This window comes from Streptomyces sp. ISL-100, assembly GCF_018614615.1.
Lineage (GTDB): Bacteria > Actinomycetota > Actinomycetes > Streptomycetales > Streptomycetaceae > Streptomyces.
The window spans coordinates 1-55,256 of sequence record NZ_JAGGOK010000015.1 but is presented as its reverse complement, the minus strand read 5'-3'; the positions used below and the strand labels follow the sequence as shown (position 1 = coordinate 55,256).

Annotated in this window: 56 protein-coding genes and 3 pseudogenes (1 of these 59 running past the window's edge); 28 read left to right on the top strand and 31 right to left on the bottom strand. The window is 69.0% G+C overall.

The genetic code is table 11. The annotated features are described in order from the left end of the window. The 3 genes in view from J7E89_RS08475 to J7E89_RS08465 are tightly spaced (at most 46 nt apart) and all read right to left on the bottom strand, a layout consistent with a single transcriptional unit that may run on beyond the window. A protein-coding gene (locus J7E89_RS08475) for a F510_1955 family glycosylhydrolase (protein WP_214970444.1) crosses the window boundary here: on the bottom strand, positions 1-98 show its start. 751 nt of this gene lie to the left of the window's left edge; only the first 98 of its 849 coding nucleotides appear in the window; its start codon is at positions 96-98; its stop codon lies beyond the left edge, outside the window. Between the two features lie 46 nt (positions 99-144). Further along, complete coding sequence (locus J7E89_RS08470; protein ID WP_214970441.1) at positions 145-393, bottom strand: hypothetical protein; 249 nt, start codon at positions 391-393, stop codon at positions 145-147. Next, positions 390-623, bottom strand: a complete 234-nt coding sequence (locus tag J7E89_RS08465; protein WP_214970438.1) for a hypothetical protein — start codon at positions 621-623, stop codon at positions 390-392. Before J7E89_RS08465 ends, J7E89_RS08470 begins: the two co-directional genes overlap by 4 nt. Positions 624-755: 132 nt before the next feature. Between J7E89_RS08465 and J7E89_RS08460 the strand changes: the two genes are divergently transcribed. The 4 genes from J7E89_RS08460 (at position 756) to J7E89_RS08445 (ending at position 5,440) form a co-directional block, all read left to right on the top strand. After that, the gene (locus J7E89_RS08460) at positions 756-1,157 is read left to right on the top strand and encodes a hypothetical protein (protein WP_214970435.1); all 402 of its coding nucleotides are present in this window, start codon (positions 756-758) and stop codon (positions 1,155-1,157) included. A 116-nt stretch (positions 1,158-1,273) separates the two neighbouring features. Further along, on the top strand, positions 1,274-2,434 hold the full coding sequence (locus J7E89_RS08455; protein WP_214970418.1) for a sulfite exporter TauE/SafE family protein: 1,161 nt from the start codon (positions 1,274-1,276) through the stop codon (positions 2,432-2,434). An 8-nt stretch (positions 2,435-2,442) separates the two neighbouring features. Then, a complete protein-coding gene (locus J7E89_RS08450) occupies positions 2,443-2,709 on the top strand; it encodes a cation transporter (RefSeq protein ID WP_251060277.1) in 267 nt (88 codons plus the stop codon). Between the two features lie 184 nt (positions 2,710-2,893). Beyond that, on the top strand, positions 2,894-5,440 hold the full coding sequence (locus tag J7E89_RS08445) for a heavy metal translocating P-type ATPase (protein ID WP_214970415.1): 2,547 nt from the start codon (positions 2,894-2,896) through the stop codon (positions 5,438-5,440). Between the two features lie 4 nt (positions 5,441-5,444). On the opposite strand, the gene J7E89_RS08440 is transcribed toward J7E89_RS08445, so the two are convergent. The 5 genes from J7E89_RS08440 to J7E89_RS08420 all read right to left on the bottom strand — a co-directional run bounded on the left by J7E89_RS08440 (position 5,445) and on the right by J7E89_RS08420 (position 10,810). Beyond that, positions 5,445-6,425, bottom strand: a complete 981-nt coding sequence (locus J7E89_RS08440) for a 2Fe-2S iron-sulfur cluster-binding protein (protein WP_374196799.1) — start codon at positions 6,423-6,425, stop codon at positions 5,445-5,447. A 482-nt stretch (positions 6,426-6,907) separates the two neighbouring features. Beyond that, on the bottom strand, positions 6,908-7,828 hold the full coding sequence (locus J7E89_RS08435; protein WP_214970410.1) for an FAD:protein FMN transferase: 921 nt from the start codon (positions 7,826-7,828) through the stop codon (positions 6,908-6,910). 25 nt (positions 7,829-7,853) lie between these two features. After that, a complete protein-coding gene (locus J7E89_RS08430) occupies positions 7,854-8,210 on the bottom strand; it encodes a hypothetical protein (RefSeq protein WP_214970407.1) in 357 nt (118 codons plus the stop codon). A gap of 2 nt (positions 8,211-8,212) precedes the next feature. Next, complete coding sequence (locus tag J7E89_RS08425) at positions 8,213-8,686, bottom strand: hypothetical protein (protein ID WP_214970404.1); 474 nt, start codon at positions 8,684-8,686, stop codon at positions 8,213-8,215. Between the two features lie 42 nt (positions 8,687-8,728). Further along, on the bottom strand, positions 8,729-10,810 hold the full coding sequence (locus J7E89_RS08420) for a cation-translocating P-type ATPase (protein ID WP_214970400.1): 2,082 nt from the start codon (positions 10,808-10,810) through the stop codon (positions 8,729-8,731). Between the two features lie 114 nt (positions 10,811-10,924). On the opposite strand from J7E89_RS08420, the gene J7E89_RS08415 reads away from it, so the two are divergent. The 7 genes from J7E89_RS08415 to J7E89_RS08385 all read left to right on the top strand — a co-directional run bounded on the left by J7E89_RS08415 (position 10,925) and on the right by J7E89_RS08385 (position 15,728). Then, entirely contained in the window at positions 10,925-11,338 is a 414-nt protein-coding gene (locus J7E89_RS08415; RefSeq protein ID WP_214970397.1) for a heavy metal-responsive transcriptional regulator, read from the top strand. 944 nt (positions 11,339-12,282) lie between these two features. Further along, on the top strand, positions 12,283-12,555 hold the full coding sequence (locus J7E89_RS08410) for a hypothetical protein (RefSeq protein ID WP_108150560.1): 273 nt from the start codon (positions 12,283-12,285) through the stop codon (positions 12,553-12,555). Between the two features lie 475 nt (positions 12,556-13,030). Further along, on the top strand, positions 13,031-13,387 hold the full coding sequence (locus J7E89_RS08405; RefSeq protein ID WP_214970394.1) for a PRC-barrel domain-containing protein: 357 nt from the start codon (positions 13,031-13,033) through the stop codon (positions 13,385-13,387). 383 nt (positions 13,388-13,770) lie between these two features. Further along, positions 13,771-14,367, top strand: a complete 597-nt coding sequence (locus tag J7E89_RS08400; RefSeq protein ID WP_214970392.1) for a DUF5994 family protein — start codon at positions 13,771-13,773, stop codon at positions 14,365-14,367. 5 nt (positions 14,368-14,372) lie between these two features. Continuing rightward, positions 14,373-14,633, top strand: coding sequence for a hypothetical protein (locus J7E89_RS08395; protein WP_214970540.1), 261 nt, complete (start codon positions 14,373-14,375; stop codon positions 14,631-14,633). Between the two features lie 53 nt (positions 14,634-14,686). Further along, complete coding sequence (locus J7E89_RS08390; RefSeq protein WP_251060276.1) at positions 14,687-15,187, top strand: DUF5994 family protein; 501 nt, start codon at positions 14,687-14,689, stop codon at positions 15,185-15,187. A gap of 166 nt (positions 15,188-15,353) precedes the next feature. Beyond that, entirely contained in the window at positions 15,354-15,728 is a 375-nt protein-coding gene (locus J7E89_RS08385) for a hypothetical protein (protein ID WP_214970390.1), read from the top strand. A 58-nt stretch (positions 15,729-15,786) separates the two neighbouring features. On the opposite strand, the gene J7E89_RS08380 is transcribed toward J7E89_RS08385, so the two are convergent. The 4 genes from J7E89_RS08380 to J7E89_RS08365 form a co-directional block, all read right to left on the bottom strand. Further along, on the bottom strand, positions 15,787-16,317 hold the full coding sequence (locus tag J7E89_RS08380) for a histidine phosphatase family protein (RefSeq protein ID WP_214970388.1): 531 nt from the start codon (positions 16,315-16,317) through the stop codon (positions 15,787-15,789). After that, positions 16,314-17,144 (bottom strand): hypothetical protein, encoded by an 831-nt coding sequence (locus J7E89_RS08375; protein WP_214970386.1) that lies wholly within the window; start codon positions 17,142-17,144, stop codon positions 16,314-16,316. Before J7E89_RS08375 ends, J7E89_RS08380 begins: the two co-directional genes overlap by 4 nt. 422 nt (positions 17,145-17,566) lie before the next feature. Beyond that, on the bottom strand, positions 17,567-17,737 hold the full coding sequence (locus tag J7E89_RS08370) for a hypothetical protein (protein ID WP_214970384.1): 171 nt from the start codon (positions 17,735-17,737) through the stop codon (positions 17,567-17,569). A gap of 35 nt (positions 17,738-17,772) precedes the next feature. Beyond that, positions 17,773-18,129 (bottom strand): PRC-barrel domain-containing protein, encoded by a 357-nt coding sequence (locus tag J7E89_RS08365; RefSeq protein WP_214970382.1) that lies wholly within the window; start codon positions 18,127-18,129, stop codon positions 17,773-17,775. Between the two features lie 826 nt (positions 18,130-18,955). On the opposite strand from J7E89_RS08365, the pseudogene J7E89_RS40660 reads away from it, so the two are divergent. Next, positions 18,956-19,099 (top strand): annotated as a pseudogene (locus J7E89_RS40660) (DNA-binding protein); the annotation flags it as partial. A 42-nt stretch (positions 19,100-19,141) separates the two neighbouring features. On the opposite strand, the gene J7E89_RS08355 reads toward J7E89_RS40660, so the two are convergent. After that, positions 19,142-21,733 (bottom strand): hypothetical protein, encoded by a 2,592-nt coding sequence (locus J7E89_RS08355; protein WP_214970380.1) that lies wholly within the window; start codon positions 21,731-21,733, stop codon positions 19,142-19,144. A 645-nt stretch (positions 21,734-22,378) separates the two neighbouring features. On the opposite strand from J7E89_RS08355, the pseudogene J7E89_RS40655 reads away from it, so the two are divergent. Continuing rightward, positions 22,379-22,614: pseudogene (locus J7E89_RS40655) on the top strand (RNA polymerase sigma factor); the annotation flags it as partial. Between the two features lie 15 nt (positions 22,615-22,629). Here the strand turns inward: J7E89_RS40655 and J7E89_RS08350 are convergent. From J7E89_RS08350 to J7E89_RS08330, 5 genes are all read right to left on the bottom strand, one after another. Next, positions 22,630-23,295, bottom strand: a complete 666-nt coding sequence (locus J7E89_RS08350; RefSeq protein ID WP_214970377.1) for a potassium-transporting ATPase subunit C — start codon at positions 23,293-23,295, stop codon at positions 22,630-22,632. A gap of 20 nt (positions 23,296-23,315) precedes the next feature. Then, positions 23,316-25,478 carry a potassium-transporting ATPase subunit KdpB gene (gene kdpB / locus J7E89_RS08345; protein ID WP_214970374.1) on the bottom strand — a complete coding sequence of 721 codons (2,163 nt, stop codon included), beginning with the start codon at positions 25,476-25,478 and terminating at the stop codon, positions 23,316-23,318. Then, on the bottom strand, positions 25,475-27,151 hold the full coding sequence (gene kdpA, locus J7E89_RS08340; RefSeq protein WP_214970371.1) for a potassium-transporting ATPase subunit KdpA: 1,677 nt from the start codon (positions 27,149-27,151) through the stop codon (positions 25,475-25,477). The genes kdpB and kdpA overlap by 4 nt, the downstream gene beginning before the upstream one ends. An 8-nt stretch (positions 27,152-27,159) precedes the next feature. Then, positions 27,160-27,249, bottom strand: coding sequence for a K(+)-transporting ATPase subunit F (gene kdpF, locus J7E89_RS08335; protein WP_037647273.1), 90 nt, complete (start codon positions 27,247-27,249; stop codon positions 27,160-27,162). 302 nt (positions 27,250-27,551) lie between these two features. Continuing rightward, positions 27,552-27,971 carry a hypothetical protein gene (locus J7E89_RS08330; RefSeq protein ID WP_214970368.1) on the bottom strand — a complete coding sequence of 140 codons (420 nt, stop codon included), beginning with the start codon at positions 27,969-27,971 and terminating at the stop codon, positions 27,552-27,554. A 160-nt stretch (positions 27,972-28,131) separates the two neighbouring features. On the opposite strand from J7E89_RS08330, the gene J7E89_RS08325 reads away from it, so the two are divergent. After that, positions 28,132-29,829 carry an AAA family ATPase gene (locus J7E89_RS08325; RefSeq protein ID WP_214970538.1) on the top strand — a complete coding sequence of 566 codons (1,698 nt, stop codon included), beginning with the start codon at positions 28,132-28,134 and terminating at the stop codon, positions 29,827-29,829. 39 nt (positions 29,830-29,868) lie between these two features. Here J7E89_RS08325 and J7E89_RS08320 read toward each other — a convergent pair whose 3' ends face one another. Both J7E89_RS08320 and J7E89_RS08315 read right to left on the bottom strand, forming a co-directional pair. Continuing rightward, positions 29,869-30,267 carry a VOC family protein gene (locus J7E89_RS08320; RefSeq protein WP_214970365.1) on the bottom strand — a complete coding sequence of 133 codons (399 nt, stop codon included), beginning with the start codon at positions 30,265-30,267 and terminating at the stop codon, positions 29,869-29,871. 43 nt (positions 30,268-30,310) lie between these two features. Beyond that, complete coding sequence (locus J7E89_RS08315) at positions 30,311-31,009, bottom strand: TetR/AcrR family transcriptional regulator (RefSeq protein WP_214970362.1); 699 nt, start codon at positions 31,007-31,009, stop codon at positions 30,311-30,313. Between the two features lie 151 nt (positions 31,010-31,160). On the opposite strand from J7E89_RS08315, the gene J7E89_RS08310 reads away from it, so the two are divergent. The 5 genes from J7E89_RS08310 to J7E89_RS08290 all read left to right on the top strand — a co-directional run bounded on the left by J7E89_RS08310 (position 31,161) and on the right by J7E89_RS08290 (position 34,387). Continuing rightward, on the top strand, positions 31,161-31,679 hold the full coding sequence (locus J7E89_RS08310; RefSeq protein WP_214970359.1) for a hypothetical protein: 519 nt from the start codon (positions 31,161-31,163) through the stop codon (positions 31,677-31,679). 654 nt (positions 31,680-32,333) lie between these two features. Next, the gene (locus tag J7E89_RS08305) at positions 32,334-32,894 is read left to right on the top strand and encodes a hypothetical protein (protein WP_214970356.1); all 561 of its coding nucleotides are present in this window, start codon (positions 32,334-32,336) and stop codon (positions 32,892-32,894) included. A gap of 40 nt (positions 32,895-32,934) precedes the next feature. Continuing rightward, the gene (locus J7E89_RS08300; protein ID WP_214970353.1) at positions 32,935-33,516 is read left to right on the top strand and encodes a type II toxin-antitoxin system HicB family antitoxin; all 582 of its coding nucleotides are present in this window, start codon (positions 32,935-32,937) and stop codon (positions 33,514-33,516) included. Between the two features lie 97 nt (positions 33,517-33,613). Next, entirely contained in the window at positions 33,614-33,958 is a 345-nt protein-coding gene (locus J7E89_RS08295) for a hypothetical protein (RefSeq protein WP_251060274.1), read from the top strand. Between the two features lie 132 nt (positions 33,959-34,090). Next, positions 34,091-34,387, top strand: a complete 297-nt coding sequence (locus tag J7E89_RS08290; protein WP_214970350.1) for an antibiotic biosynthesis monooxygenase — start codon at positions 34,091-34,093, stop codon at positions 34,385-34,387. A 188-nt stretch (positions 34,388-34,575) separates the two neighbouring features. On the opposite strand, the gene J7E89_RS41765 is transcribed toward J7E89_RS08290, so the two are convergent. Then, the gene (locus J7E89_RS41765) at positions 34,576-35,406 is read right to left on the bottom strand and encodes a transglycosylase family protein (RefSeq protein WP_214970335.1); all 831 of its coding nucleotides are present in this window, start codon (positions 35,404-35,406) and stop codon (positions 34,576-34,578) included. Between the two features lie 291 nt (positions 35,407-35,697). Between J7E89_RS41765 and J7E89_RS08280 the strand changes: the two genes are divergently transcribed. Both J7E89_RS08280 and J7E89_RS08275 read left to right on the top strand, forming a co-directional pair. After that, positions 35,698-37,722 carry a PA14 domain-containing protein gene (locus tag J7E89_RS08280; RefSeq protein ID WP_308315386.1) on the top strand — a complete coding sequence of 675 codons (2,025 nt, stop codon included), beginning with the start codon at positions 35,698-35,700 and terminating at the stop codon, positions 37,720-37,722. A 31-nt stretch (positions 37,723-37,753) separates the two neighbouring features. Further along, positions 37,754-38,521 carry a DUF72 domain-containing protein gene (locus J7E89_RS08275; RefSeq protein WP_214970332.1) on the top strand — a complete coding sequence of 256 codons (768 nt, stop codon included), beginning with the start codon at positions 37,754-37,756 and terminating at the stop codon, positions 38,519-38,521. A gap of 76 nt (positions 38,522-38,597) precedes the next feature. Here J7E89_RS08275 and J7E89_RS08270 read toward each other — a convergent pair whose 3' ends face one another. The 3 genes from J7E89_RS08270 to J7E89_RS08260 form a co-directional block, all read right to left on the bottom strand. Continuing rightward, positions 38,598-39,467 (bottom strand): geranyl diphosphate 2-C-methyltransferase, encoded by an 870-nt coding sequence (locus J7E89_RS08270; protein ID WP_251060273.1) that lies wholly within the window; start codon positions 39,465-39,467, stop codon positions 38,598-38,600. A 68-nt stretch (positions 39,468-39,535) separates the two neighbouring features. Beyond that, on the bottom strand, positions 39,536-40,885 hold the full coding sequence (locus tag J7E89_RS08265) for a family 2 encapsulin nanocompartment cargo protein terpene cyclase (RefSeq protein WP_214970329.1): 1,350 nt from the start codon (positions 40,883-40,885) through the stop codon (positions 39,536-39,538). A gap of 5 nt (positions 40,886-40,890) precedes the next feature. Then, complete coding sequence (locus J7E89_RS08260) at positions 40,891-42,318, bottom strand: family 2B encapsulin nanocompartment shell protein (protein ID WP_214970327.1); 1,428 nt, start codon at positions 42,316-42,318, stop codon at positions 40,891-40,893. A 241-nt stretch (positions 42,319-42,559) separates the two neighbouring features. Here J7E89_RS08260 and J7E89_RS08255 point away from each other — a divergent pair, with 241 nt between their 5' ends. Further along, a complete protein-coding gene (locus J7E89_RS08255) occupies positions 42,560-43,303 on the top strand; it encodes a PP2C family serine/threonine-protein phosphatase (RefSeq protein ID WP_214970324.1) in 744 nt (247 codons plus the stop codon). 4 nt (positions 43,304-43,307) lie between these two features. Here J7E89_RS08255 and J7E89_RS08250 read toward each other — a convergent pair whose 3' ends face one another. The 3 genes from J7E89_RS08250 to J7E89_RS08240 all read right to left on the bottom strand — a co-directional run bounded on the left by J7E89_RS08250 (position 43,308) and on the right by J7E89_RS08240 (position 46,527). Further along, positions 43,308-44,816, bottom strand: coding sequence for an alpha/beta hydrolase (locus J7E89_RS08250; protein WP_214970321.1), 1,509 nt, complete (start codon positions 44,814-44,816; stop codon positions 43,308-43,310). Between the two features lie 113 nt (positions 44,817-44,929). After that, positions 44,930-45,940 (bottom strand): CU044_5270 family protein, encoded by a 1,011-nt coding sequence (locus J7E89_RS08245; RefSeq protein WP_214970318.1) that lies wholly within the window; start codon positions 45,938-45,940, stop codon positions 44,930-44,932. Further along, positions 45,928-46,527 (bottom strand): RNA polymerase sigma factor, encoded by a 600-nt coding sequence (locus tag J7E89_RS08240; RefSeq protein WP_214970315.1) that lies wholly within the window; start codon positions 46,525-46,527, stop codon positions 45,928-45,930. The genes J7E89_RS08245 and J7E89_RS08240 overlap by 13 nt, the downstream gene beginning before the upstream one ends. A 260-nt stretch (positions 46,528-46,787) precedes the next feature. Here J7E89_RS08240 and J7E89_RS08235 point away from each other — a divergent pair, with 260 nt between their 5' ends. Then, the gene (locus tag J7E89_RS08235) at positions 46,788-47,354 is read left to right on the top strand and encodes a hypothetical protein (RefSeq protein ID WP_214970312.1); all 567 of its coding nucleotides are present in this window, start codon (positions 46,788-46,790) and stop codon (positions 47,352-47,354) included. A gap of 13 nt (positions 47,355-47,367) precedes the next feature. On the opposite strand, the gene J7E89_RS08230 is transcribed toward J7E89_RS08235, so the two are convergent. Together J7E89_RS08230 and J7E89_RS08225 are read right to left on the bottom strand one after the other, a co-directional pair. Continuing rightward, complete coding sequence (locus J7E89_RS08230; protein WP_214970309.1) at positions 47,368-47,814, bottom strand: hypothetical protein; 447 nt, start codon at positions 47,812-47,814, stop codon at positions 47,368-47,370. Next, positions 47,814-48,398, bottom strand: coding sequence for a hypothetical protein (locus J7E89_RS08225; RefSeq protein ID WP_251060272.1), 585 nt, complete (start codon positions 48,396-48,398; stop codon positions 47,814-47,816). The genes J7E89_RS08230 and J7E89_RS08225 overlap by 1 nt, the downstream gene beginning before the upstream one ends. Before the next feature lie 157 nt (positions 48,399-48,555). On the opposite strand from J7E89_RS08225, the gene J7E89_RS08220 reads away from it, so the two are divergent. The 3 genes from J7E89_RS08220 to J7E89_RS08210 all read left to right on the top strand — a co-directional run bounded on the left by J7E89_RS08220 (position 48,556) and on the right by J7E89_RS08210 (position 52,285). After that, positions 48,556-49,668: a serine/threonine-protein kinase gene (locus J7E89_RS08220; protein WP_214970305.1), complete on the top strand. Its 1,113-nt coding sequence runs from the start codon at positions 48,556-48,558 to the stop codon at positions 49,666-49,668. Positions 49,669-49,826: 158 nt separating this feature from the next. Continuing rightward, positions 49,827-50,315 carry a hypothetical protein gene (locus J7E89_RS08215; RefSeq protein ID WP_214970301.1) on the top strand — a complete coding sequence of 163 codons (489 nt, stop codon included), beginning with the start codon at positions 49,827-49,829 and terminating at the stop codon, positions 50,313-50,315. Beyond that, positions 50,312-52,285, top strand: coding sequence for an esterase-like activity of phytase family protein (locus J7E89_RS08210; RefSeq protein ID WP_214970298.1), 1,974 nt, complete (start codon positions 50,312-50,314; stop codon positions 52,283-52,285). Before J7E89_RS08215 ends, J7E89_RS08210 begins: the two co-directional genes overlap by 4 nt. Positions 52,286-52,301: 16 nt before the next feature. On the opposite strand, the pseudogene J7E89_RS40640 reads toward J7E89_RS08210, so the two are convergent. Continuing rightward, positions 52,302-52,712, bottom strand: a pseudogene (locus J7E89_RS40640) (hypothetical protein); the annotation flags it as partial. Positions 52,713-53,056: 344 nt separating this feature from the next. Here J7E89_RS40640 and J7E89_RS08200 point away from each other — a divergent pair. Continuing rightward, positions 53,057-53,467, top strand: coding sequence for an ATP-binding protein (locus tag J7E89_RS08200; RefSeq protein WP_214970296.1), 411 nt, complete (start codon positions 53,057-53,059; stop codon positions 53,465-53,467). Between the two features lie 184 nt (positions 53,468-53,651). Here the strand turns inward: J7E89_RS08200 and J7E89_RS08195 are convergent, their stop codons facing one another. After that, the gene (locus J7E89_RS08195) at positions 53,652-54,644 is read right to left on the bottom strand and encodes an endonuclease/exonuclease/phosphatase family protein (RefSeq protein WP_251060271.1); all 993 of its coding nucleotides are present in this window, start codon (positions 54,642-54,644) and stop codon (positions 53,652-53,654) included. A gap of 78 nt (positions 54,645-54,722) precedes the next feature. Here J7E89_RS08195 and J7E89_RS08190 point away from each other — a divergent pair, with 78 nt between their 5' ends. Next, positions 54,723-55,085, top strand: coding sequence for a helix-turn-helix transcriptional regulator (locus J7E89_RS08190; RefSeq protein WP_214970293.1), 363 nt, complete (start codon positions 54,723-54,725; stop codon positions 55,083-55,085). Positions 55,086-55,256: the final 171 nt, after the last annotated feature.

Here is a 55,256-nt window from a genome sequence, read left to right as displayed (position 1 = left end):
GCATCTGCCGAGTCGGAGTCGGAGTCGCTGGTACAGGCCGCCAGCCCTGTGGCGAGGAGCGCGGCGGCGAGGGCGGGAGCGAGGGCACGCACGTTCATTAGAGGGTCCCCTACGGGATCGAGTGGGTGAAGCCGCCTGGCTTTGTCACGGCCCGATGGACTCCCGTCGCCGGTCCGAGCCCGAGGTGGGGGCGCTTTGCCGTGCGGCGGAGTGTTCGCGCAGCAGGCGTAGCTCCTCGCGGGTGCGCCTGATCTCCTCGTCGACGCTCTCCCGGGTACGCGGGGGCCGAGCCGTACAACAGCCACCCTTGTTTCGCATCGGGCGGATGCAGCACACGTACGTGGCGGCGACCGCGAGCAGCGTCGCAGCCAACAGGAGCCACGTGCCCGTCATGGAGTGCGGTCCTTCCTAAGGTCCGTCTTCGGGGCGCTCTCGCCGCGCAGTGCCTCTACCTCCTTGCGCAGCCGGGCGAGCTCCTGCTCCTGCTCAGCGGTGGGAGCGGCAGGGGTGGTGTGCGGCGGCTGCCCGGCGTTGGACTGCCGGGAGCGCATCATGAACCACATCATCAGGCCCATCCCGATGGGACAGGCGAGCACGGGAAGCAGGTACAGCAGCTGGTCCATCACTGTCCTTCGCTTTCGATCGGGCGACGGTGTTCGGCCCCCGGAAGGAGAGGCATAGACCCCTATACCTCTCACATTACGACGGTAGAACCTTCCCCCTGGGGCAAGGTCAAGTCCGCTACCATGGCGCGCATGACGCGACGTGTGCCGCCGGCGCTCCGGACATGGTCCGGGGCACTGCTTGTGTGCGCGCTCATGCTCTGCCTCTCCGGCCTGGCCCGTCCCGCAATGGCGGCGGCGATGCCGATGACGATGCCCGGCCCGATGGAGAGCGCATCTTCGGCCGCAGCCGAAGCCGGGCACACGGCGATGGTGACCGATTCCGCCGGTGGCGGGCCGCAGTGCCCGATGGTCCAGGAGCAGTGCGCGGCACCGAAGGCCACCGTCGTCCAGGACGGCCCGACTGCTCCAGCGCTCGGTGACGCACCGCAGACGACTCCCTGCTCCACCGTGGACCTGCTGTCGCAGCCCAACGCGCCGCCACCGCCGCTCCCCCCTCCCGATCTGCACCGGTTGTGCGTGTCGCGGACGTGATAGTTCCGCTCCCGTGAGGCTCTGCCTCGCGGGACGCCGTGCTGTCTCACGTCCGCCTCGGCACGCCCGCACATCCGTATGCGCGTGCCGTCGTCGCAGAACAGGAGTAACGACGCATGCCGTCGTCTGTCGCATTGCTCATCACCGGTGTCAGCACAGGTCTTCTCGCCGGTGGCGCCTCCTGCGCCGCCGTACAAGGGGGTCTCCTCGCCGGCGCGGTCACCCGCCGCTCCCCCGCCCCTGCTTCCCCGGCCTCCACCGCCAAGCAGCCCAAATCGGCAGGTCGTACGGCCACGGCTCAGCGGGTCGCGGCGCCCCCGGCACCTCAGCCATCGACCGGGCACCTGGCACCGGTAGGGGCGTTCCTGGCCGGAAAACTGCTCTCCCACACGATCCTCGGGGCACTGCTGGGAATCTTCGGCGCCGCGCTGCAGCCCAGCCCCCGCGTCCAGGCGGCGATGCTGGTGATCGCCGGGCTGCTGATGGTGCTGTTCGCGCTGGATCTGTTCGGGGTCAAGGCGGTGGGGCGGCTGGTGCCACGACCGCCTGCCTCGTTCGGCCGGCTGCTGCGGCGCAGCGCCAGGACCGATTCGGTCGCCACCCCGGCCCTGATCGGCTTCGCCACGGTCCTCGTGCCGTGCGGAGTGACGCTGTCCGTGGAGCTGCTCGCCATCACGGCCGGATCGCCGGTGGCCGGGGCGGCGGTCATGTTCGGGTTCGTACTCGGCACCGCGCCGCTGTTCGCGGCACTCGGCTACGTGTTCCGCCGTACCAGCAGGGCGCTCTCCGGCCAACTCGCCGCCCTCACCGGTGTGGTGGTGCTGGCGGTTGCCGCCTGGACGATGGCCTCCGGGCTGCAGGCCGGCGGCTGGGTCTCCTTCACCGTCCAGGACAAGCAGGCCACGGCAAGTGGACCGTTCATCGTCGAGGGCGGCGATCAGGGCAGTGCCGAACCAGGCTCCGGGAGTGGTCAGACGGCGGCGGCCGACGCGCCCGTACGTACCGACGCCTCCGGACAGCAGATCGTCACGCTGACCGTGACCGACTTCTACGAGACCACCCAGTTCACCGCGAAGGCGGACGTGCCCACCACGCTCGTACTGCGCGGCAAGGACTCCGGCGGCTGCGCCCGCGCCTTCACCATCCCCGAACTCGGCATCCAGGAGATCGTCAAGCGCAACGGCGACACCAAGGTCGACCTGGGCACCCGCAAGGCCGGCACCCTGCGCTTCTCCTGCGCCATGGGCATGCAGACCGGCACCATCGACTTCAAGTAAGGACCAACATGAACCTGTTCAGCCGTACGAAGGCGAAGACCGAGACCGAGAGCGGCGCGGAAGTGGTCCTCCTCGTCGAGGGCATGCACTGCAACAGCTGCGGTCTGCTCATCGACGACGAACTGGAGGACCTCGCCGGAGTCCGCTCGTCCAGCACGGACGTACGCGCCGAGCGGACCTTCGTCCGCCTGGAGGAAGGCGCCGACGTGGACACTGCGGCGCTCATCGCGGCGGTGGAACAGGCCGGCGACTACACGGCCCGGCCCGCCGACTGAGGCCGGCTCCCGGTACGGGCTCCGCGTACGGCCGCCCCGGCATTCCAGCCGCCGGGGCGGCCTCCCGGCCCTCCGCCGCTGCCCCTCTTGCTTGACCTTGCCCATGGGTCAGCGTTTTAGCGTTGCCGCAGTGGTACCCGACGACGTGGCCGGGGCGCCGGCCTCCAAAGGAGGGTGGGGTGGCATGAGCGCAGCCGATATCGGTGTTCTCGTCGCAGGCGCCGGCCTGATAGCGCTGCTCGCGTGGTTCTTCCTGGGACCCAAGAAGATGCGGCTGGCGGAAGTGCGCAGCGGCGTACAGGAGATCACGATCACGGTGAAGGGCGGGTACTCCCCGGATCTCATCCGGGTCCGCCAGGGCATGCCCGTACGCCTGGTCTTCGACCGTCACGAGAGCGGCGAGTGCACCTCCCGCGTCGTCTTCCCCGACTTCGGTCTGACCAAGTCGATTCCGGCGTTCGGCAAGGCGACGGCCGAGTTCGTCCCCGACAAGGCGGGCCGCTTCGGCTTCGCCTGCGGGATGAACATGGTGCACGGGACGCTGGAGGTCGAGCCACCGAACGGTGACGAGGAGGTGGTCGCTCCGACGACCTCCTCGGAGGCGGAGCGCGCCGTTCACGCACCCATCACATCCGCGCCGGGAGCTGTCGGCGAGGACGCCGAAGCGGCGGCGCGACGGGCGGAGATCGCCGACCTGTCCCTGCGGGTGGCTGTGGGCGCGGTCCTGTCCGCCCCAGTCGTCGCGGCCGTGATGTTGCACGAGCTCTTCGATGTCGCCGTGCCGGACCTGCTGCTGAACCGTTGGCTTCAGTTCGCGCTGATCACCCCGGTGATGTTCTACACGGGCTGGCCGATCCACCGGACCGGGTGGCTGGCCATGCGGCACCGCACCGCCGAGATGAACTCGCTGATCACGTTGGGCACCTGCGCGGCCTACGGGTACAGCCTGCTGGTCACCGTCGCGCCAGGGCTGTTCCCCGCTTCCGTACGCGAGGTGTACTACGAGGCGGTCGGGGTCATCCTGACCCTGATCCTGCTGGGCCGCCTGTTCGAGGCGAAGGCCAAGGCGGGCACCGGCGAGGCGATCCGCGAGCTGCTGAACCTGCAGGCCAAGACGGCGCGGGTAGTACGGGACGGTGCGGAAGTGGAGGTACCGGCCGAGGATGTCGAGCGGGGCGACATCGTGGCGGTCCGGCCGGGCGAGAAGGTGCCCGTCGACGGTGTGATCGTCGACGGTCGCTCCACCCTGGACGAGTCCATGGTGACCGGGGAGTCCATCCCGGTGACCAAGGAAGTGGGCGACGAGGTCGTCGGAGCAACCATCAATCAAACCGGCGCGTTCCGAATGGAAGCGGCCAAGGTCGGCGCGGACACGGTGCTGGCCCAGATCGTCCGGCTGGTGGAACAGGCGCAGGCGTCCCGGGCGCCGATCCAGCGGATCGCGGACCTGGTCTCGGGCTACTTCGTTCCAGCGGTGGTCTTCATCGCCATCGCTTCGTTCGTCGTGTGGTTCACGATCGGACCCTCTCCGGCCCTGACCTTGGGGCTGGTCGCAGCCGTGGCGGTACTGATCATCGCCTGCCCCTGCGCGCTCGGGCTGGCCACTCCGCTCTCCATCATGGTCGGCACGGGCAAGGGCGCCCAGGCGGGCGTTCTCATCCGCTCCGCCGAGGCGCTGGAGACCGCGCACCGGCTGGAGACGATCGTGCTCGACAAGACCGGCACCATCACAAAGGGCCAGCCCGCGCTGACCGATGTCGTCCCTGCGGACGGCGTGAGCGAGGACGAGGCGCTGCGGCTGGTCGCCTCCGCCGAGCGCTCCTCGGAGCATCCCCTTGGCCAGGCGATCGTGTCTGGCGCGGCCGATCGCGGCATCGAGCTGCCCCAGGCCGCCGAATTTGATTCGGTCACCGGCCAGGGGGTCAGGGCGACTGTCGAAGGACGCCGCCTCCTCGTGGGCAAGGCCGTACTCCTGAAGCAGGCGGGCATCGACCCCGCGCCCTTGCACGCGGACGCTGACAGGTTGGCCGCCGAGGGCAAGACCGCGATCTTCGCGGCAGCCGACGGGTGGCTCGTCGGCGTGTTCGCGGTCGCCGACACCGTAAAGGACGATTCGGCTGCGGCCATCGCCGAACTGAGGCGCATGGGCCTGGAGATCGTCATGATCACCGGTGACAACCGGCCTACCGCCGAGGCCATCGCGGCCCAGGTCCGGATCGAGCGGGTCTTGGCAGAGGTACTGCCCGAGCACAAGGCCGACGAGATCCGCCGCCTACAGGACGACGGCAAGCGCGTCGGCATGGTGGGGGACGGCATCAACGACGCCCCGGCACTTGCCCAGGCCGACGTCGGCTTCGCCATCGGCACAGGCACCGACGTGGCCATCGAGGCAGCCGACGTCACGCTCATCTCCGGCGCCCTGGGCGGCGTGGTCACCGCGGTGGCGCTGAGCCGGGCCACCATGCGCAACATCCGCCAGAACCTGTTCCTCGCCTTCGTCTACAACACCGCCGGCATCCCGCTGGCCGCCGGTGCGCTCTACCCGCTCACCGGCTGGCTGCTCAGCCCGATCATCGCCGCTGCGGCCATGGCCCTCTCCTCCCTGTCCGTGGTCGGCAACGCCAACCGCCTACGCGCGTTCAGCCGCCCGGAACTCCCCGTGGCCACACGGCCGCCGGCCGGTGAACAGCTCTCCACCGGTGAGCGCGCAGAACTGCGGCACCATCGGTGAGGTGTCACAGATCCACGACCAGCCGTGGGCTGTGCGCCCGGGACACGCAGGGGTAGATGACATCGCGGCGATGGCGCTCGCTGTCGGCCAGCACGGTGTCGCGGTGGTCGGGCGTGCCGTCCAGGACGCGCAGCTCGCACGTGCCGCAGAAGCCCTCCTCGCAGAAGGCGGCTGTTTCGGGGACGACTTGGCGGATCGCTTCCAGCAGGGTGCGGTCGGGCGGTACGGGAAGGACGTGACCGGTGCGCCGCAGCTCGACCTCGAACGCTCTTGCGGCGGGCGCGGCTTGAAGTAGCGCCCCGAAGCGTTCGGTGTGCAGGTGCCGGTCGGGGAAGTCCGCGGCCATAGCCTGTTCGACGGCGGTGATGAGCGGTTCGGGGCCGCAGCAGTAGACGGCGGCTCCCGGCGGGGTTCCGGCGAGCGCGGTGGCGAGATCGAGAAGCCCGTGTGTGTCCTCGGGGATGATGTGGACGCGGTCGGCGCCGAGGGTGCGGAGTTCGTCGGCGAAGGCCACCGAGGCGCGGGACCGGCCCCCGTAGAGCAAGCTCCAGTCTCGGCCTGCCGCGGCCGCCGCGCGGACCATGGGCAAGAGCGGCGTGATGCCGATGCCGCCGGCGATGAACAGGTAGTGGTCGGCCAGGACGAGCGGGAACCTGTTGCGGGGCCGGCTCACCCCGATCCGCAGACCCACTCGCAGCGCGTGGACCTCCGCCGACCCGCCGCGCCCATCAGGCGCGTGCCGTACGGCGATGCGGTACGTCTCCCGGTCGGCGGGGTCGCCGCACAGCGAGTACGGTCGGACCCGGCCGGAGGGCAAGGTGAGGTCGACGTGGGCGCCGGGCTCCCAGGGGGCGAGCCGACCGCCGTCCACGGCAACGAGTTCGACAAGTACGACGCCGTCGGCCACCGGCCGCAACTCCTGAACAACGACGGGCCGGGACCCTGGCACGTCGGGGGTGACTGCGGGTCGCGCGGCGCCGGCCATCTCGGGCGCGCGGCGGCCGATCAGCAGCCGGTAGATGGCGAGGAAGGCGACGGCGGCAACGACGGTGAGCCCGGTCCAGCGCACGGCTGCCGTGTCGGTTCCGGCAGTGAAGGCGTGCACGGTGGTGAGGGCGAAGAGAGCGAACGTACTGGCATGGACATAGCGCCACCACCGGTACGGAATACGCGCCTTGAGCAGCGAGGTCGTCTCGATCGCGGCGACAAGGTAGAGCGAGACCACGCCCCAGGCGACCGCCGCGGGCCGGTAAGCGGAGGTGAAGGGCAGGAGCAGCTGCGGCAGGCCGATGTCGACCCAGGAGTCGGCAACCAGCGCGAGAAGATGGACGGTCAGAAAGACCAGGCTCAGGCCGGACAGGAAGCGGTGCGCGTCCAGCAGGCGCGCCGGAATAGGCCGTGGGCCCAGGACCCGCGTCGACAGGAGCAGTCCCCACAGCACGGTGGCGGAGAGCAGCCACCAGGACATCAGCCCGCCGACGCGGGCGAGGTACCACCACAGTTTGGGGTCCACGTCACATACCTTTCCCAGGGCCCGGCGCTGTGCGTCGTCCCGTCTTCCCTCACGAGCAGGCCGGCGACCCCATGTGCCTCCAGCAGCACTTTCCCGGCGGGGAGTCCTGCGATCAGGGCTGCCTTTGCCAGCACCTCAGCCCAGTGCGTCTCGGCCGCGACCACGGTGACGCCGGTCACCGAGTTGGTGGCGGGCAGACCAATCGCCGGATCGATCAGGTGGTGGAACTCCCGCCCCTGCCGCCGCCACCGGCGCCGCACCCGGGTGGATGTCGCGACCGCGCCATCGGTGAGGGCCAGCCAAGCGAGATCGTCGCCCGGTGTGGCCTCGTCCTCCAGCGCGACGACCCACGCATCGGCCGCTGGCGGGCGTCCGGCCACCCGTACGTCCCCGCCGAGGTTGACGCAGACTCCATCGGCCCCGGCCCCCAGCAACTCAGCCGCGAGGAGGTCGGCCGCGTACCCCTTGCCGATGCCGCCGAGGTCCAGGCGTACGCCCGGAGGCAGCCGTACCCGCCCGTCGTCGGCGAACTCGATGCCGGCACAACCAGGAGCGGGGGCGGGGTCCGAACCGGGTGGCAGCTCGCCGTGCAGCTCGGGGAAGGTACGGCTGTAGCCCGCAGCTTCCAGGGCGGGCAGCACGGTCGGGTCGAACAGGCCGCCGGTCACCTCCCACGCCCGTACGGCACGGCGTACGAGAGCGGTCGTCGGCGCGGACAGCGGCACCCAGCGGCCGGGCGAGGCGTTGAGGCGGCACAGTTCGCTGTCGGCACGGAAGCGTGACCACAGCGACTCAAGCTCCTCCAGCCGGGAGCGCGCCCAGACCAAGAGGTCCGGTTCACCGCCGGTCACCAGGAGGTGGGCGGTGCTGCCCATGACCGGAAACCGCGCCTGAAAGGTCTCAACTGCCACGGCTACGCGTCACCGGAGGAGTCGGTGCAGCAGACGCTGCCGGGGCGGTGGGAGCGGTCGGCCCGGACGTGCTGCTCCCGGAGCCACAGCCGCTGCCGCTGCTTCGGGTCACCGGAGCAGACGGCACCTGGGTCTGGGCCTGGGGCGGCGCCGGGGTGGCGGGGGCCGGGACGGACGCGTCCTGCGTACCAGCCGCCGCGGGCACGGCATTTGCCACTGACGGCTGGGCACCGGAGATCAGCGCCGCCGTGAGGAGCGTGGCCCCGGCCAGACTTGCGGCGGCGACTCCCACACGTACGGCCGTACGCCGGTCACGCTCCTCGGCGGCGTCGTCGAGGTCGGCCACCGTCACATCCCGCCCATGCCCATGCCCATACCCATGCCACCCATGCCGCCGCCGTTCATGCCGCCCATGCCGTTCTGCTGCGGAGGCGTGCTGGGTGCGGGGTTGGTGGGGTTCGGCGCGGGCGTGCTGCCATTGCCGGGCTTCTGGCTGTTGTTCATCGAGCCGGGCCCCATCTCCATCCCGGCTTCCATGCCCCGGCGCATGGCTTCGAGCTGCATCTGCATCTCCATGCTCATCTCCATGTCCATGCCGTTGTTCCCGTTGCCCGGCATGCCGCTGCTGGGCGCCGGGCCGGGAGTTGTGGGCGATGCGGAAGGCGCCGGGGAGGACGGGGCCGCGGGTGCGGTGTTGGGGGCGGCCGGCGTGTCGGGGCCGCCGCCCGCGACCGCCGCGGTGGCGACGACGGCGGTGACGCCCACGGTCACCATCGCAGCGGCGATGGCGAGAGCGGTGCGGTGCTTGATGGCACTGGCCATGGGTCTTTCCTTCTTTCCGTACGGGCGTGAGCGCGTGGCGGCTCAGGCGCGGTTGGCGGGCTGGAAGCGGCGCAGCCGCAGGCTGTTGGTGACGACGAAGACCGACGAGGAGGCCATCGCGGCTCCGGCGATGAGGGGATTGAGCAGGCCGAGGGCGGCCAGGGGCAGGGCGGCTACGTTGTAGGCGAAGGCCCAGAAGAGGTTGCCCTTGATCGTGGCCAAGGTCTTGCGCGCGAGGCGGATGGCATCGGCGGCCCCGCGCAAGTCACCCTTGACCAGGGTGAGATCGGCCTTGAACTGGGCGACCGCCTCGGCGCTGGTCGGCTTGACCGTATCGGCGACCACGAACGCGGCACGAACGAGGTCGTCCCAGGCGGCGAAGACCACCGTGTGACCGGCCTGCTCCGCCGTGCGCTGAGCCTCGGCCAGTGAGGGCGGGACCGTCAGCTTCCACTGATCGGCGAGCCAGCTCGCTCGGCCGGCGATCACCAGCCGTCCTTCGACCGTGCCGGTGACGCCGCGCCCGGCGTGGTTGGCGAAGTCGGTGACGGGCGCCAGGGTGCCGACCTCGTCGGCGGCGGCCTCGGCGATGGCCCCGGCAATCGGATGCTCGCTCGCGTGCTCGACGGCGCCCACCAGCCGCAGGACCGCATCGCGGTCCGCGCCCTCCGTGAGAATCACGTCGGCCAGCCGCATCCGGCCCTCGGTGACGGTGCCGGTCTTGTCCAGCACGATCGTGTCGATACGGCGGGTGGACTCCAGCACCTCGGGCCCACGGATCAGCAGGCCGAGCTGGGCACCGCGACCGGTGCCGACCATCAGGGCGGTCGGCGTGGCGAGTCCCAGCGCGCACGGGCAGGCGATGATGAGTACCGCCACCGCCGCGGTCAGCGCGACGGCCGCCGGGTAGCCGAGTACGAGCCAGCCGAACAGCGTTTCGACGGCCAGCAGAATGACAATGGGGACGAAGATCGCCGAGATCTGGTCGGCCAGCCGCTGCACGGCCGCCTTGCCGGTCTGGGCCTCCTCGACGAGGCGGGCGATCTGCGCGAGCTTGGTGTCGGAACCCACCCGTGAGGCCCGTACGACGAGTCGCCCACCGGCGTTGACGGTCGCGCCGGTCACCGCGTCGCCGAGGCCGACCTCCACCGGTAGCGACTCGCCGGTCAGCAGCGACTCGTCCACCGCCGAGGCGCCCTCGACCACCACCCCGTCGGTGGCGATCTTCTCGCCGGGCCGTACGACGAACTCGTCCCCGACCGCCAGCCGCTCGATCGGCACCCGTACCTCACGCCCACCGCGCAGGACGGTGACGTCCTTGGCACCCAGATCCATCAGCGCCCGGATCGCCTCCCCGGCCCGCCTGCGGGCGCGCGCCTCGAAGTAACGGCCGGCCAGAATGAACGCGGTCAGCGCCGCGGCCACCTCCAGGTAGATCTCCGCCGAACCGCCGTGCTCGCCGCTGTCCGAGCGAGGCAGGAGGGAGACCTCCATCCGCATTCCGGGTTCGCCGGCGCCGCCGAGGAACAGCGCGTACACGCTCCACACCCACGCCGCCAGCACACCCAGCGACACCAGGGTGTCCATGGTCACCGCCCGGTGCCGCAAGTTCAGCATCGCTGCGCGGTGGAACGGCCACGCTCCCCACAGCGCCACCGGCAAGGCCAGCGCGAAGGCGAGCCACTGCCAGAACCGGAACTGCGTCGCAGGCACCATCGACAGCACGACCACGGGCACCGTCAGCACCATCGACGCCAGCAGCCGGTCCCGCAGCGCCCGCACATGGCGCTCATCCTCGCCGCCGGACCCGCCGCCGGACCCATCGGCGCCGGCTGCCGGGCCTTCCGTCGCGGCGGAGGGAGGCGGGGCGGGCAGGCTTGCCCCGTACCCCATGTCCTTGATCACGTCGATCAGGTCCTGCGGCGTCACGTCCTCGGCGTGGCCGACGCGGGCGCCTGCGGTGGCGAAGTTCACCGACGCGCTCACGCCGGGCAGCTTGTTCAGCTTCCGCTCGATCCGGGCCGCGCAGGAGGCGCAGGTCATTCCGGTGATCGACAGGTCGACGGTCCGTGCCGGTTCGCTCTGGCCGGGTATCTGGGTGGTCGGCTCGGTGCTGCTGGTCATGCGGTGCTCGTCCCTGTGCGCCTTCGGTGCTTGGACCGGGACGCTATAACCTTGCCCTTAGGGCAGAGTCAAGCCCGCAGGAACGGCACCGAGACCCCGAGGAGGGCGACCGCCATGCTGACCGTCGGCCGCGTCGCCGAGCAGACCGGACTGAGCGCCAAGGCCATCCGCCTCTACGAGGCCGGAGGGCTCATCGACCCACCCGAGCGCACGCCCTCCGGATACCGCACCTACAACGACGAATCCCTGCCCGTGCTGCGCTTCATCCGCCAGGCCCAGACCCTTGGCCTGAGCCTGAAGGAGATCAAGCGCATTCTCGACCTGCAGCGCGAAGGCCAGCAGCCCTGCGGCCTGGTCACCGGCCTTCTCGACGAGCACCTCGCCGAGATCGACCAGCGCATCGCCGATCTGGAGGCCCTGCGCGAGACCCTTCAGGCCGCCCGCGACCGCGCGGACCAGGCCGCCGACCGCGGCGAGACCGCCGTGATCTGCCACATCATCGAGGCCGCCCCCGTCGACACGGACTGATGGCTTGACCTTGCCCTTGGGGCAAGGTTCTAGCGTCGCTCGTGACGGATACGAGCGCAAAGAAGGCGAGGTAACGAGCAATGCCATTCCGTGAGGGCGAGGTCTACCGCTGCCCCGACCCAGCCTGCGGGTGCGAGCTGACCGTGACCAAGGCGGCCCCGCCGACCTGCTCAGGCCAGTCGAACCCCAGCTGCTGCTGCGGCAAAACAATGACCAAGGCCGCATAGCACTGGCAAAAACGGGGCCCGTCGACGACGTCGGCGGGCCCCGGGTCGTTGCGCAGCATTGAGGGCGTCGAGGAGATGGACTCCGGCCCTGCTGGATACACCTTCACTCTGCGGGCACTTGCGTCCGCAACGGCTGAGCGGAGGGTCACCCCCCAGACCGAGGGGTTGCCCCTCCGTGGCGGTAGCAGACGGCTGAGCCGGTACTTCCATGCTGACCGTGCCCCATCCGTGCCCTCCAGTGCGGTAAACCACGGTCAACAGAGGCTCGTCCTCGCACCACCACAGAGACCACTCGACTCGCATTCTGCCTGGTCAGGCCACATGTCGATCTCCCAGGCACCGTTGATTCCCAAGCTCAGAGCGCGAGTTCGATTCTCGTCACCCGCTCCGCGAGAAAGCCCCAGGTCAGCGACCCGGGGCTTGTTTGTTATCTAGACCTCTCAGGGGTCGCGTGCGTCTCGCGCGATGCAAGGGGCCTATTGCCGCGTCGAGTTGAGCGCCGCAACGTCTTGGTCCGAGATTCAGCCGCCCGCGACCCCGCGCCCGCCGTGTGCCCGCACAGGACATTGGACACCGAGCGCGGAGTGGCTGACCGTGGCGTCCGCGAGTGAACGGGAGCAGGCTGGATAGGCGGAGGGTTACCGGTACGAGTACGGCTGCGGCTGCCCCCGGGACAGCTTGCGCCGGTCGTGCACCGCTCAGGAGGAAGAGAGCGTCATGGCATCACTAGCCGAGCGGAAGGCGTACCGCGAGAAGATCATGCAGGCTCTGTACGAGACCACGGAAGGCAACCGCCTTCTGGGTGTCACCGGGGCGCAGCTGCTTCTCGATCTCGGGATCCGCGAAGAGGATCTGGCTGCTGCCTGCACTTATCTGGTGGGCGAGGACCTGATCGTGGTCGACTGGGCCACGGGCAATACGCCCGCCATGGTCACGCTGACACACCAAGGCATTCGACGCATGGAGGCTCAAGAAGAAGAGCGCGGTTGATGCGGCGCCCGGGGCCGTGTCCGAGCCGCTCGAGGGCCACACTGCCCGTAAATCCCGTTACGCCGGAAATCGTGCAGTAGTACGGTAAAATTGGTTTTGGGTTGGTGCACTCTCACGTGCAACCGCCCGGAAGGGCGGCCCCGGCGTGTATACGCCGGGGCCGTTGTACAGCGGTCGGCGCGGCAACACAGCTGACGCCACGGCTCGCTTGCGGGGCGAGCTCGGGTGGGGACTGAGGCCGCAGTGGCGCTCTGCGGAGGCGGTTGAGGGAGCCCCGTCTTGCGGCAGCCCACGCCCGCCATGCAGTCGCACGGGACTGGGACACCCAGGCAGGGATCCGACTGGGTGAGTGGGCGTGGCGTCAGGGGTCGGCGGGGGCAGGTTAAAGGCGGAGGGCAACCGATCCAGGTGCTCGGCTGCGACATTCCGTGGGACGGCCGGCACCGACTGGTGCCCCGCTCAGGAGGGAGAGGGCATGATCCAGGCAGCCGACATCCGAGAGTGGCGCAACCACGATGTCGTCGACCCGAAGCAGCGCAAGATCGGCCTGCTCGAAGCGATCTATGTGGACACCACCACCGACGAACCGGCCATGGCCACCGTCCGGACCGGTCTCCTCACCCGCCAGCGCCTGGTCTTCGTTCCCCTCGACGACGCCATCCTCGGGCCGGCCTACCTCAAGGTCTCCTACGCCAAGGGACTCGTGAAGAAGGCCCCTTCGATCGGCACGGACGACGTACTGCCCGCCGAGGAGGAGGAAGCGATCTTCCAGCACTACGGCCTGACCTACCAGCCGGGCGCCAAGGGCGAACGGCAACTCGCGCGCCGCTGACCGCCCGCGCTCAGTACAGCTCAGTACAAAGGAGGTGCTCGGGTGATGGCGCTCTTCCTGCTTCCTGGTGTCCGTCGCACTTGGGCTCATCGGCGTCGCGGCAGATGGCCTGGCTATCTCTGATCATCGGCATCGTGCTCCTTGTGGCCGATGTCGCCTTCATCGGCGTGCGACGGTCCCGGCGCGCTCGTGCGGCGTCCCATCCGCTGACGGGGCTCCCGCACACCGTTCAACCCATCGCTCCGCATCGGTCCGTCGGGCCCTGTCCAGAAGTATCCTGAAGTTACCGAGGACACTTCGCACACCAGCTTTCACGCTCGTGTCGTCTCCGGCGATTCACAACACCGGGCCGGCCTGCACCGGCCCGGGGCAGGGTCCGCGTCATGACCGCGACCATTTTGTATACGCCTGCGGCCGAAGACCGGACCTCTTCGCCGCCCCTCCGACTCGTGCTGGCGCCGGCCGGCACGGCTCCGGCTCTGATCGACGGTGCGTGGTGGCCCCGGTCCCGCGACCTCGCGGCGGAACTTCCCGCGCTGACGGCCGTACTGGACCCCATGTGGGGGCGGATCACTCGCGTCACTGTGAACCCCACGTTCTGGCCAGTCATCCCACGCAAGGTGCCCGTCCACGGGCATGTGGTCCACGTGGGCTGGTTCAAGGCCGAGCAGGACCCGCACAAACTGCTGCTGCTCTCCTACACCGCCGGCCGCTGGGACCTGCTCGTGATCCCACCCGAGACCAGCCCCGGCACAGCGGCCCGTCTGATGGCCGCGCCCACTGATCCGTTGCGCAGTTTCACCGCGAGCGGCTTGATCCAGGAGGCCGAGCTCTACTGGATCGCCGCCGAGGCCGAGTGGGACGCGACCCGGGAGAGGGTCTGGGACTCCGAAGGCGGTCACGGAGCGCGCCAACCGACCTCGCCTTTGCCTGCCCCGGCAGACATTGCTCAGGTACCGGATCCGACGGAAGGGATGTGACGATCATGGACACCTTCGTCACCGTGCTCGTGATCCTGGCGATGATAGCTCTGGGCACGCTCGCGATTCACATGCTCAACTCCCAGCACGACGAACGCATCGCTGCCTTCCCCTACGGCCGCGCCAAGTCGAACCTTCGCACCCGGCCCACGGCGGATCCGCCCGATTCCCGCGGACACGCGGCTTCGAGTGCCACTGGCGTTCACCGCGACCATCGCATCGCAGGCTTCGGGCGGCTCTGGCCGCGCCGTCGCGCCCGGAAGTGAGACACCATGCGCAGTCCGCCCGTGCAGGAAAGTCCTCAGAGGGGCGGCAGGTCATGACCGTCGACATCCCGGCTCCTCTCCTGCTCCTCGCGGACACAAGCGATCAGCCGGTTGTTCCCGGCGCGGCCGTTCTGAGGATGGAGACAACCTCCAGCCGTGTCGGGCTGTTCGACGGCGCGTGGTGGCCACGCACCCGTGAGCTCAAAACCCAACTGCCGGGCTTGATCACCGCCCTGACCGCCCGGCTTGGGCCCGTCGCACGCGTCGGTCTGGACGCGAGCGCCTGGGACGACGCTCCGGGCCACCTGGTCATCGACGACCGCATGGTCCGCATCGACTGGTCCGCCGTCGACGACGGCACAATGATCATCACTCGCGGGCCCCAGGACCACTTCTCCTTCCTGGTGATCCCGCCAGAGGCCCCCGCGCCGGCCGCGCGCGCCGCGATGACCATGGCCGTACAGGACGGCAACTGCACATCGGCAGAACAGACTCACCGACACCGGCATCAGGCCCTAGCGGACTCCGAACCTCGGGGCGGCGGACGCCCTTAAGCCCGTGCTGGCGGCAGATTCGCACTCGGATGCCCGCCAGGATCGCCGGGGTACGCCGGAAAGCCAATGGCGCTGCCCCGTGCTCCGTTTGAGTGCCGTCGGCGGCGGCTGGAGTTGAGCAAAACCCCAGCTTGTAAGGTTTCTTCATCTGCTTCCGGTACCAGCCGTGAAACGAGATGCGTACCCGCGGTTCAAGCCCCAGCAGGACACCAGGCCACCGCTGCTGACCGTGATCGCCGCCGTGAGCCCGGTGGGGCCCGGCCTGACGATCGCGATGTGGGCCGTCGTCGTACGCAAGCTCGGACCGGACTGGCTGCTGTGGCCGGTCAACCGGCTGTGGGCGGCGTTCCTGCGGCGCCTGGTGCGGCGCAACGCGGCATCCGACCTGGATGTCCTGCGGTGGAGGCGGCCTGTGGCCAAAGATCTGTGGTCAGCGGCTGACGGCCCCTCGGTCCGCGCGTACCGACGCTTCTACCGGCGCAACCTCCCTCCGGACGGAAGAGAACGCACCACTGCCCAGCCGCACCGAGATACAACGTGACTGCCACCGACTCGGGGTGCCAGGCGGTATCGCGTCATCAGCCGCGAGCAGGTGTGTCTCACGCCTGGCCCCCGCCTCCGCGAGGCACGACCATGTCGGTCAGCCGGGCAGCACCCGGTTCGAGGGACGACCAGGGCCCTGGCACGCCCAGCACGGCGATCGCGGACGTCGGGAACTTCGTACGGGCCTGATCCAGCGCGTAGCCTTCCGCCTCACCGGCAAGCAGCAGAACCAGCTCCTGCACGCCGGGGTTGTGCCCGATCACCATCAGCGTCCGCACCTGCGCGGGGATCTCCCGTACGACGCCGAGCAATTCCTCAGCGCTCGCCCCGTAGAGGCGTGCATCGTGGATCGCCGGCGTGGTGGTGCCGAACTCGGCCGCTACGAGGTCCCACGTCTGGCGGGTGCGACGGGCGGAGGAACACACGACGAGGTCGGGAACGCAGCCGGCCTCGCGCAGCCAGCGGCCGGCTGCCGGGGCGTCGCGGCGGCCGCGCGGGGCGAGCGGCCGCTCGGAGTCGGGCAGATCCGGCCAGGCGGACTTGGCGTGCCGCAGGACGACCAGGCGCCGGGGGTTGCCCGACGTCATGGCGTCGCCCAGGGCTGGTGGCCCACTTGGCGCGCGAGGTCCAGTCCGAGGACGCGGTCGAGAAATGCGAACGTCTCGAACTTGGCACCGGCCGGCACGTCGGCGCGCGTCGCCATACCGTCCAGCATCTCCAGGACAGCGGGGACGCCGAGATCATCGGCGAGCGCGGCATGAGCCTGTCGCAGCACGTCTGCGGGGATCGGCCTGGACGGCTCCTGCGCCCAATCGGCCACCTGCTCCCGCCAGTGGCTCAGCATCCGCCGGGCCTCGGCGAGCGCGGTGCTGGTGACCGTGACCGGCGTGCGGAAGTCGTGGCCGAGCAACAGCATCCTCACAGCCAGCGGATCGGTTCCCGCTGGGGCGAATGCGTCAAGGAGACCCGAGGCGAGGAGGTGGCCACGGTCCGGGACACCCCCGTCCGGGGGTGCTGGGCTGACCTGGCCCACGTCGATCCAGACCCCGCCGACGGCGTCCCGTCCGGGGGTGCCGTGAGCGAGCAGGTGCACATCGGCAGCGGCGCAAAGCGTCTCGGCCACATCGTGAACACCGACGGTGGCGGGCGGGTGGATGCCGAGAAGGGCCATGGCGCGATCGAGCGCCTGGGCTTGCTCATGCGGCAGGTCCGGCACGGTGAGGACCGTGAGGGACTGCAGGCCATGCAGCTCCGCGGTGCGCGCCAGTACGTCACCGGTCAAGGGCGCCCGCAGGTGCACCGCGCCGATCCCGGTGTCGATGACCGGCAGATGGACGCAGATGCGCAGCAGGTGGCGGTGTGCGGAAGGAATCTCCACGAAGCGGCCGGTGCGGTTGTCGGCGATACGCAGCATGATGCGGAGGCTAGTCGTGGAGATCTCCGGTACTGCGGAGGACCTGACCAGGATGCCGACGTGGTGGAATACCGCGCGTCGGGCGGTCGCGAGGCCCCCCTTTTCAGTCCAGCTCTATGCCTGCCAGCCAGCAGGCGCGTGCCCCATCCATGCCCTGCGGTCAATACGGGCTCGGCAAGACCCTCGCGCCGAGCCGCCTGGCAGGGAATATTCGCAGGTCAAGAGGCATGCCGATGCCCCAGGAGTCGGCGATCCCCAAGTTCAGAGCGCGAGCTCGATTCTCGTCACCCGCTCCGCAACGAAGGCCCAGGTCAGAGACCTGGGCCTTACTTGCTGTCTAGACCTCTTCAGGGGCTCCGTGCCCTCCGCGTGCCCCATCTCGCGGAAACACCCTGTCACAAAGGGGCAGTTACCTGCCGGCGTCATCGGATGGGGCGCCGACCAGAGCGCTTGGACCATCGCACGGCGATGAAGGCCAGGTCGGCCACGAGGAGCACGATGCCGATGATCAGCAGATAGCCCAGGCCCTCTGCCACCGCGCCGATGATTCCCAGCACGACGGCCACCAGGACGAGGAGCAGGAAGAGAGCCATGACACGGACGCCTCCTTCGGGCTGAGCGTGGGCGGTCAGCGGCGTGCGAGTTGCCGTTCGCCGCCTGCCCCCGGCTGGTAGGGCATGTCGTAGTGCTTGAAGATCGTTTCCTCTGCCTCGGCGGGCAGGATGTCGTCCATGCCGATCGAGGGTGCCTTCCTCACCAGTGCCCTCGCGTAGAAGACCTTGAGGTAGTCCGGCCCGAGGATCGCGTCGTCGAGGGGGACGAAGGCCAAGCGGTGACGGGTAAGGAGTCCGGTCCGGACCGTGGCTATGGCCGGCTCGTCAGTGGTGGTGTCCACGTAGATCGCTTCGAGCAGGCCGATCTTGTGGCCCCTTGGATCGACGACGTTGCGGTTGCGCCACTCACGGATATCGGCTGCCTGGATCATGGCTGCCCTCCTGCCGTTCACCCGGTCGGTTCGAACCTCCCCGCAGGGGGTCGCAACCAGCCGAGACCGGTAGCCCTTTGCTCTTCCAGGCTATCCGGGAACCTGCACGCCGCACCCTCGCGCGGCGACGGTATCGACCGTGGTAGTCGACAGGCATGCCAATGAAGCCATCCAATGCAGCAGGTCGCCCATCTCTGTTCGGACGGCTACGCCGCGCGATCAGCCATTCACCGGTCGGCCGCGGGTGGCGTCGGAGCAGCGATCTGGAGTTGGGGCCGCGTTCGCTGGGCTTCGCGGCGCTGGGGTTTCTCACACTGGTGCCGCTGCTGATCATCGTTTCCTCGGGCGATCCCGAACGCGGGCGGGGGTTCGGGCAGTGGCTGGGGGAAGGAATCGGCGTTTCGGCCGCCTCCAGAGAAGTGGTGGAGCAGCTGTTCACCCGGCCCGGCCAGGCCCTGCGGACGACGACCGTGTTCGGCATTGTTGCCCTCGCTGTCTTCGGCCTGGCCTTCGCAGCGGCGGTGCAGGCCGGCTACGAGAAGGTCTGGGATCTGCCGCCAGGCCGCTGGTGGGCCAGGTGGCGGCATGTGGTGTGGCTCGGCGTGCTCACCGGCTACCTCTTCGTCTCCGCGACCACCACGCTGCGACGAGAGTCCCCGGCGGGCGCGTTCGCCGCTGCGCTGAGCGCCGTCCTGTTCTTCTGGTGGTCGCAGCGATTGCTGCTTGGCGGGCGGCTCCGCTGGCGCGCCCTGTTTCCCGGCGCGGTGACCACCGTGATCGGGCTGCTCAGTCTGAGGGTCTTCTCCCGGCTCGTCTTCTCCCCGTTGGCCTGCACGGCCACAAGTACGCCATCGACGCCACCGTGGCCGAAGTGGCACTGCGCCAGCCAGGGCCGGTCGCACTGCTGACATCCGACAGCGACGACATGACCAAACTCTGCGGTGACCGCGTCCGAATCATCTCCCTCTGACTCGTCACCGTCTCTTCATCGGAAGTTGATCGCTGTCTCGGGCTAGCGAAGGCGGCTCGCTGGGTCAGCGCTCCACGGTGCAGAGATTTCACCGTCGGGTTCCCAGCCGTACCGCCGCATGCGCTGCCCCTCCTCTGTGCGGCCAGCCAGCACCAACAGCTCCGAGAACTGACTCGAGGCGTACGGGTCACCGGCTATGGACGCGCTGCGGAGCCAGTCGAGAGCTTCATCGGTACGCCCTGCGGCGTGGAGCAGTTCGGCCACCACGGACCGGTGATTCGGATAGTCCTTCTCGGCGTGGTCATCCGCGCACGACTTCAGCCAGGCGAACGTCGCATCGGGGCCTTCGCCCGGAGTCATCAGGCGAGCGACCTGCCGTAAGGCATCCAGGTGCCCTTCTTCCGCTGCCCGCTGATGCCAGGCAAGAGCATCCGACGGCCGCCCCAGCTGCTCCTGCAGGGTAGCGACACGAGACGAGGCGTCCCGGTCGCCGGCGCCTGCCGCGTGTTCGTAAATGGCGAGTGCTTCCTCCGGCCGCCCTTCTTGCCAAAGCGCCTCAGCGGCTTGGGGCATCGGTGGTGGGGCGGCTGCGCGGACCGCACGTTCGTGCCCGGGGCCGCCCTCGGCCTCGTGTCCCACCCAGCCCCACAGGATGGCCATAAATTGTTGCGCCGCAGCGTCGTCACGATCAAGAAGGGTGCGCATGTGCTGTAGCAGCGTCGCGTCTCCGATGATGTGCTGAATCAGAGCGCTCCACGCCCAGGGGAGCCAGCCGTCGTCCTTCGCGTCCTCCTCATAGACCCGGTGGCACAACCAGGTCAGCACTTCTCCGCTGTCGTCACCACGGCGCCGCATCAATTCGGCGGCTCGGCTGATGGCATACCCGCCATCCGCTTCGGCTGCCTGCTGGTAGAAGGGAAGCGCTTCCTCTTCCTGGCCCATATCCGCCAGCAGCCCGGCGATCTCCGCAGGACGGCCGGCTGCACCAGCATCGATCGCACGCCTGTAGCAAGCCAACGCTTCAGATCGCCTTCCGGCTTGCCGAAGGTGCCAGCCGGCGTATGTCCAAGCCTTGGGGTATCCCGCATCACCGGCCTTCTCGTACCAGGCGATGGCTTCCGCCAGGCGGTCCGTCCTCTCCAGGATGCCCGCCACCTGAACCATGGCCTTTGAGTCACCGGCTTCCGCGCGGGGCAGACACCACAAAAGTGCCTCGTCGTACCACTCTTCTTCCTCAAGTACGTTGGCAGCCGCTGACGCAGCCCTCGGGTCTCCCGCTTCTGCTGCGGTCTTGAGCAGGCACAGCGCGATCCGAAGGTGCCCCCTTTCCCTTGCCGTGACGGCCAAGTTGATCAAGGACATCCGTGCGGCATGGCGAACCAAGACGTCCCACAAGCCGGCTGGCGGAGCGACGGTGCGGCGGGACACCCTGCCGTGCTGCTCCAAGTAATCCGCAAGCCTGTACGCCCCGGTACGAATAAGGGGTTCTCCCAGCCTGCGGACAGTGATGTGCGTGAGAGGTCCACGGGTGCCGCGCAACGGCTCCCCCAGCTCGTCCAGGGCAAGCTGAAATTCACCGTCCAGCACCATCTCGTACTGCTGATCGGTCATGTAGTGGGCGACTGCCGCTTCCAGCAGCTCCTGCGGTAGAGCGATGTCGTGTCCAAGGCGACGGGCGTCCATAGCCGCTTCGATCACGGCTCTCTCCAGCGGCGTGGCAGTGTCGTAGCGCTCCATGAGGGCACGGCCGCCGGCGAGGTACTGGGTGATCTGGCGCTGCTCGGCGCGTTCCAAAGCCTCATGCAGGCGTCTGTCTCCCGCGGCACGGACGCGCAGCTCGCCCATGTCCGCGTCGGTGAAGACGCTGGGAACCCGCCGGTGCTTACCAGTGAGCAGAGCACGGGCATGCACGTGCGGATCCGGGCCGTCGGCCTTGGGGGGCCGGACAAGAACGTCCCAGGCCTTGGGCCAGATCGTTCCGAGGACAAGCAGCGGGCCGCGCCGGGGATCGTTGATCACCTCACGCAGCCGGGTGGCCGCCTGCTCTCCGTGGTCGCCGCCCAGGAAGAGCTGGGTCTCGTTCAGCCACAGCGCCGTGTATGGCTCGACCACGTCCAACCCGGCTATCAGCGCCTCCGAAGGGCTCGGTGCGAGGGGGTGCCACAAACGCCACTCCGGGGGAAGCAGGCCGAGCGCCTCCCAGCAGGCTCTCGTCTTCCCGGTGGAGGATCCACCGACGAGTACGGCGATCGTGCTGTTCTCCGTCGCTTCGCCTCTCCGGCCGACACGTCGGACGATCTCGGCAAGCCACCGGTCGTGCTCCCGCTCGATGTAGGCCGGCAAAATCGGCAGTTCGGGACCGACGCCCCCATCGATCGTCTCGTGGACCTCCAGGGCGAACGGATCGGCGAACTCACGGATCGGCCGTCCCGGAGCAGCCGACGCCGACCTGGGAATCCGTGCCGGCCGGGCACCTTCCAAGTGGTTCCGCCAGTGACGTTCATCAGGTGCCTCGCCTGCCCAGGCACTCCACAGGCGCACCAACGCCAGAACGCTGTCCCCGCTGTTGTCGCTCGGAGCCTTGGCCTTCTGTGGGTCGGACGGTAGCCAGTCGCTGATCCGCTGATCGCTCAAGTTCGTGTTGTACGGAGGCTGTTTGAGCGCCTTGCACGTCTCTTTCCGTGAACCCGGTTGACCAGCCCGTCGGCGTGCGGAGGCCGCGCGTTGCTGCAGGGCACGCAACTGGTCGTAGAAAGCCCGGGACCCCAGTGTCACCCGTCCCCCTCTGCCCGCCTTGCTTCACGGCCCGCAGCGGGCGCGACGGGCGGGTCGCTGACCTGCAGCGTAGACCGGGTTCGCCCGCTACGTCCGCTGGTTCGGGTCACTGCTGCTGCCCCCCAGCAAACTCCGGTGACGGCCCGGAACAGCACCGGGCAAACTCGGCTGAAGGAGCCTCTGATGAAGAACCGGAAGAGCAGGCGCACCGTCCGTCGGCTGGGTCGCGCCGCCATTTTCGGTGCCGCCCGCGGCATTGCCGCTGCGGCCGGTTCAGCCGTCGTAGCGTGGGGTGTGGTGTGGTTGCAGAGCCGGTAAGTCCAGGGTGATGTCTGGCCTGTGAATCCTCCATCCGCGACCGCAGTACCTAAGCCGCTCTGATGTTCGCAGTAGCAACAACCTGCCTCCCGAGGTAGGACCGCGCCCCAGCGGGGGTGGCCTCCAGTTTTGCGATCGCGGAGCGGGTGCAGGAGATCGCCGGGGACATGCCGTTCGCGGACGTGGATCCCTGTCGAGCTGTGGCTGCGCGACTTGGCGCCGCAGGTCCTCGGCGTGCTCGTGCGCCGGTACGGCGTCTTCGACGCGTGCGAGGACGCGGTGCAGGAAGCGTTGCCGGCCGCCGCGCCGCAGTGGCCCGAGACCGGCGTCCCGGAGAATCCGGGATGCCGGCTGGTCACGGTCACTTCCCGCAAGCTGGTGGACGGGTACGCCGCGGGCAGGCGCGCAGGCGCCGCGAGGACGCAACCGACGCGCGATCACTTTTCGGTTAGTTTTTTCAGGGCGATGTTGAGCTGGAGGACGTTCACCCGGGGCTCGCCCATGAAGCCCAGGATTCGCCCGTCGGTGTGGTCGGCGACCAGCTTCTGCACCTGCCTGACGTCGAGGTGGTTCTTCTCCGCGACGCGGTGGGCCTGGAGGTCGGCGTACTGGGGGGAGATGTGCGGGTCGAGGCCCGAGGCGGAAGAGGTGACGGCTTCGGCCGGGACATCGGACGGCTTGAGCTTGTAGTCGGCCGTCGAGTTGTCCCTGACCACAGCGGCCTTGGCTTCCTTGACCCAGTGGATGAGTTCCTCGTTGTCGCCGGACCGGTTCGTGGCGCCGGAGAGGATCAGCTTGTACTGGGTATTGACGCTGTTGGTGCCGAGGCCGTTGGACGGGCGCGGCTGGAACCACTTCAGGTCCGGCGCCGAAGTCTCCTCACCCTTCTTCGGCGGCACGTCGTAGCGCTGGCCGATGAGTTCGGAGCCGACGACCTTGCCATCCGCTCTTATCTCGGAGCCGTTGGCCTTGTCGTTGAAGAGGCCCTGGGCGATTCCGGTCACCGCGAGCGGGTAGATCACGCCGCACACGAGGGTCAGTACGAGGAGGGCGCGGAGGCCCGCTCCGATCAACCGGGCTGTGTTTCCAATGGGGTTGTTCATGGCGGTCAGCAGCTCCTAATTCAGCGCAGCCCAGGGAGGGAGGAGATGAGCAGATCGATGATCTTGATGCCGATGAACGGGGCGACGAGCCCGCCGAGGCCGTAGATTCCGAGGTTGCGCCGCAGCATCTTGCCGGCGCTCATCGGCCGGTAGCGCACGCCTTTCAGGGCGAGGGGCACCAGCGCGATGATGATCAGCGCGTTGAAGAGGACGGCGGACAGGATCGCGGACTCGGGCGAGGCCAGGTCCATGATGTTGAGCTTGTCCAGGCCCCCAAGGAAAGAGGGAGGTGCGGCGACGGCGAACATCGCGGGAATGATCGCGAAGTACTTCGCCACGTCATTGGCGATCGAGAACGTCGTCAACGCGCCGCGCGTGATCAGGAGTTGCTTGCCGATCTCGACGATCTCGATCAGCTTTGTCGGGTTGGAGTCGAGGTCCACCATGTTCCCGGCCTCCTTGGCGGCCGAGGTCCCGGTGTTCATCGCCACGCCGACGTCCGCCTGCGCGAGCGCGGGAGCGTCGTTCGTACCGTCGCCCGTCATCGCGACCAGCTTGCCGCCGGCCTGCTCGCGCTTGATGAGCGCCATCTTGTCCTCGGGCGTGGCCTCGGCGAGGAAGTCGTCGACGCCCGCCTCCTCGGCGATCGCCTTCGCGGTCAGCGGGTTGTCACCCGTGATCATGACCGTCTTGATGCCCATACGGCGCAGCTCGTCGAACCGCTCCCGCATGCCCTCCTTCACCACGTCCTTCAGGTGGATGACACCCAGGACGCGGGCTCCCCTGCCGTCCTCGACGGCCACCAGCAGCGGCGTACCGCCCGCCTGGGAGATCGAATCGGTGAGGGATTGTGCGTCCTCGGCGACAGTGCCGCCGCGCTCCTTGCCCCAGGCTCCGACCGAACCGGTGGCGCCCTTGCGGACTTTGCGCGCCTCGCCGTTCTCGGAGAGGTCAACGCCCGACATCCGGGTCTGCGCGGTGAAGGCCACCCACTCGGCGTGCGCCAACTCGCCCTGGTGACGCTCGCGCAGCCCGTATTTCTCCTTCGCCAGTACGACGATCGAGCGCCCCTCGGGGGTCTCGTCGGCGAGCGAGGACAGCTGGGCGGCGTCCGCCAGCTCGGCCTCCGCCGCGTCCCTGACCGGGACGAACTCGGCGGCCTGCCGGTTGCCGAGGGTGATCGTCCCGGTCTTGTCCAGCAGCAGCGTCGACACATCGCCGGCGGCCTCGACCGCGCGGCCGGACATGGCAAGGACGTTTCGCTGGACGAGCCGGTCCATGCCGGCGATGCCGATCGCGGAGAGCAGCGCGCCGATGGTGGTCGGGATCAGGCAGACCAGCAGGGCGATCAGCACGATCATCGACTGCTTGGCGCCCGCGTAGATCGCGAACGGCTGGAGGGTGACGACGGCGAGCAGGAAGACGATCGTCAGCGAGGCGAGCAGGATGTTCAGCGCGATCTCGTTGGGCGTCTTCTGCCGGGCCGCGCCCTCGACCAGGTTGATCATCCGGTCGATGAAGGTCTCGCCGGGCTTCGTCATGATCTTGATGACGATGCGGTCGGACAGCACCTTCGTACCACCCGTGACGGCGCTTCTGTCGCCGCCGGACTCGCGGATGACCGGCGCCGATTCGCCCGTGATCGCGGACTCGTCCACCGAAGCGACGCCCTCGACCACATCTCCGTCACCGGGGATGACGTCGCCGGCCTCGCACACCACCAGGTCGCCGACGCGCAGTTCCGCGCCGGGCACTCGCTCTTCGTTCGTGCCGATGAGGCGGCGGGCGACCGTGTCGGTCTTGGCCTTGCGCAGGGTGCCGGCCTGCGCCTTGCCGCGCCCCTCGGCAACGGCCTCGGCCAGGTTGGCGAAGACGACGGTCAGCCACAGCCAGGCAGTGATGGTCCAGCCGAACCAGTCACCGGGGTCGGTCAGTGCGAAGGCCGTCGTCAGTACCGAGCCGATCTCGACCACGAACATCACCGGGGACTTGGCCATCACCCGGGGGTCGAGCTTCCGGAAGGCGTCCGGCAGCGACTTGATCAGTTGCTTGGCGTCGAAGAGGCCGGCGCCGACGCGGCCGCCCCCGTCCGGCTTGTGGCCGGACGGTATGTCCTGGTGCGGCGCGGGGGTTGCGTAGGCGGTGGACATGGCGTCCTTTTGCTTTTTTACGTCGGTGGTCATGAAAGTCCCTCCGCCAACGGCCCGAGAGCCAGCGCCGGGAAGTAGGTCAGTCCGGTGACGATCAGAATCGTTCCGACGAGCAGGCCCGTGAACAGGGGCTTGTCGGTACGAAGCGTTCCTGCGGTCGCCGGGATGGGCGTCTGCTGGGCGAGCGAGCCCGCCAGAGCCAGCACAAACACCATCGGGAGGAACCGGCCCAGCAACATCGCCAGACCGATGGTGGTGTTGAACCACTGGGTGTCGGCGTTCAGGCCGGCGAAGGCGCTGCCGTTGTTGTTCGCGCCGGAGGTGTAGGCGTACAGGATCTCGGAAAAGCCGTGCGCGCCCGAGTTCAGCATCGAGGCCCGAGGGATGGGGAGCGCCATCGCGGCGGCAGTGAAGCAGAGCACCAGCGCCGGGGTGACCAGGATGTAGCAGGCCGCCAGTTTGATCTCGCGGGTGGAGATCTTCTTGCCGAGGTACTCGGGCGTACGGCCGACCATCAGACCCGCGATGAATACCGCGATCATCGCCATGACGAGCATCCCGTACAGGCCGGAGCCGACGCCGCCGGGCGCGATCTCGCCCAGCATCATGCCGAGCATGGTGATGCCGCCGCCCAGGCCGGTGAACGAGGAGTGGAACGAGTCCACGGCGCCCGTAGAGGTGAGCGTGGTGGATACCGCGAAGATCGACGAGGCGCCGATCCCGAACCGGGTCTCCTTGCCCTCCATCGCGCCACCGGCCATCTCGAAGGCCGGACCGTGACCGCCGAACTCGGCCGCCCACATGAGCAGCACGAAGCCGACCCAGATGGTCGCCATCGTGGCGAGGATCGCGTAACCCTGCCTGACGCTGCCGACCATGCGGCCGAAGGTGCGCGTCAGCGAGAACGGGATCAGCAGGATCAGGAAGATCTCGAAGAGATTCGTGAACGCGTTGGGGTTTTCGAAGGGGTGCGCGGAGTTGGCGTTGAAGTAGCCACCGCCGTTGGTGCCGAGCTCCTTGATGACCTCCTGGGAGGCCACCGCGCCGCCGTTCCACTGCTGCGTGCCACCCGTGCTGTGCCCATTCAAGAATTGCCCGACTTCGTGAATGCCGGAGAAGTTCTGGATGGCGCCGCATGCGACCAGCACGATCGCTCCGACGACGGAGATCGGCAGGAGGATGCGTACGACACCGCGGACCAGGTCGGCCCAGAAGTTGCCCAGCTCACCGGTGCGGGAACGGGCGAAGCCCCGTACGAGAGCGACGGCGACAGCCATGCCGACCGCTGCCGAGACGAAGTTCTGTACCGCGAGGCCGCCGGTCTGTACGACGTGGCCCATGGCCTGCTCGCCGTAGTACGACTGCCAGTTGGTGTTCGACACGAACGAGGCGGCGGTGCTGAACGCCTGATCCGGGTCGATCGAGGCGAATCCGAGCGACCCGGGCAGTGAGCCCTGCACCCGCTGAAGCAGGTAGAGGAAGAGAACACTCACCGCGGAGAAGGCGAGGACGCCGCGCAGGTAGGCGGGCCAGCGCATCTCGACCGCGGGGTTGGCGCCGACGGCCTTGTAGATCCATTTCTCCACGCGCAGATGCTTCGTGGAGCCGTAGACCTTGGCCATGTAGTCGCCGAGCGGGCGGTATGCCAGTGCCAGGGCGGCTATCAGCGCCAGCAGCTGGAGCACACCGGCGAGGAAGGGGCTCATATCCGGGCTCAGAACCTCTCCGGGTACACAAGGGCGAGGATCAGATAGCCCAGCAGGGAGACGGCCACGATCAGGCCGACAATGTTCTCGGCAGTCACAGCTTCGCCACCCCCTTGGCGATAAAGGCCACCAGCGCGAACACCGCGACCGTGGTGACGACGAAGGCCAGGTCGGCCATCGCGAGCTCCTGAATGAGGTTCGGTTGAAACGGACAACGGACCTCACGAGGAAAACGCGATTTTCAGGGGGTACGACCGCCCTTGACGGGTCCCTTACGGCCAATGATGGTGCTTTGACGAACTTCTTACGCCTTACGCCCACCCTGCCGACCAGCAGGAACGCCCGTGTCGGCGGACGTCGACGTCCGTACGTGAATTCGCCCCGCCCGTCTTACGCATCTCTACGGGCAGCCGCCGGGCGCCGCGCCTCCCTGCCGTCCCTTTCGTGTCGCAGAGGCGATCACGGCGGAAATGGCGGCGGTCACGATGAGGCTTCCCACCATGACCATCCCCACGCCGACCATGAAGAGGCCGCTGCCGTCGTCCGACCAGTCGTAATAGGAGGCAACGGTCAGGCCGGCCGGGACGCCCAGCACGGCGCCTGCCACGTAGCGCCGGGACGCCGCCCAGTACACCGGCGCGAGCAGAGTCAGCACCAGCCCGATCACCTGCCACGCCTCGTACGGGCCGGTCGTCGTGCCATCAGGCTGCACGTCACGGTGCTGGTCCCAGCCCAGCCAGGCAGCCCACGCCGCCGACGTCACCACAGCCAGCAGGATCACCAACAGCTGGGGCACGAGTTTCATTGGTTGTTGTCGCATGGCGCAAGCGTTCCGGCTCACCCCCACAACCGGCCAGAGCGCAAGTACTCAACTTTCCCCGGGTACTTCAGCCTTGATCGGTCTCGTGAGTGACATACGATCAACTGCCAGTCACTGAGGGAGAGATGCCGTGCCGGAGTCATCTGTTTCGCGACGCTCGATGAAGAGGTGCGAGCAGGCGTGGCTCCAGGCTGTTGCTCTCCTGCGACAGGGCAACCCGGCAGAGGCGGCTCGATGGTTCGAGTTTGCCCTCAGCCACGATCCGACGGCAGCCGACGCGTGGCTGGGACTCCATGCCGCCGGATATCGCCGGCGAGAGTCGATCGAGGCCATGTCCGGGCTTCAGCATTCTTTCGGCGCCCTGCGTTCGAAGTTGACAACGCCGGTGTCCTCGCAGTTCCCGATCGGGCGATACGTTCGCTTCCGTTTGGAGTCGTCCCGCGATCTGTGGCTGGCAGGGGCGGCACGGCTGCTGGACGACGACCGGCTCGACGAGGCGTGGCAGTTGCTGTCCACCGCCCTCCTGGACTGCGACGAGACCCGGTTCGTCTGCACTCGTTACGCCTTCCTGAAGAAGGACTGGCCACTCGTCCTGACTTTCGCCGAGGGCATCAGCGACCCGTTCCTGCGTGACGAGTCGCAGCTTTATGTGGCTTCGGCGCTGGTGGTGCAGGGAGTGTTCCACGAGGCCCTCGACGTGCTGGCGCCCTTGCCTCATGCCCTGGGAGACCAGGCCGAATTCCTGGGTGAGATCGCCTACTTACGCGGCAGTGCGCAAGAAGGGCTCGGTCGCCCCGAGGAAGCACTGAAGCAGTTCCAGAAGGCCTTCCGGTACAGCCCTGAACTTGCCGACGTGGCTGAGCGGGCGAAGACACGAGCCGCCGGGCCGGCGGCTGTCCCCGTCCAGGCGACCACGGAGTCTCGGCAGCGCCCGAAGCCGACTGTGGACGCCGGCGAAGAACCCTCCCTCACCGACGACTCCAGACGAGCGCTGTTGGACGAAGCCCTGACTCAGCTCGACGACATGGTGGGCATGGCTCCGGTCAAGCGTCAGGTGCGTACGCTGTCAGCCCAGCTGAGAATGGCTGCTGTCCGCAGGGATCAGGGACTGACGGCAGCGCCCGCGCCCCAGCACTTCGTGTTCGCCGGGCCGCCCGGTACTGGCAAGACGACAGTCGCGAGAATCGTCGGCAAGATCTTCGCCGGACTCGGACTGCTGGAACGCGGGCACGTGGTGGAGGCCCAGCGCGTCGACCTGGTGGGACAGCACCTCGGCGAAACAGCTCTCAAGACCACCAACGCCATCGACACCGCCATTGACGGAGTCCTGTTCATCGACGAGGCGTACGCCCTGATCAATACCGGCATTTCGGGAGGTGATGCCTTCGGCAAGGAAGCCCTCCAGGTGCTTCTCAAGCGCGCCGAGGACGATCGTCACCGTCTGGTCGTTGTCCTTGCCGGCTACTCGGACGAGATTGGCGGGCTTCTGGCCACCAACCCCGGGCTCGCGTCCCGGTTCAACACCCGCGTGGACTTCCCGTCGTACACAGCCGATGAACTCGTCCTCATCGCGCAGACGTTCCTGAGCTCCCAGGGTGACGTGCTCGCCGAGGACGCGGCAGTCGCGCTGGAGACGTGCTGCGATCTCGCCGTCACCAACGGGGTGATCGATCAGCTCGGCAATGGCCGCTTCGCGCGTGAGCTGTCCCGGAAGGCCGCAGCCCTCCGAGACTTGCGCGTTTACGATCTCCACGGAAGCGCCGGCGTGCCCTCCCAGGAGGAGATCACCACACTCCATACGGGCGACATCGTGGACGCCTACCAGGAGTTGGCGGGCAGCGTTTTGCCGACGGCCTGATGCGGCCGCTTCAGGCGAGTCAGCCCTGGTCAGCCCTAGTCAACCCTGTTGCGCCGGGCAGAAGAACTCCAGGGCGATATTGTCCGGATCCTTGAAGCTGAGATGGAGTCCGAACGGGTCCTCGACGACGCCGGAGTGCGACACTCCCAGCTCGTCGAGCCGGGCCTCCCAGGCCTCCAGTTGCCCCCGGTCGGCGACATGGAACCCGCAATGGTCGAGCCCGACGCGCGCCGGGTCGAACACATCCGCTCCACTCGTCGCCTGATGCCTGCGGAAACCAAGGACGAACGACGGGGAGGCGTCGACCACGAACGGGCCGTATTCGTCCTCCACGTCAAGGACCGTCTGCGTGTCCAACAGCCGGTTGTAGAAGTCCGCGCTGCGCTTCACGTCGCTCACGGTCAGGGCGACGTGCCCGATTCCAGCAGTCTCGGGCATGAACGACACCTCCCCACGGTGGTGCGCTGCCTCTCATACGATTTTACGCCGCCCCGCCTTGTGCGGGGCGGGCTGCGAGCCGGTCTTCGAGCCCGTCGAAAAGGGCCTGGAGGCCGAACTCGAAGCTCTCCTCAGGTGCCCCGGCGTAGTCGGCGGCACCTGCCGTTTCGAGGCGGCCGCGCAGCCGCGGGAAGCGCATCGCGATCTCGGTCGCCCGCGTCATGGTGTCCTGGAGCAGCTCCTGCGCGTTGCCGCCGTCGCGGCTGAGCCGCCTGGTCAGCGAAGCGGCGGCGGACGCGCTGAGGGCGTTGCCGAGCACGAACGTGAAGACGGCGCCCGCGGCCTGGTCGGCCTGCGCACCGGCGAACCCGGCCGCTTCGTAGACGGCGAGGCTGTGATCGTCGTGACGGGCCTTGCCCTCGCCGTAGAAGAGGTGGGAGCCGAACGCCTGCACCAGCCAGGGGTGCCTACCGAGCATGGCGTAGAGGTCGACGGCCATGGAGGTGCCCGCCGTGCGCCAGTCGACCGTCCTAAGGTCGGGCAGCGTGATCTCGTCCCACACCTGGTCGCCGGCGAGCAGAACGAGGTTGTCCTTGTTCTTGACGTGCCAGTAGACAGCCGTGGCGGCCGAGTTCAGCCGTTTGCCCAGGCTCCGCATGTTGAGGCCTTCCAGGCCTTCGGCATCAAGGAGCTCGATGGCGGTCCGGATGATCTGGTCCCGGGTCAGTGTGTCGCGCGGCATGCCGTCACGATAGGGCACCCGGCCTCAAATTGCACAAAGTTCAAGAGCGGCCTTGCACAACGTTCAAGTGCGGGTCTACAGTCTTCGACGTCAGCACTTGAACTAAGTGCAAGTCCTTCTGGAGACAGAAGATCCCGTAGAGGAGAACCCGATGAACACCCTTGCCGCGATCACGCAGATCCTCGTCGCCGCCGCCTTCCTGAGCATCCCGCTCATCCGGCACCGCTTCGGAAACGCCGCCAAGGCCGCGGCCGTGGCCGAGCTGGAGCAGCAGGGCATCCGCCCAAGCGTCCTGGAGGAGAACAAGCTCCGCTTCGACGCCGGCGGTCACGAGTGGTGGGCGCCCGGGAGCTTCGCCGCGGCCATGCTGACCGCCGCCGCGTTCAACCTGGCCGGCAGCGGCTGGGGTACCACCCTGACCTGGATCTTCTCCTCGATCGCGCTCCTCACGAACATCGCCATCCTGCATAGCCAGCTCGGCGCCGTGGAGTCCGTCCAGAGCGCCTTCCGCCGCAAGGGCGACCCCATGCTCCAGAGCATCGACGTCCCCGCCTTCCTCAAGGCCGCCGAGGGCGCCTTCCCCTCCTGGACCCGCATCCTCCAGAACGTCCGCCACACCGTGGTCTTCGCCGGCTCCGCCATCGCCCTCACGGCCGCCGCCCTCGTCTGAACCAGGACCCAACCGCTACGCCGGAAAGGTGATCGCTCCGCCTCCCACGGCGGGAGCGAGCGTACGGAATCTCTCCATTCGGCGAACGGCCGATGAATGCGAATGCGGAGCGCGCGTACCGGTCGCGGTATCCGCACAGGGAATCACGCGTTTCGCTCGGAATGCGACGACATATCCGTGAGTCCAAGACGCCATCGCCCGTAAATCTTCGCAGCAGCGTCACAAGGGCTGCGCACCACCTTCGGGGAGTGCCATTAGCGTTACGGCCGCTCGATCCCGCGTGCGAAGTCAACAGGTCGCCGGCGTCCCTGGCGGCGCAGCCAGCACAGAAAGATCGCAATGGACTACTGCTCGTCGTGCCGCCGAGACCTCAATGGGGTGTTCGTGTGTCCAGGGTGCGGCGCCTACGCTCCGGACATCGCCCCGCCCGCCCGCCGGCAACACGGCCCGGGCGCCGCTACCGCGACGACGCGGGACGTATGGCCGACGCAGGAGGTTGTCGCTGCGACGGCCGGTGCGACGGTTGATGCGACTGCTGATGCGACTGCTGATGCATCAGGCACTGATTCCTCCACCGGCGCCGCTACCACCGGGCAGGGCAGGGCGGCTCGGCGCCGCCAGCTGGCTCGTTGGAAGAAGCACCGGCGCCGGGCCGTGGCCGCAACAGCGTTCGCCCTGGTCAGCGGCGGCCTGACGATGGCCGTGCTGCCGAGCGCCAGGCCGACCAGCAGCCAGACGAACGCCGGCCCGCCGCCGGAGCCGATGACCGCGTCGGCCACGCCCCAGGCAGCGACCGCCGGCTCTTCCTCGGAGCAGCCGGACGCCCCGGTGGCGCGGAAGCCCAGCACCCGCCCGCCCGTGACAGCCGACCGCCGGCAGAGCGCCGCCGTCGCCACGCCTTCCACCGCGACGACGAACCGGCAGCCGGAAACCGCCGCCGTGGCTCAGCCGCCCGCGACCTCGAACGCGACGCCGCACACCACGGCGGTACCGGCAACCCGGCCGGGCGAGGGCACGGGCGTGGACGACTCCGTCACCCCACCCTCAGCTTCGGCCCCACCCCCCGCCGCAGCCCCGGCCCCGGAGACGCCGCCGCCCGCTTCCGCCGAAAGCCCCGGCGTCGTAGGCACGGTTGTGGGCCTTTTGCCGGGGTCGACGGCAGCCGAGCCGACCTCGCCGACGCAGGTGTGCCTCATCGGTGTGTGCATCCGCTGACACCGCCGGCACCGCCGCGACACAAGGAGGCCGAGTACCCGTGAGCACTGCCTACGTAGCCCGGCTACACAGAATTGGCCGGTGGTGGGCCGTCGATGTTCCGGACCTCGACATCCATACGCAGTGCCGCACCCTGGATGAGGCCGAGGACATGGCGCGCGACGCCATCGCACAAGCAATTGGCATTCCACCGGACACGATCACTGTGGATCTGGTGGTTCCGGAATTCGCCTCGCTTCTGCAGTGCGTTCTGGAGGCAAAGAGGCACCGTGCCGCGGCCGACGCCGCCGAACAGCAGGCGATCGCCGATGCCGCTCGCACGCTGGTCGAGGAGTTGCGCGTAAGCCAGGGTGATGCCTGCCGACTGCTCGGCCTGTCTCACCAGGACGTGTCCCACCTCTCTCCGGCCCGCGCCTCCACCGACGCACGTCCGTGGCAACTTGGCCCACCGTCCACGCCGAGCACACCGGACCTCACACCAGGCTCGGGCATCCGTGGCGATATGTCGCAGCTCTCAAAAGGACGTCAGCCTCAGCGCCAGCGGCCGGCACTCACCAGTGGCTCACCCAGGCAGGCCTCATTCAGCCGTCCGGGCTGGGCGATTGCCGAGGACGACGTATGACGTATAGCGAATGACGCTTAAAGGACACCAGAAATCGATATGCGATCGCAGGTTTGGAAGCGGTTTCGCATACGTGGAATAGGCAAGCAGGGAGAGCATGAGCAATTCCCATGAACCCATGCCCGTGAACGACACCTACACCCCCTATGCCCCTAACCGGGACGGCGCCGGAGCAAACCGGGCAGCCTTGGTCATCCACACGATCGCGGACATCGCCGCAGCCTTTCTGGGGCTTTGGATCCTGCTGTACCTCCTCGGCGCCAACGAGGGAAATGTCTTCGTCGGATTTGTGCACGGAATCGCGGACTGGCTGGCCGGCTGGTCCCAGGACATCTTCACCATGGAGACCGAGGGTCTTCGGGTTTTCCTCAATTACGGTCTGCCCGCCGTGATTTACCTTTTGCTCGGCCACGGCATCGCCTCGCGGGTACGCCGCCTCTGACCCCGCCCGCCACCGGCAGGGCGAGCGCCTCGTCAAGGGGTGGTCGCCCTGCGGAGGCGGCAGGCGCGCCACGGACCTACCGTGGTCCGAGAGAGCGCCTTCAATCCGACCGGCGCTCGGGAGGAGGCCACGATGGACGAGCACTTCGTCTGGGTGACGACGCGCCGCATCAAGCCGGGTGCCCTGGAGGATTTCGAGCGGGCATGGCGGCCGAGCTCGCATCCGCACGGCATGCTCCGCGCCTTCGCGTACTGGTCCGAGGACGGGCAAGAGGTCACCGGCGTGTCCTTCTGGGACTCCAGGCAGGCGTGTGACTCCTGGCGTGCCTCCGACGCGGAGAAGCAACGCCGAGTGGCCATGGCTCCGTACGTCGTCGAGGAGCGGGAAGGCTTCTACCGCGGCGGCGAGCTCTCGCTGTCGAGCGTGTAGCACGCTGCCGACATCCAGCGGCCGGCAATCGACCTCGGGCTGTCCGTCTTCACCGCGACCACCGACGCTCATGACGCGCGCCTGGTGACGAAACCGAATCCGGGTGGCGGCCTGACGGTTTCCGTCGCACCGCCTGCGCTCGACCGACCGGGTCCGACCCATGCCCACTCCTGAACACGATCGGCGCGTCATGCGTGCAGTCGCAGACGCTGGCCGGGGTAGATGCGGTCCGGGCCCTCGTCGAGCTTGTGCTTGTTCAGTTCGTACAGCGCCTGCGTGCCGCCTCGGACATCGGCGCGGTCCGCGATGACGGAGAGGCAGTCGCCCGGTTGCACGACGTAGGTCTGCGCGGTGATGGCCTCGTGGGAAGTCCGCGGCGCGGGTACCGCCACCGGCGGCTGGACCTCGGACTGCGACTGGCGCTGCGGCTGGGCCTGACGCTGGGGCTGTGCCTGCGGCTGAGCCTGCGGCTGGGCCTGGGGCTGAGCCTTGGGCTGAGCCTTGGGCTGAGCCTTGGGCTGAGCCTTGGGCTGAGGCTGGCGCTGCGGCTGGGCGGCGGGGGCACCGGCTCCGGTGTTTCCAGAGCTGGTAGCACTGTGACTGGTGCGACGACCGCAGTTGGGCCAGGCGTTCAAGCCCTGTTCCTGAGCGACGCGCGCGGCGACGGCGATCTGTTCGGACCGTGAGGCCAGGTCGGCGCGCGGTGCGTAATGATGACCGCCGAAGGCCCGCCAGGTGGAGGCGGCGAACTGCAGTCCGCCGTAGTAACCGTTGCCGGTGTTGATGTTCCAGCGGCCGTTGCTCTCGCAGGCGGCGATGCTCTCCCAGTCGGGCTGTGCCGGCACCGACCGCAGCGGAGCCGACTGCGCCGAGACCGAGTGCGTCGGCGCAATCGTTGTAACCGAGTGCGTCGCGGCGCTCGCCGTGCTCGGGCCGGCCAGGCCCAGGACGCTCAGCAGGACGAGAAGCAGAGACAGCATCGTTTCGACTGACCGCTTGGCAAGGGGTGAAGACGACATCCGGGTTCTCCTCCGCTGACTTCCGGCAGCGCCGTGACGCAGTACCCGCCACGGCCGGTGGGCTTGCAACAGATAACCCGCCAGTACGCTTTTCGGCGTGCACGCCGAACGCGACGTGCCGGGCTTTCACTCGCTTGGAGGCCCCGTACGCCGCCCCTGATCACGTCGCATAGACTCCGCGCTCGGCGGAAGCTCAGCCCCACCTGAACCGCCCGCTCACCTCGCAGCTCGCACCTCCTCCCCCCTCACCGCGACATCTGCGTCATCCGGGCTTGAAAGGGCTGTTCACCCGTGACTCCCATCCCTCGCAGGCGGCTCCGTGCCGCCGCCGCGCTGTCCGTTGTCTCCGCGACGGCCGGCGGCCTGCTCACCACCGTGTCCGCCACGGCCGCGTCCGCCGCCGTGAGCTGTACGTCCCCCTCCTTCACGCGGCAGTTCTTCGCGAATACGACGTTCTCCGGTACGCCGAAAAAGACGGACTGCGACTCGGTGATCGACCAGGACTGGGGCACCGGGTCCCCCGCCACCGGCGTACCGACGGACAACTTCGGCGTCCGCTGGTCGCTGACCAGGGACTTCGGTTCCGGCGGTCCCTTTGCTCTCACCGCCGCCACCCGTGACGGCATACGCGTGTACGTCGACGGCGTACGCAAGGTCGACGTCTGGAAGAACGTCTCCACCACCCAGACGAAGACGGTCAACCTCACCATCCCCTCCGGCAAGCACACGCTGCGCGTCGACTTCGTCAACTGGACCGGCTCCGCCAACGTCAAGTTCGCCTATACGCCCAGGACTTCGGCCACCGTCGACAAGGTCAAGCCGCTCGCACCGACCGGCGTCAAGGCCGTCCTCGACAACGCCACCGCTCAGGCGAAGGTGTCGTGGCCGGCGAACAAGGAGATGGACCTGGCCGGCTACCGCGTCTACCGCCGCCTCGCCGGCACCAGCACCTACACCCACGTCAAGACGACCACCGCGACCGCCTACGCGGGCCTCCCGCCGGAGGCCGGCCGTACGTACTACTACGAGGTCCGCGCCTACGACAAGGCCGGAAACACCTCCACCGGCAGCGCCGACCAGCCGGTGACCACCATCGCCGTCACCACCCCGGCCGATCTCGCGGCGCGGGGCCTGGACGCCGGCATCGCGCTGACCTGGAAGCCCGTCCCCGGGGCGGTCCGCTACAACGTGCTGCGCGACAACCCCTACGGCGACGACCTGGTCCGTACGACCACGGCCACGAGCTTCACCGACACCACGGTCGCGCGCTCCGAGACGTGGATGTACCGCGTGGCGGCCGTGGACGGCGCCGGCCGGGCGTCGGCGTGCACCGCCGAGTACAACCCCGCCGCCGAGGCCCGCCGCCCCGTCGCGGCGCCGCACGACGTCACCGCGACGCCGGGGATCAGCGAGGCCGTCCTGCAGTGGAAGATCAACCCGGACACGGACGGCGACTACTACGGCTTCCACGTCTACCGTTCCTCGACGCTCCCCGTGGACACCTCCGCCGAGCCGGTGAGGTGCGGCACCACCTCGAAGAGGCTCACCGACGGCCGGGTCCAGTACACCTGCACCGACTCCTGGGCGGGCAGCGGCGCCAAGTACCACTACGTGATCAAGGGGCACGACGACCGCTTGGTCAAATCCCTCCCCTCCCCGACGGTGACCGTCACCACGCTCGAGGCGGACCAGACGCCGCCCGCCGCCGTCACCGGGCTGACCGCCGAGGCGACGGAGTACGGCATCGTCCTGGACTGGGACAGCAACACCGAGCCGGACCTGGCGCGGTACGAGGTGTACAGCGGCGAGCTGCTCAGTGACGGCGAGGAGCGGGTCTGCTCGGCCTCCGCGATCGAGTACTTCGGTCCGGGTGACACGGCCTACACCCACGAGCGGCTTCCCGACGGCGAGGAGAAGTGCTTCTTCATCGACGCCGTGGACACCTCCGGCAACTCCAGCTTCAAGTGGACCCGTAACGCAAATGTCGTGGTCGTCACCGAGAAGGACATGACGCCGTCGGTCGAGACCCCCGACGGTTCCCCCCTCTCGCTCACCGCGTACCCGGGAGACGCCCCCGGCTCGGTGGAGCTCATCTGGGACGGCGACGGCGACGCGACCGGCTACCTGGTCCACCGCTGGAACCCGGCCACGCAGGCGTACGAGAAGCTGACCGCCGAGCCCGTCACCGAGCAGTCCTACACGGACTCCGCGGCCCCGACCGGCACCACCCACTTCTACCGGGTGACCGCCGTGTACGCCGACGGTACGGAGTCGGCCCCCGACGCGGACTGGGTGATTCTGCCGCCCGTGCAGTAACGCCCGTGAAGGCATGGGCATGGATCGGACCATGCCCATGCTCGTCGGAACCTCAGGGTGGCAGTACAAGGACTGGCGCGGCGTCTTCTATCCGCCCAAGCAGCCGCAGCGGCTCTGGCTGGAGGAGTACGCCCGCCACTTCGCCACAGTCGAGAACAACAACGCCTTCTACCGGCTGCCCAGCAGGGAGATCTTCGCCTCCTGGCGGGAGCGGACACCGGACGGCTTCGTCATGGCGGTCAAGGCCAGCCGCTACCTGACCCACCTGAAGCGGCTGCACGAGCCCGAGGAACCGGTGAGCCGGCTGATGGACCGTACCGACGGCCTCGGCGACCGCATGGGTCCCGTACTGCTGCAACTGCCGCCGAACTTCCGGCAGGACACCGGGGCTCTGGACGCCTGCCTGAGCTGCTTTCCCGGCTCGGTACGGGTGGCCGTCGAGCTCCGCCATCCCTCGTGGTGGGAGGCGGAGCGGGAGCTGAGGGCGCTGCTGGAACGGCACGGGAGCGCACTGTGCTGGGCGGACCGTGGTTCGCGCCCGGTGACGCCACTGTGGCGTACGGCGTCCTGGGGGTACGTACGGTTTCACGGCGGCAGCGCCGGGCCGGCGCCGCGCTACGGCCGTCAGGCGCTGGCGTCCTGGGCCCGGCGCATCGCGGACGCCTGGCCGGACGAGGCCGATGTATTCGCGTACTTCAACAACGACGCGGGCGGCGCGGCCGTGGTGGACGCGGCGCTGTTCGGGCGGGCGGCGGCCGCGCTGGGCCGGACCGTGAGCCGCACGCCCCCGCCGCCTTGAGCGCGGCGGCGATTCCCCCGTACGCACGAAAGCCCCGGGCCGTCGGCCCGGGGCTTTCGTACTGCCGCCGGGGTTCTCAGACCCGGTCTGCGGCGATCAGCAGGTAGTGGAAGCTGCCTTCCTTGTACGCCGTCAGGAACGGGTCCTCGATGCCCGTGGCCACCGAGCACTTCTCGCGCAGCTCCCAGTACGGGATGGTCTGGGCGGTGAGGTCGACGACGTTGATGGGGACCAGGCTGTTGGCGGCCATCGCCCGGAAGTACTCGCTGCGCGGGTGGATGTTGCAGGTGTAGTGCTCGTCGATACGGCTGACGGCCTTGGACCTGCCGCCGGTGACGTCGTTGTAGCACCCGGTGATGCAGACGTACCGGCCGCCGTACTCCAGGAGGCGCGCGAACTCGCCGAAGAGCTCGGACAGGTCGACGTACATGGTCGTCTCGTTGGTCCAGATGCCGCGGCGCGAGCCGGTTTCCAGGCCGGTGTCGAGCATGTTCCGGAAGCGGAACTTCACCCGGTCGGACACACCCCGCTCCTCCGCCTGGGAGTTCGCGAAGCTGACCTGCTGCTCGGAGATGCTCACGCCGTCGACCTGACAGCCGAAGCGCTGGTTGGCCATGAAGCTGGTACCGCCCCGGCCGGAACCCGCGTCCAGCAGGCGGTCGCCGGGGCCGATGTCGCCCAGGTGGTCGAGAAGGACTTCCGCCTGTGCGGTCTCCAGGCGGTGCAGCTCCTCGATGATGCGCTGGTCCCGCGTGGCCTCGGGGCCTTCCAGGACGGAGGGGTCGTAGTCGCCGATGCCGTAGTGGTGGTGGTAGAGGCCGTCGACCTCGCCGAGGCGGATGTTGACGGGGTCCTTCTCGGCGTTCCAGTACCGCGCGACGGACTTCTGGTACTCGGTGCGCAGCACGCGGTCAGCGGCTGCCATCTCCGTCTGGGTGGTGGGCATGTGGGGTCTCCTTGCGTACTGAGAGGGGGAAGAGTTACGGGGGGGGGAGGGGGATGAGGTCGGGCGGCTTACGCGTAGCGGGCGCTGCCCGCGTGCCATTCGCGGTTGCCGCCGACCCAGGCCCACGTTCCGGCGAGGAAGCGGCGCAGCTCGGGCGAGCCGACGAGGGCGAGGGCGGCGGCCTCGGCCTCGAAGGTGTGCATCAGCTCGTCGTGGATCTCGACGCTCAGATCGACCGCTTCCCGCAGCGAGCACTGCTCCTCGGCCGCGATCAGCATGGGCAGGCTGAAGTCCGTCGGATCTTCCTTGCCCATCGAGTACAGGTCGTTCATGAGTACGGTCGCCGTACCGGCCAGGTTGAACGTCCGCCGCACCCGGGGATCCGAGAACTCCGCCATCGGGACCTCATAGCCCGCGATGGCGTCGACCAGCACCATGCACGGGATGAAGCTGTTCTCGTGCCGGTGCATCAGGTACTCCCAGACCGGCGGGGTCTGGCCGGTCGTGTGCCAGTTCGCCTCCTGGTTGTACGCGACGAACATGATGGCCAGCTCGTGGCGGAGCCGGCGGACCTGGGTCGTCGTGGCGTACTGGAGGAGGTTGTTCAGGGCGGAGCGCAGCGCCTTCGCGACCGGGTCCTGCTGCACGACCTGCTCCAGCTGCGGCGCGTAGCGCAAAGGGAGTTGGGCCTGGTCGATCACCGAATGGCAAATGGCCAGGCGCTGGCCGATCAGGTCATGGCGGGCCTCCTCGACCTCGCCGTCGACGATGTGGTCGTCGACGGCCCACTCGGACAGTCCGCACTTGGCCGCTGCCAGCAGCCGGTCGGGGTCGTCCGTCTCGGGATGGCCGAGCATCATGAGGCGTCCGAAGTTGGCCGAGCGGACCTTGTCGAGCTGGCCGGGGTAGATCCCGACCTCCTCGGCCCACGCGACCAGCCGCTCGTTGACCACCTCGCCGAGGGCGGGATCGTCACGGACGGCAGGCGGGCAGTAGAGCGCGGGCCGCGCGGGGGCCGCCGCACGGCCCTGCCCCGGTGACTCCCCCGTGTGAGGGGAAGAGGCGGGGGCATAGGCGGAGGCGGGCCCGAAGGCGGGAGCAGAGCCGGCGGCGGGCGCCGGGAAGCGCACCGCCGACGTGCCCAGACCCGCGGGGCCGGCGAGCAGGCGCCGTACAGCCGATGCCGACGCCGACGCCGCCACGGACGCCGACGCGGACGCCGATCCCGGCCCCGCCGCCGGAGCGGGACTGCGCGCCGGCCTCAACCCCATCGGGCTGAGCATGGGAGTGGTGGACAGCTTCGGCGGCGCGAGGACGTCCCTCCGCCCGGGGCGTCTCGGGTCCGACAGCAGGGCCGCCACCAGCCCCGCCATTTCCTGGCCTGCCGCGGGTGCGGCGGCCCGGGAGAACAACGACACCGCCGTCAGCTCCCGTTCGTACGGGAGACCTCGACGTTTTCGAGGATGCCCAGCGCGTCCGGTACGAGCACCGCGGCGGAGTAGTAGGTGCTGACCAGGTAAGAGATGATCGCCTTGTCGTCGATGCCCATGAACCGCACGTTCAGCCCCGGCTCGTACTCGTCCGGGATCCCGGTCTGGGTCAGGCCGATCACACCCTGGTCGCTCTCCCCCGTACGCATGGCGATGATGGACGAGCAGTTCGAGCTGGTGACCGGGATCTTGCCGCACGGCAGCAGCGGCACACCCCGCCAGGCGGGCAGGTGGTGACCGTTCACCTCCACCGGGGTGAAGTAGATGCCGCGCTTGTTGCACTCCCGGCCGAAGGCGGCGATCGCGCGCGGGTGGGCGAACATGTACTTGGTGCCGCGCCGCATGCTCAGCAGCTCGTCGAGGTCGTCCGGGGTGGGCGGGCCCGAGTGGGTCGAGATCCGCTGGTCGTAGTCGGCGTTGTTGAGCAGCCCGAACTCCTTGTTGTTGACGAGTTCGTACTCCTGGCGCTCGCGCAGCGCCTCGATGGTCAGCCGCAGCTGCTGCTCGGTCTGGTTCATCGGCTCGTTGTAGAGGTCGGCGACCCGGCTGTGGACCCGCAGTACGGTCTGCGCCACGCTCAGCTCGTACTCACGCGGCTTCAGTTCGTAGTCCGCGAAGGCGCCCGGCAGCATCGCCTCGCCGACGTGCCCGGACCCCAGCGCGATGTCGGCCTCACCGTGGCGGTTCATCGGCCGGTGCCCGTTGGAGCTGACCTCCTGCACGTGCATCTTCAGCTTCTCGTACCGGTCGGCCACCCCCTTGTACGCCGTGAGCGGCAGCGCCAGCACCGTGGTGGCGGTCGCCGCGCGGACCGTGAACTCCCACTTGAGGGCCTTCCCGGACAGCACCTTGCCGCCGAAGGTGTCCCCGTCGGCCAGCAGGCCCAGGACCGACTCGTTCCCGTACGGTCCCTGGCCGACCTTCTGGACCTTGCCGTGCGCGATCAGGTAGACGTGATCGGCCTTGCGGCCCTCCTGCACGATGAGCTGGCCGGGCTCGTACTCCTTCTGTACGAACTTCTCCGCCAGCGCCCCCAGCGCGTCGTCGTCCCGGAGGCCCTGGAGCAGCGGCAGCTCGCCCAGCTCGGCCGGGATGACCTGGACCTTCGAACCGGTCTTGATGAAGGTGACGCGCCCGTCGCCGACCGCGTACGAGAGTCGGCGGTTCACCCGGTAGGTGGCGCCCGCGACATTCACCCACGGCAGCATGCGGGACAGCCAGCGCGAGCTGATTCCCTGCATCTGGGGCTCGGACTTGGTCGTCGTCGCGAGGTTCCTCGCGGCCGCCGTACTCAGGCTCTGCTGCTTCTGCTGCTCTTCCATCGCGTTCGCCATGGTGGGCGCACTCGTCTCGACCGACATCGGCTGCCTTTCCTCGTGACCTCTGCCCGGCGGAACTGCCAGGCGTGATTACTCTCGGTAGGAGAATGGCCGAGTTGCGTCACTTTCTGTGACTGGCCGCGCAGGCGGGCGGAAGCACGCCATCAGCTCCGTGCGCCCCCTTACGCGCCTCCGCGCCCCCTCCGAGCCGACGCCCTCCGCCGCCGGCGTGACAATGGAAGTGAGGGACAGGCCTTCCGTTACGGAGAGGCGGGACATCGCGGTGGCGTACATAACAGTGACTGCCTTGAGCCATGCCGGACTGATCCGCGATCACAACGAGGACAGCCTCGTCGTCGGACCGTGGACCCTGTGCGACACCGTGACCGAGAATCCCCAGACGCTGGTGTTCCCCCTCGGCACACCGCTCGTCGTGGCCGTGGCCGACGGGCTGGGCGGTCAGCCGGCCGGCGAGGTGGCCAGTTCACTGGCCGTACGCCAACTGGCCTCGCTCGGCCCTTCGTTGGACGACGAACAGTCTGTCCGTGACGCTCTGGACATCTGCAATCAGTCGGTCTATTCGGCCGCTGACGGCGATCCGGAACTGATCACCATGGGGACCACGGTCGCGGGCACCGTGGTCACAGCGGATTCGCTGCTGTCGTTCAACGTCGGCGACAGCAAGGTGTTCGCCGCCGGCCGTGACGGACTGCGGCAGGTGAGCGTGGACGACAGCCCGCTGCCGGCGCCCGGACATCGCACCACGTCAGCGGTCACACAGACGCTCGGCGGCAGCCCCGTGTTCAGCGCCATCACACCCCATGTGGCGACCCACCCACTGTCCACGGGCGATCGCTACCTGGTGTGCACCGACGGGCTGACCGACCCGTGCCCGGACGAAGAGATCGACAGCGTCCTGCGGGAGCACGACGGCGGCAGGGCCGCCTTCGAGCTGTGGAAGGCGGCCATCGAGGCCGGAGGCCCGGACAACATCACGCTCGCGATGGTCCGCATCGGCGAAGAGTGAGCGTTCAGTCCGCGCAGTAGATGTCGCGCGCCGGGCGCCCGCCTGTCGTGAGGAATGTGGTGACCTCGCGGTCGCCGCAGGCGTTGCCGTTGCCCAGGTAGACGCCGTGGCCGCCGTGCTCGACCGTGACGAGGCGGGCGCGGTCGCCGAGTGCCTTGCGCATCTTCAGGGCGCCGAAGTACGGGGTGGCGGGGTCTCGGAGGCTCTGGACCATCAGGATGTTGGACGGGCCGCGGTCGGTAATCCGGGTGGGCTTCTCCACGGGCGCGTTCTTCCAGAAGGCGCAGGGCGTGACGTTCACCGGCATGCCGGCCGTGAGCGGGTACCGGGCGCGGTCGGCGGCCACCGCACGCTCGTACGAGGACGCCGCCGGAGCCGGCCAGCGGACGTCGTTGCATATGACCGCCATCGTGACCGCCGCGTCCTGGTCCGACAGGGCCCCTGCGACGTCGGGCGTCAGAACGGGCGTCGAGTGCGGGTCCTGAGCCTGCTTGATGAGCCGGGCCACCTGGGGGAAGGCGTTGTCGCCGTACAGGGCGTTCTGCAGGGCCTGACGCAGGCGGTTGCCGGTCAGCGGGACATCCGGCGTGTCCGACTGCCTCGGCTCCCGGTCCAGCTTCGCCGTCAGCGCGAGGAACAGCGGGCGTACGTCCTGCGGCCGCTGCGCCAGCCGCAGCCCCTTCTCATCGCGCGCAGCATCCGAAGCCCAGGCCGCGAAGTCGGGGAAGCGGCTCTCCGCGCCCGCCGACATGTTCGCCAGCCAGCCACGGGCCACGCGAGCCGGGTCGGGGTCCCCGCTGCTGTCCAGCACCCAGCGGTCGGTGTGGCGCGGGTACTTCTGCGCGTACACCGCGCCCACATACGCCCCGTACGAAGAGCCCCAGGCCGAGAGCTTCTCCTCGCCCAGCGCCCGCCGGAATCGCTCGATGTCGCGTACCTCGTTGGCGGTGGTGAAGCTGCGCAGCTCGGCGCCGCCGTTGCGGTGGCAGGCTTCGGCGACACGCCGGGCCCGGGCGAGGTTGTCGGCGATCGCGCCGTCCTGGCCGGGCCAGGAGCGGAGGGTCACCAGGTGGCGGTCGCCCTCGTCGAGCCCGCAGCTCGCGGTGGTGCTCTTGCCCACGCCACGCGGGTCGAAGCTGACGATGTCGTACGCGCCCGCCATCTCCTTCCGCAGCGCCGCCCCCTTCTGCGCCAGCCGCCGCACACCCGAACCGCCCGGCCCTCCGGCGATCATCAGCAGCGTCCCGCGCCGCGCCTCGGGCCGGTCACTGCGCAGGCGGGACACGGCGAGGGTGAGCTGCGGGCCGTCCGGGTCGCGGTAGTCGAGCGGCACGGGCAGCTTGGCGCACTCCTGGTCGACGGGTCCGCCGTCCTGGGCACAGGGCTGCCACGAGAGAGCGGGTAATCCGGTTGCGGCGGTGGCGGCCGGCGCGGCGCTCAGCGTGGACGCGACGGCTGCGGCGGAGAGTGCGAGGAGAAGTGTCCTGGTGGCTCTTCGGGAGTAAGTCGTCATGTGACAAGGGTTGTTGAACGGATCACTCCTGCCCATGCGGCAGGCATGACACCGCTGGTGGGGGCAGCCCCCGCAAGGGCCACCCCCGATCAGGCCTCAGGACCATCAGGCCATCAAGACTTCAGCCCCTTCGCCTCGACCACCGCGGCCTTCGTCCGGGCCACGCTGTAGAGGATGTCCCCGGCCTTGTACTTCTGGCTCGGGCCCTTCTTCCCGTCGCCCATCTTGGTTCCTTCGGGCAATTGGAGGGTGTACGTGTAGTCCTCGGCGGCCACGTCACGCATGCCCATGTAGCCGTATCCGCGCGGGTCGATGAGGTACTCCCGGCGCATGTGCGACTCGCCGCCTTCGTCGCGGCTGATCGCAATGGCCTCGCGCCCGGCGGCGTCCCGTACCAGATGGTCCGTCACCTGTACGCCGGGAACGGTGGCCATCGCCCGGTACAGCCGGGCCAGCGCGTCCGGCGGCAGCGGGTAGGACTCGATCACCGCACCCAGCGCCCGGAAACTGTGCCGGGCCTCGTCCTCGGGAGGCCCGTTCTTTCCGGTGCCCGTCGGGTAGAACTCGCGCACCTTCTCCAGCAGCCGCGCCGGATCGTCGGGCAGGGCGGCAGCGGCCCGGTAGATCTCGCGGGCCGAGTATTCGTCGTCATCCTTCCCGTCCTCGGCCGCGGGATTGTCGTACGGCAGCCAGGAGTCCGGTTCGTACGTGACCTCGCCCGTGGCAAATCCACCAAAATCCTTCCCCTCGGCCTGTTTGCCGAGCACCGTCCGCGTGTAGATCCACTGGCCGGCGCGCGGCTCCGGACCGACCGGCTGCCGCTCCAGGTGATCAGCGGCCCGGTTCAGTACCTCGGCCGGGCTGCCGAGGCTCAGTACGCCCGCCGCCGCGGGCCCGGCGGGAGCCGGAGCCGACGCGCCGACAAGCTGGGTGCCCAGCACGGCCGCAGCGGTGATCGCCGCCGCCGCGCCCACGGAGGCGATGCGCCAGTCGGCGCGCAGACGGCGGACCCGGCGGCCCCCCGCGAGAGCCTCGGTAAGCCGCTGACGGCCCGGGGCGAGTGCGGCGCGGTCGAGGGTGGGGGCGTCGGCGCGCATCGCGCGCAGCTGGGTCATTTCGTCCATGACGGGTTCAGCTCCATGACGTCGGACTTGACGAAAGCGGGGTCGGCGCTGAGCGCCTCGCGGACCTTGCGGCGGGCACGGTTGAGCCGGGAACGTACGGTGCCCAGCGGGATGTGCAGGGCTTCGGCGACCTCCTGGTAGCCGAGGTCGGCCCAGGCGACGAGCAGCAGAACGTGCCGGTCGCCGGATGAGAGGCCGGCGAGCGCGCCGGCCAGCGGCGCCTGCGCGGCGATCCGTTCGTCGCAACGCTCGCTCCAGGAGGCGGCGACCGGGTCCTCGCCGGTACGGGCAATGGCGCGCAGCGCCCGTTCCTCGCCGCGCCGCTGCTTGCCGATGAGGTTGGCGGCGATGCCGTACAGCCAGGGCCGGGCATTGCTGCGTGCGGTGTCGTACCGGCGGCGGCTGCGGAACGCGATGAGGAACGTCTCCGCCGTGATGTCGTCCGCCGCGCCCTCCCCGAGGCGGCGGGCGGCGTAACGGTGGATGTCGGCCGCATAGCGGTCGTAGAGGCCGGCGAAAATCTCCGGCTGCTCCAGCGACTGGGCGACGACTTCGGCGTCGTCGGTGGTGGCCGGTGGTCCGGTCACGTCGGCTCCTAGGGGACGGCGGGTGAGCGTGTCACCCCTTGTTGCCCGGTGGCGCCGGAAAGGTTCACGGGACAACACACAGCACTGGTGGTGAGCCTGGGTAATCGATCGTTCCGCAGATCGGCATTGTTCCGGACGAGCCGAGCACTTCCTCGGCCCGCGCAGCACGCGGATCTCGTACCAGCCGTAGTACGTGCTTACGGTTCGATGACGTCACCCGACGACAACGGCCCAACGGAGAGAAGCGCGTGAACCCCCGCATGACCACGACAGCCCGTACCGTCACCGACATACTCCAGCCCCGCAACGTCCTGCCGGCAGGCATGCTCGGCATCGGGCTGGCTGCCGCCGGCGACTGGACCGGGCTGCTGTGGGGCCTGCTCGGCGCGCTGTGCGCCGGTCTCATTCCCGTCGGCTACATCAAATGGGAGCGCAAGCGCGGAACGTGGGGCGACCGGCACGTCGTCGACCGCACCAAGCGGGCCCCGATCTTCTTCGTGATCCTCGGCTCCGTCGGCGCCGGCTCGCTGGTCATGCGACTCAGCCACGCCCCCACCGGCATACTCTTCGCGATGCTCGGCCTCTGGGTCATGACCGTCCTTCTCCTCACCGTGAACACCGCCTGGAAGATCTCGGTGGACTCGGCGGTCGCATCCGCCGTCGTGGCGCTGCTCACCGTCGTGCACTCCCGCTGGTGGCTGCTCGCCTACGCCATGACCGCCGCCGTCTGCTGGTCCCGCGTCGCACTGCGGTACCACACCGTCGCGCAGACCGTGGCGGGAGCGGCCCTCGGCGCGGCCACCACCACCACGTTCCTGTTCACCTGAACCCCGGCCGCCCTCACACGGGATCGAAGCCGTTCAGGAAGTGCTCAAGAAGAACCCCGCGTCCTTCCCTCTCCGCGAGCTGACCGGCCACCCAGAGGAAGAAATCGTCGGCGACTGTGTCAATCCAGTCGTACGTCGGATCGAACGGCCCGGGGTCCGGCGCCGGGCAGCGCACCTCCAGCTCCGTGCCCTCGCCGCCGAGGACGGTGAACACGTGCGCCCCGTCCGGCCGCCGGGCATGGCGCACAACAACCGTCTCGCAGTCCCAGCGCTGGTCCCCGTACTGCAGCCACAGCTTCCCGGCGTCGGCGTACAGGGCAGCGGCCTGCCCGCCCTCACCCCCGGCCGGCCGGACGAACCCATGGCAACGGCCGACTGCCGGCGCCGAAGCCCCCGTCAGGGGATCCAGTGCCCACACCCGGCCGTGGTGGTCGTAGTCCTGCAGAGCTATGACATGCATCAGTGGCGCGGCTCCAGCCCGAGTTCCCGGTCGATGGCGGCATTGCTGCGGGTCGCGGCGTCGATGACCTTGGCCCAACTGCCATACCTGGCGTACTGCTGATCCGCCGTCGGCCCCAGCGCGTTGCCGTACTTCTCCATATTGCGCGCCTCCAGCGCCGCTACCGCCTCCTCGGACATGCCGGCCCGCGTGATGTCCTTGGCCTCGTTACGCATGTCGACCATCCGCCGCCCGATCTCCTCGTCGCCGCTGCCGTAGGCGCGCATTTCGGCGGCCGTCTGCTCCATCTGGTCGAGCAGTTGGTGATAGCGGATCCGGACGTCCCGAGCCTCGGCACGCTCGGCGGGGCTCATCTCGCGGATCCGGCAGACGACAGGATCGGTGCTGGTGCACGGCTCGACGGAGGGGGCCGGTGTCCCGACGACGGCCGTCCTGTACGCCGAACCGCTCGCGGCGTCGGCCCAGGCGGCCCCGGCCGAAAGCGAGAGGCCGGTGAGCACCATGAGTACGGTCAGCAGCAGAGCGCCGGAACGGTGAAAAGCCCGCCGCACAGCCGGCGGCAACCCAAGATCAAATACGTTCATAGCGGGATTCTCGCCGCGAAGCCCGCCGTACCCCCGAAGGCTCGCGCAGGGACGAGGCGGCGTACGCAACTGCCGCCCTCACCGGAAGGGGCGACAACTGGGTGAAGTAGGTTCAGCAGCCTTGAGATTGTCAGAGTGAATCGGGGTTGGTGCGCAAGTGCTGGTGGCGGACAGATACCGGCTGGACACACCCATCGGGCGGGGCGGGATGGGCGAGGTCTGGCGGGCCACGGACGAGGTGCTGGGTCGGCCAGTCGCCGTCAAACTGCTGCTCGGCAACGGAGCTGACGCATCAGCAGCTGCCCGGTTCCGCCTGGAGGCCCAGACCGCCGCCCGGCTGAGCCACCCTCACCTGGTGGCGGTGTTCGACTTCGGGGCCTGGGAAGACCGCTTCTACCTCGTCATGGAACTCGTCGAGGGTACGAGCCTGGCTCAGACCCTCGTGTCCGAAGGGGCATTGCGCGCCGAGCGGGTCGCCGGCATCGCCGCCCAGGCCGCCGCCGGCCTGGCCGCGGCCCACCGCCAGGGCGTCGTGCACCGGGACATCAAGCCCGGCAACCTGATGACGAGTCACGACGGCACGGTCAAGATCGCGGACTTCGGCATCGCCCAGTTCGTCGACGACCCCGCCACCGCGCTCACCACCGCCGGCCAGATCGTGGGCACCAGCCTCTACCTGGCCCCGGAGCGCGCGCTGGGCAGACCGGCGGGCCCGGCCTCCGACATGTACTCCCTCGGCTGCGTGCTCTACCAACTGCTCGCAGGCCGCCCGCCGTTCCAGGCCGACACCGCCACCGGCACGCTGTACCAGCATGTGGACGCAGCGCCCGTACCGCCGCGGAACCTCGGCGTCGACGTTCCCGCCCCCTTCGAGGCGTACCTGCTGGGGCTGCTCGCCAAGCAGCCCGAGGACCGGCCCACGGCCGAGCAGGTCGCCGACTGGTTCCGCCAGGACTCCTGGCGGGGCCACTCCCGGCCGCTCCCCCCGCCGCCGGCGGCCGGCGGCCCTCCGCCGCAGGCCACGACGACGTACTCGCTGCCGCCCACGGGCACCACGCGCCCGGCGTCCCGGCGCCGGGCGGCGCCGCCGATCCAGCGGCCGAGCACCCGGGTGTTCGTACGCCGCCGCCCTCGCGTGGCGAGCGCGATCGCCGGTGCGATCGCCTTCCTGGCGGCGGTACTCATCGGCATGGCCTGGCTGTCCCCCGAACCCAGCTCCGCCGAAACCCCGGAACCCGGCCCAGGCACGACCGCCGAGTCACCCGAATGAGGTAATCAGCGCAGATTCAGCCATGTGTGGGGATGGTTGCGGAACCGCACAGGACGACAACCGCGTTGCTCTAGTGTCGTGCCGCGTGGGGGGGCGAGTGAGGCGTCGGGACCCGCACGCCCCGACGCCCCGTACCTCCACTACGGCCGGAGCATTCCATGATCGTGAGCGTCACTCTCCCGCACGACGAGCAGGGCCGGGACCAGCGTTCGCTGCTGGCCTGGTTCCGTCAGCACGACGAGCTGCGTACGGTCACCCGGATAACCCCCGTACCGGCCGCGGCTCCGCCCGGCAGCATGGGTTACGCGTTCGACGCCCTCCAGCTGGCACTGGATTCCTCCTTCAGCCTGGCCAACCTCGTAGTGGCCGTGGCGGCCTGGCGGCGGGCGTGCCGGCCGCTGGCAGCGGTGACCATTCAGGGTGAGGTCCAGTCCGTCACCTTCATGGCCAACGGCGACCTGCTCGTCACGACGGCCGACCGCACCGTTCTGGTGCCGGCGGCCGAGGGCGTCACCCAGGAGGCGGTGCAGCGGGCACTGGCCGCGCTGACGCCGCCCGAAGACGGCGCGGCAGACGCACAGACACCGGCACAGGCACCGGCGCCGGCACGGGTGGAACCGGGCGGCGGCGGAGGTACCGGCCGGTGACGGCTGACAGGCTGCCCGACCCGCAGCGCTCTGCCGCGGTGCTCATCGGCGTAAGCGATTACGTACACCTGGATCCCCTTCCGGCGACGAAAACCGGCGCCCTCAAGCTGTGGCAGCTGCTGACGGACCCGGCCGTGCTGGGCCTGCCGGCCGACCGGTGCAACGTCATCCCGAACCCCCAGCACCCCTACGAACTCCTCAGAGCGGTCAGCACGGCAGCCGCCGACGCCGAGGACACCCTGCTGGTCTATTACGCGGGTCACGGTGTGGTGGACCCGGAAGTGGCGACGCTGCGGCTGAGCGTCGCCCTGACGGAGGCTCAACGCCGTTATTCCAGTGTCGGCTGGAACGAAGTCCGCGACGAGATCAAGAACTCCAAGGCCCAGCGCAAGATCGTGATTCTGGACTGCTGCCACAGCGGCCTGATGATGGAGTCACTGTCGGCCGGGATGGACATCCTGCCGATGACGAAGATCACCGGCGCCTACCGCCTCGCCGCCTGCGCCGACGACGCGGTCGCTCTCGCCCGCCGGGGCAAGACCTACACCGAGTTCACCGGTGCGCTGGTGGAGCTGCTGGACAAGGGGCTGCCGGAAAGCGGCGAACTGCTGAATCTCGACACGATCTTCGAGAAGCTCCACGAGCGCGTCAGCCCGAAGCCCCGCAAGGCCTCCAGCGGGGTGATCGGCGAAGTTCCGTTCGTACGCAACCGCGCCAGGTCTGCCACGGTCCCGGCGGAGACGCGGACGGGACCACAGACCCAGTGGTGGCGGTTGCGCGACAGGCGCAGCCGCATCGCCGTATCCCTCGCCGCTGTCACCGCCGCGGCCGCCGTAGCGACCGGCGTCGTCATCGCCGCCCCCTGGGACAAACAAACACCCAACGGTACGCCCGGCCCGTCACCCACCACATCACACCAGCCCCCCACCCCCTCCCCGGCGAACGCGGCGGCGCCCACCACTGGCGCCTGTTCGCCGGACGCCGCCCTCCTGGACTTTTCCGACCTGCTGGACGACGAGGGTTACGCGGGCAACCGCGTGGTCGGCCTCTCGGGCCTGACCATGGTCGGCCCCACCGAGGCCCTGGCGGTCGACGACAAGAACGCCAGGCTCTACCGGATCACACTGGGCACCCCCGAAAAGCTGGACGTCAAACCCACCGGCGTGATCCAGCTGAAGGCGGCCGACGGCTCGGGCTACGCCGACGAGGAGTTCGACGGTGAGGGACTCGTGATCCAGGGGGACAGCGTGCTGGTCGCCTCCGAATCCGCCCCGTCCATCGGCCGCTTCGACCGCAGGACCGGCCTGCTCCGGGAAGACCTGGAGGTACCGGACCGGTTCAGACCCGGCCCCGGCAGCGCGGCCAAGGGATCAGAGCTCCTGGAATCCCTGGCCATGACACCGGACGGCAAACACCTCTACTCGGGCCTGCAGACCGCCCTGTCCTCCGACCGGAGCAACCAGGGCAGCGACGTACTGCGGCTGCTGCACTACCGGTCCACCGCGAAGGGCGGCTGGAAGCTCGACAAGCAACTGGCCTACCCCATCACCGACGGCGGCGAGCTCGCGGAGATCGTCGCCCTGGGCAATGGCGAGCTGCTCACCCTCGACCGGTCGTACCACCCTCTGCACGGCAACACCGTGCAGGTCTACCGCACCACACTGTCCGGCCAGGACGTCACGGACGCCGCCGACCTCGGCACGGAGCCGACGGACGTCCTGGCGGAGAAGGAACTCCTCTTCAACCTCGCCGACTGCCCCCAGGCCGGCGCGAAGAACAGCTTCGAGCCGAAGAACAAGCACCAGCCCCTCCTGACCAACGTGGAGGGGATGGCCCTGGGCCCCGAGCTGACGAAGGGTGAGTACCGGGGCCGCCGCCCGCTGTACCTCATCTCGGACGACAACGACAGCAAGACGCAGCTGACCCGCCTCTACTCCCTGGCCGTGGACGTCGACACCTACGGCTCCTGAGCCCCCGCCGGCCTCCGCGGGCGACCGCCGAGGTCGGCTTGCTGAGGGCGGTGCCGGTGGTGTGCCCGGTGCGGCGGGCGGTGACCTTCACAGTGATCTTCTTGCCGGCCTGGGCGGACTTGAGGACCAGCGAGGACGTGGTCGCGCCCGTGATCGCCGTGCCGTTCGCGTACCACTGGTAGCCGTACGACGTCGGGGCGGGCGTCCAGGTGCCGTGGGCGGCCTTGAGCGTACGTCCCACCTTGGCCGTGCCCGAGATCGCCGGTGCCGTGGTGACCTTGGGGGCACTGCCCCTGGCGACAATGACGGCGGCGGTGGCGGTGCCGCTCGGGTGGCCCGTGCGGCGGGCGGTGACCGTAACCGTGAGCTTCTTGCCCAGCAGCGAAGCCGGAACCGTATAGGCGGCCCCGGTTGCCCCCGAGATCGCAGCGCAGTCGTCGGCCGCCGCTGCGGCGGTTCGGGCGGACGTCGCCCAGGCTGCGCCGGTCGGCAGCAGCAGCGAGACGAGGATCGACACCGCGAGCAGCAGTGAGGTGTACGACGCGGTTCTCGCGGCCGTACACGGTTTCCCCCCGGAGCGGTCAGATGGGGGCCGGAGCACTCCGGGCCCTCGGTGACCGCGATGACCGCACAAATGTTTCACCGGAGGGACACACAGGTGTGTGCCGCGACCGAGCGGCAGGCAAGGCATGAAGTTAGCTCTGGGTAAAGCAGGGCAGAAGCCCCAGGGTCACCGGAGCAGGGCTTCCTATTTCATCGGGGGTGAACGACATGAACCGCACGCAGACAACCTGCGGCCGAAGGCGCGGGCTCGCCGAACGGACGACACGTCCGGACACGGCGGCCGAGGCGCGCGACACGGCTCGCGAGTTCCTCTGCGGCCTGGCCCCGGCGCCCACCCCGGAAACCACCGAGAACGTGGTCCTGGTGGTCTCCGAGCTGGTTACGAACGCGCTGAGGCACGCAGGAGGCATCACAAAGCTGCGGCTGGTCGCGGGCCGGAACACGGTGGAGATCACCGTGCAGGACCCCAGCCCGTCCCGCCCCCGCCCACGCCACCCGGACATCACCGGCTACGAGGGCGGTTACGGCCTGACCCTGGTCCATTTCCTGTCCCGCTTCGTCACGGTCAGCCCGTCCTCCGAGGGCGGCAAGGCCATCTGCGCGGCCGTCAGCCGCTGACCGCCGCGGCAAAGGCGGCGAAGGCGGACAGCGGCCAATAACTCGCTGTCCAGCATGGCTAATTGCGGACGACCATTATTGCCCCGCATCTCATCTGTTCCACCGACCCGGAGCCCCCCGCGCGATGACCTGCCCAGAACAGACGTGATGGGGCGTCACCGGGGCCGGGCAGAGGCGGCGGTGATCACCACCCGATGCGGGCAGCGATCGGCAGGTGGTCGCTCCCCGTGGCGGGCAGCGACCACACCTCGGTGACGGTTGCCTTCCGGGTCATGACCTGGTCGATCCGGGCCACGGGGAAGGAGGCGGGCCAGCTGAAGGCGAAGCCGGGGCCCGCGGTGTTCATGTGCGCGCCGACCGGGTCCAGTCCACGGTCGTCCACCGTGCTGTTGAGGTCACCGAGCAGAATCACCCGGTCCAGCGGCTCAGCCGCGATGGCGGACCCCAGCAGGACGGCGCTTTCGTCCCGCCACCCCGAACTGAACCCAGCCCCCACCCCCAACCGCACGGAGGGCAAGTGGGTGACGTACACCGCGACCGCCGCCTTCTCTCCCGGCACCCGGACCTCGGCCCGCAGACCACGTTTCCACGCCCCCACGATCCCGTCCGGCCTTATGTCCACCGGCCGCGCCCCGTCCAGCGGGTACTTCGACCAGAGCCCGACCGTGCCCACCACCCGGTGGTGGGGATACTCCGGGGCGAGCGTCGCGGAGTAGACAGCCACCGCACCGGCCGTCAGCTCTTCGAGAGCGATGAGGCCAGGAGAGGCCTTCATCAGGGCCCGTGCCGTACCCGCCGGATCAGCGTTCTCGTCACTCACATTGTGCTGAACCACGGTGAGGTCGTACGCCGAGTCCTCGGCCGGCAGCAAGAGCCCGCCGAAGCCACTCACCCAAGCGGCGACGGGCAACAGCAAGGCCAACAGCGCGACGGCCGAGCGCCGCACCATCGCCAGAACCAACAAGACGGGGACCGTCAGACCGAGCCAGGGCAGGAACGTCTCCAGCAGACTGCCCGGCCGGCCGGCCATGTCCGGCACGGCCGAATGGAAAACAAGCAGCCCGGCGACGGCCACAGCAAGCGAGGCAAGAACCCTCCCCCGCCTCCACCCCCACCGGCCTTCCGGGACGATACGCGTCACCGCCACCGCCACCGCACTGCTGTCCACTTTGCTCATGGCCCGACCGTAACGGCACCGCAACCGGTCCGGCGCTGGAGCCGGCAGCCCTGATTCGACATGTGTCAACATAGACACATGTCGAACGCAAACGTGTTGCCACTGCTGGAGCAGAACACCGTCGAGCCGTGCTGCGCGCCGCTGAATGAGCGCCCGCTCTCGGCGGAGGACGCGGTCCGTACGGCAGCCATGTTCAAGGCGCTGGGCGACCCGGTGCGGCTACGGCTGTTCTCGGCGGTGGCGTCGCACGAGGGCGGCGAGGCGTGCGTCTGCGACATCTCCGACGTCGGCGTCTCGCAGCCCACGGTCAGCCACCACCTGAAGAAGCTGAAGGAGGCCGGCCTGCTGACGTCGGAGCGCCGGGGCACGTGGGTGTACTACCGCGTCGCGCCCGCCGTACTGGCCTCGATGGCCAAGATGCTGGGCCAGTACCCCGCCTGAGTCCGGGACGGTTCTCGCCGCGCCTTGCAGGTTCCGCCCGGCCCCGCCTCGCGAACAACGGTGCCAGGAGGGGACGTGCCGGGGCGCTCCCCGCAGGGCGTCGAACGCAACGCGCCCGAAGAAACAACGCACTACCCGAACGTTCGGCGCCCGAGGAGACGCCACGGCGCG

Coding starts and splice junctions, on each gene's coding strand:
- J7E89_RS08470 (WP_214970441.1), bottom strand. CDS start 393: ATGACGGGCACGTGGCTCCTGTTGGCTGCGACGCTGCTCGCGGTCGCC.
- J7E89_RS08465 (WP_214970438.1), bottom strand. CDS start 623: ATGGACCAGCTGCTGTACCTGCTTCCCGTGCTCGCCTGTCCCATCGGG.
- J7E89_RS08460 (WP_214970435.1), top strand. CDS start 756: ATGACGCGACGTGTGCCGCCGGCGCTCCGGACATGGTCCGGGGCACTG.
- J7E89_RS08455 (WP_214970418.1), top strand. CDS start 1,274: ATGCCGTCGTCTGTCGCATTGCTCATCACCGGTGTCAGCACAGGTCTT.
- J7E89_RS08450 (WP_251060277.1), top strand. CDS start 2,443: ATGAACCTGTTCAGCCGTACGAAGGCGAAGACCGAGACCGAGAGCGGC.
- J7E89_RS08445 (WP_214970415.1), top strand. CDS start 2,894: ATGAGCGCAGCCGATATCGGTGTTCTCGTCGCAGGCGCCGGCCTGATA.
- J7E89_RS08440 (WP_374196799.1), bottom strand. CDS start 6,425: ATGGCCGGCGCCGCGCGACCCGCAGTCACCCCCGACGTGCCAGGGTCC.
- J7E89_RS08435 (WP_214970410.1), bottom strand. CDS start 7,828: ATGGGCAGCACCGCCCACCTCCTGGTGACCGGCGGTGAACCGGACCTC.
- J7E89_RS08425 (WP_214970404.1), bottom strand. CDS start 8,686: ATGGCCAGTGCCATCAAGCACCGCACCGCTCTCGCCATCGCCGCTGCG.
- J7E89_RS08420 (WP_214970400.1), bottom strand. CDS start 10,810: ATGACCAGCAGCACCGAGCCGACCACCCAGATACCCGGCCAGAGCGAA.
- J7E89_RS08415 (WP_214970397.1), top strand. CDS start 10,925: ATGCTGACCGTCGGCCGCGTCGCCGAGCAGACCGGACTGAGCGCCAAG.
- J7E89_RS08410 (WP_108150560.1), top strand. CDS start 12,283: ATGGCATCACTAGCCGAGCGGAAGGCGTACCGCGAGAAGATCATGCAG.
- J7E89_RS08405 (WP_214970394.1), top strand. CDS start 13,031: ATGATCCAGGCAGCCGACATCCGAGAGTGGCGCAACCACGATGTCGTC.
- J7E89_RS08400 (WP_214970392.1), top strand. CDS start 13,771: ATGACCGCGACCATTTTGTATACGCCTGCGGCCGAAGACCGGACCTCT.
- J7E89_RS08395 (WP_214970540.1), top strand. CDS start 14,373: ATGGACACCTTCGTCACCGTGCTCGTGATCCTGGCGATGATAGCTCTG.
- J7E89_RS08390 (WP_251060276.1), top strand. CDS start 14,687: ATGACCGTCGACATCCCGGCTCCTCTCCTGCTCCTCGCGGACACAAGC.
- J7E89_RS08380 (WP_214970388.1), bottom strand. CDS start 16,317: ATGACGTCGGGCAACCCCCGGCGCCTGGTCGTCCTGCGGCACGCCAAG.
- J7E89_RS08375 (WP_214970386.1), bottom strand. CDS start 17,144: ATGCTGCGTATCGCCGACAACCGCACCGGCCGCTTCGTGGAGATTCCT.
- J7E89_RS08370 (WP_214970384.1), bottom strand. CDS start 17,737: ATGGCTCTCTTCCTGCTCCTCGTCCTGGTGGCCGTCGTGCTGGGAATC.
- J7E89_RS08365 (WP_214970382.1), bottom strand. CDS start 18,129: ATGATCCAGGCAGCCGATATCCGTGAGTGGCGCAACCGCAACGTCGTC.
- J7E89_RS08350 (WP_214970377.1), bottom strand. CDS start 23,295: ATGAACAACCCCATTGGAAACACAGCCCGGTTGATCGGAGCGGGCCTC.
- kdpB (WP_214970374.1), bottom strand. CDS start 25,478: ATGACCACCGACGTAAAAAAGCAAAAGGACGCCATGTCCACCGCCTAC.
- kdpA (WP_214970371.1), bottom strand. CDS start 27,151: ATGAGCCCCTTCCTCGCCGGTGTGCTCCAGCTGCTGGCGCTGATAGCC.
- J7E89_RS08330 (WP_214970368.1), bottom strand. CDS start 27,971: ATGCGACAACAACCAATGAAACTCGTGCCCCAGCTGTTGGTGATCCTG.
- J7E89_RS08325 (WP_214970538.1), top strand. CDS start 28,132: ATGAAGAGGTGCGAGCAGGCGTGGCTCCAGGCTGTTGCTCTCCTGCGA.
- J7E89_RS08320 (WP_214970365.1), bottom strand. CDS start 30,267: ATGCCCGAGACTGCTGGAATCGGGCACGTCGCCCTGACCGTGAGCGAC.
- J7E89_RS08315 (WP_214970362.1), bottom strand. CDS start 31,009: ATGCCGCGCGACACACTGACCCGGGACCAGATCATCCGGACCGCCATC.
- J7E89_RS08310 (WP_214970359.1), top strand. CDS start 31,161: ATGAACACCCTTGCCGCGATCACGCAGATCCTCGTCGCCGCCGCCTTC.
- J7E89_RS08295 (WP_251060274.1), top strand. CDS start 33,614: ATGAGCAATTCCCATGAACCCATGCCCGTGAACGACACCTACACCCCC.
- J7E89_RS08290 (WP_214970350.1), top strand. CDS start 34,091: ATGGACGAGCACTTCGTCTGGGTGACGACGCGCCGCATCAAGCCGGGT.
- J7E89_RS41765 (WP_214970335.1), bottom strand. CDS start 35,406: ATGTCGTCTTCACCCCTTGCCAAGCGGTCAGTCGAAACGATGCTGTCT.
- J7E89_RS08275 (WP_214970332.1), top strand. CDS start 37,754: ATGCCCATGCTCGTCGGAACCTCAGGGTGGCAGTACAAGGACTGGCGC.
- J7E89_RS08270 (WP_251060273.1), bottom strand. CDS start 39,467: ATGCCCACCACCCAGACGGAGATGGCAGCCGCTGACCGCGTGCTGCGC.
- J7E89_RS08260 (WP_214970327.1), bottom strand. CDS start 42,318: ATGTCGGTCGAGACGAGTGCGCCCACCATGGCGAACGCGATGGAAGAG.
- J7E89_RS08250 (WP_214970321.1), bottom strand. CDS start 44,816: ATGACGACTTACTCCCGAAGAGCCACCAGGACACTTCTCCTCGCACTC.
- J7E89_RS08245 (WP_214970318.1), bottom strand. CDS start 45,940: ATGGACGAAATGACCCAGCTGCGCGCGATGCGCGCCGACGCCCCCACC.
- J7E89_RS08235 (WP_214970312.1), top strand. CDS start 46,788: ATGACCACGACAGCCCGTACCGTCACCGACATACTCCAGCCCCGCAAC.
- J7E89_RS08230 (WP_214970309.1), bottom strand. CDS start 47,814: ATGCATGTCATAGCTCTGCAGGACTACGACCACCACGGCCGGGTGTGG.
- J7E89_RS08225 (WP_251060272.1), bottom strand. CDS start 48,398: ATGAACGTATTTGATCTTGGGTTGCCGCCGGCTGTGCGGCGGGCTTTT.
- J7E89_RS08215 (WP_214970301.1), top strand. CDS start 49,827: ATGATCGTGAGCGTCACTCTCCCGCACGACGAGCAGGGCCGGGACCAG.
- J7E89_RS08200 (WP_214970296.1), top strand. CDS start 53,057: ATGAACCGCACGCAGACAACCTGCGGCCGAAGGCGCGGGCTCGCCGAA.
- J7E89_RS08195 (WP_251060271.1), bottom strand. CDS start 54,644: ATGAGCAAAGTGGACAGCAGTGCGGTGGCGGTGGCGGTGACGCGTATC.
- J7E89_RS08190 (WP_214970293.1), top strand. CDS start 54,723: ATGTCGAACGCAAACGTGTTGCCACTGCTGGAGCAGAACACCGTCGAG.